Raw genomic sequence first — 54,667 nt, forward strand, 5'->3', positions numbered from 1 at the left:
TATCCACATGCTGTGAATTAGGGGGAAAGCGGCCGACGACTCTGCGGACGATGGCAACTGACGGCGAGTCAAGCTGTTGGCAAAGTGGGCGCCCCGGCCTAAAGCCGCCTTGTCCGCCGACCTACAAACCACCACAATATTATTAAATATTATATGATGAGAGAAAGAGGGGCCGCGTGAAGGCGTCACCGAAGAACCTCCTCGCGGCGCTGCGCGGGGTGCGACACGAGCGGCCCCCGCTCTGGCTCATGCGGCAGGCGGGTCGTTATCTTCCCGAATATCGCGCCCTTCGCGAGACCAAGGGCGGTTTCCTCGAACTATGCTACGATCCCGAAGCCGCGGCTGAAGTCACTTTGCAACCCATCCGGCGTTTCGGGTTCGACGGTTCGATTCTCTTTTCGGACATTCTTGTGATCCCGCACGCGCTCGGCCAGCATCTGTGGTTCGAGGCGGGCGAAGGTCCGCGACTGGCGCCGCCGCTCGTCGACAGCGCCTTGACGTCCCTCGAAGCCGCGCCGCAGCGGCTCGACCCGGTCTATGCGACCGTCGCGCGCGTCGCAGCGTCGCTGCCATCCGAAACGACCTTTCTCGGCTTTGCGGGAAGCCCGTGGACCGTCGCCACCTATATGGTCGCGGGGCAGGGATCGAAGGACCAGGCGGCGGCGCGGCGTATGGCCTATGGCGATCCCGCGGCGTTCCAGGCGATCATCGATGCGATCGTCGATTTGACCGTCACCTATTTATCCGGCCAGATCGAACATGGCGTCGATGCGGTGCAGCTTTTCGACAGCTGGGCGGGCAGCCTCAGCCCGGCGCAGTTCGAACAATGGGTGATCGCCCCCAACGCCGAGATCGTCCGCCGTCTCAAGGCGCTGCACCCCGACACGCCGATCATCGGCTTTCCGAAGGGCGCGGGGGGCAAGCTTCGCGCCTATGCCGACGAAACCCGCGTCGATGCGATCGGCCTCGACGAAACGGTCGATCCCGCCTGGGCCGATGCCGCCTTGCCGCCACATCTTCCAGTACAGGGCAATCTCGACCCGCTCGCGCTCGTCGCAGGCGGGTCCGCACTCGACGCCGCCATCGACCGCATCCTTGCAGCATTCCCGGTGCGTCCCCATATCTTCAACCTGGGCCACGGGATCGTTCCCGACACCCCGATCGCCCATGTCGAACATCTGATCAAACGCGTTCGCGGCGGATAATATGGCAGACTGGGCAGGATTTTTGGGGGCGACGATGCTTTGGGTCAAAGCCGCGCATATTATTTTCGTGATCTTTCTGATGGCCGGCCTTTTCATGATGCCACGCTTCTTCGTCTATCACCAGCAGGCCGCGGTCGGGTCCGACGAAGACAAGAAATGGATCGAGCGCGAGGACCGGCTGCGGCGGATCATTTTGAACCCGTCGTTGACCATCGTCTGGATTCTTGGGCTGACGCTTGCCTTCAACGGCAATTATTGGGGCGAGACCTGGTTCATCGCCAAATTCATCCTCGTATTCGCGCTGTCGGGCTATCACGGCTGGTTGATCGGTTATTTCAAGAAGCTCCGTCAGGGCGAGCGGCCGCTCACCGAAAAGCAGCTGCGGATGCTCAACGAGGTTCCCGGCGTCGCCGCGGCGATCATCGTCATCCTCGCGGTCGTCCGGCCCTGAACGGCTTGGCGGATTGGCCGCTGGCGAGCGTTAGCGGACATAGTATCCTCCCTGTGGCGCAGCCATGGGGAGGTGGCAGCGCGAAGCGCTGACGGAGGGGCTATGGCGCTGACGTTTCAGCCCCTCCACCACCGCCTGCGGCGGCGGTCCCCCTCCCCATCGCTACGCGACAGGGAGGATTTAACATCCGCTCACCACCCCAAACCGGGCGCCCAAAGAAGACGCTGTCCTACATGGTCTGACTGTGCCACCCTTTGGTCTCTGCTCTTTCAAAATGCCGATTAACGCCGTCGCTACGGCGCGTGAGGATGTGGACAATGATCGAGCGCAACCGGTCGGGCGACAGTGGCAAATCGCCGGCGCGCAAGGCTGACCTTTCCTGACCTTTGGAAGGATTGGCGATCGCAAACCCGTCCAGCATAGCCGCAGAAGGTAAGCTGCGCACCACTGCGGCCCCGCCGACAAAGGAGACAGATTTGATCCGTACATCCGTATCTTTTGTCGCTTTCGCGACCGTCCCGGCCCCATCCCCGCCTGTCGCAGCCGCGATTGACTTGGCGTGCGGCGGGTTATAGGGGCCGGTCAATCCCGCATTCCAAGCGGGAGGCGCGGCCTCCGCGCCGAAGCTATCGTGAACGGTCGTCCCCCGGCCGGATAGGCACCCGATGGTGCGACGAATTTAAGTCCGATTATCTCCCGACTATTGACCCGGAATCCATCCATGCATCTGAAAGAACTCAAAACAAAATCGCCCGCACAACTCGTCGAAATGGCCGAGGAGCTGGGCGTCGAGGGCGCATCGACGCTGCGCAAGCAGGATCTGATGTTCTCGATCCTGAAAGAACTTGCCGAAGAGGGCGAGGAGATCATCGGGTCCGGAACGATCGAGGTTCTGCCCGACAGCTTCGGTTTCCTGCGCTCGTCCGAGGCGAATTATCTTGCCGGTCCCGACGACATTTATGTCTCGCCGAACCAGGTCCGCAAATATGGCCTGCGTACCGGCGACACGGTCGAGGGCGAGATTCGCGCGCCGCGCGACGGCGAACGCTATTTCGCGCTGACCAGGCTGATCAGTGTCAATTTTGACGATCCCGATGTCGTGCGCCACCGCGTCAATTTCGACAATCTGACGCCGCTCTATCCAAACCAGAAACTCTCGCTCGACACCGTCGATCCGACGGTCAAGGACAAGTCGGCGCGCGTGATTGACCTCGTGAGTCCGCAGGGCAAAGGCCAGCGCGCGCTGATCGTCGCGCCGCCGCGCACCGGCAAGACGGTGCTGCTGCAGAATATCGCCAAGGCGATCACCGACAATCATCCGGAGGTTTATCTTATCGTGCTGCTCGTCGACGAGCGGCCTGAGGAAGTCACCGACATGCAGCGCAGCGTGAAGGGCGAGGTTGTCTCCTCGACCTTCGACGAACCCGCGACGCGTCACGTCCAGGTCGCCGAAATGGTGATCGAAAAGGCCAAGCGTCTCGTCGAGCACAAGAAGGATGTCGTCATCCTGCTCGATTCGATCACGCGCCTCGGGCGTGCCTACAACACCGTTGTTCCGTCGTCGGGCAAAGTGCTGACCGGCGGTGTCGATGCCAATGCGCTCCAGCGTCCGAAGCGCTTTTTCGGCGCCGCGCGCAATATCGAGGAAGGCGGCTCGCTGTCGATTATCGCCACCGCGCTGATCGATACCGGCAGCCGGATGGATGAAGTGATCTTCGAAGAGTTCAAGGGCACGGGTAACAGCGAAATCGTCCTCGACCGCAAGGTCGCCGACAAGCGCATCTTCCCGTCGCTCGACGTCGGCAAGTCGGGCACCCGCAAGGAAGAGTTGCTCGTCGAGAAAGACAAGCTGTCGAAAATGTGGGTGCTGCGCCGCATCCTCATGCAGATGGGCACCGTTGATGCGATGGAATTCCTGCTCGACAAGATCAAGGATTCGAAGACCAATGAAGATTTCTTCGACTCGATGAACCAATAAGCATAGGGCGGGTTAAGCGATCATGCTGGACATATTGATGCAGGCCGGCGCGCACGCCGGCGGATTTGGCGGACCCGCGGGCATGTGGGACGCGATCGTTCACGATTTTTCGAACATCACGCAGCCCGCGGCTTTCGCAGCCTTCCTGCAGGTGCTGATGATCGACATCGTGCTCGCGGGCGACAACGCGATCGTCGTGGGTGCGCTTGCCGCGGGGCTTCCCGCCGATCAGCGCCGCAAGGTGATCCTGATCGGCGTGCTCGCCGCGCTGGTGCTGCGTATCGCCTTCGCCCTTGTCGTGACGCAGCTGATGCAGATCGTCGGGCTGATCTTTATCGGCGGACTGTTGCTCGTCTGGGTGGCATGGAAGATGTGGCGCGAGCTGCGTGACGGCGCGCATTCGGCGGGTTCGCCGGAGATTGCAGGCGACGAGCATTCGGGTCTGAAACCCGCGAAGAGCTTTGCTGCTGCGGCGTGGGCCGTGGCCGTCGCCGACGTCAGCATGAGCCTTGACAATGTGCTCGCGGTCGCAGGCGCGGCGCGCGACCATCCCGGCATCCTGATCGTAGGCCTGATCTTTGCGGTCGCGCTAATGGGGATCGCGGCGAACATCATCGCCAAATATATCGAGCGTTATCGTTGGATCGCATACATCGGCCTTGCGGTGATCGTCTATGTCGCGGTCAAGATGATCTACGAAGGCTGGATCGACCCCAGCGTCGGCCTCGGCACACTTTTCGGCTGAATGCAAAAAGGGGCGGGTTGATATAGCCCGCCCCTTCATTGTAGGCTGCAAGCGCTCGCTAGAGCTTGCGGACCGGTGTTGCACTGGTCGTGCCTTTCACGAGATTGATCGCGTGGTCGCAGTCGGTCTCATTCCAGTAAGACTCGCCCGATGCGACGATCTCGTGATTGGCGGCTTTCAGGCGCCAACGCCATTGGCCACCCTGTGTGTATTTCTCAAAGTACATGGATTTTTCTCCTTTCTAGTCGCGCCTAAAAACTGTGCGGTAGCGACGAGGTAGAAGCTCGCACACTATATCATGTGTCACAAACAGAAAATGACCACAATTTATTGATCTTCTTTACGAAGAGAGCGCTTTTTGTTGATTTTACTGCGAATATATTACAAGTTCTGAGCAGAACTATGATTATTGAAGATCATGATGCTCGAAATGCTGCGCGGCTTGCCGGCCTAAGGTCGGTGGCAATGATCGACTATCTAGAACGATCAGGCGTTTTTTTTCCGACAAGGAAGAGAGAGAAAAACAGAGGAAAAAGAAGAAGATATACGTTTAGAGACGTGCTCGTTTTAAAAACAATCGCTGTTCTTCTAAGTAACGGTGCATCGGTAGCAAACCTAAAACACGCGCTTGAAGGACTACAACGTATTAAATGGAACGCTGACGAGACTGTCTTGGAAGACAGCGCCGGAGCGTTACGGCATTTAGTTGTCAGCTCTCAAAGAATATATTTTGCGAGGAGTAGGGATGAGCTGCTCGATTTGGCAGCAGGCGGCCAACTATCGTTTTCATTTTTGATAGATCTCGATTCTATCCATCGAGAACTTTCTCAGTCTTGGCGCCAGGGGAATCTCAGCTTGGCCCAAAGCGGTTGAATTTCTGGGACTAAGCTCCATCTGGCGTGGGATGTCCGAGCTTCATATGACCCGCGTCGCCGTCGGCTGTTCCGACTATCCGGCGCTGGAGGCGCGTATCGCCACCTATGCGAGGGATGGCGAGATCCGCTTCACGACGCGTTTCAAGCCCAAGCGCGCCGACGAGCTGATCGGTGGCCGGCTGCATTTCATTGTCAAACATATGCTCGTCGCGCGCGTGCAAATCCTGCGTTTCGACGATCGCAGTGACGGGAGGATCGATATCGTCTGCGTTGCCAACCTCGAGCGCGTGCACCCGCAGCCCAAGCGCGCGCATCAGGGGTGGCGCTATCTGGCCGAAGCCGATGCGCCCAGAGGGCTTGACGAAACAAGCGGCGTCGGCGACCTGCCGCCCGAACTCTATCGCGAACTCGCCGAACTCAGCCTGATCTAGCCCGCCTGCGCTGCGAGCATCGCCGCCATTTTTTCCCAGACCTTGTTGATGGCCTTGAGCGGTCGCACCATTACCTTGAAATCGCTGATTTTTCCTTCATCATTCCAGCGGATAATGTCGACGCCGTTGACCTGGATTCCGTCGAGCTCGGTCTGAAATTCGAGGACTGCTTGATCGCCATCGACGATTTCGCGCAAATAGCGGAAATGCTCCCCGCCAAGCACATGGCTTGCCGCGTGGAGATAGGCGAAGACCTTGTCGGCGCCTTCCTGCGGTGTGTGGACGACGGGCGAGTGAAATACGGCATCGTCGGCGAGCAAACTCCGCAAACGCTGCGGGTCGCCACCGTCCGCCATATAGGCGTGCCACGCGGCGAGTCCGGGATGCGCGCTCATGCCAGATGCTCGGCGAAAAAGGCCCGGGTGCGGCCATCGGCAAGCCTGGCGCCTTCGTCGTTGCGACGATTGCCCATCGTTGCCGCAAAGCCATGATCGAGGCCGGAATAATCGTGGAGCGTCACCTTCGGATGCGAATCGAGCCCTTCGTGAATCCGCTTCTGCGCTTCATGGTCGACCAGATGATCCTCGGTCGGGATGTGGAGCATCAGCGGATTGGCGATCGCGTGGCTTTCGTTCAGCATCTGGTCGATCATCACGCCATAATAGCCGACCGACGCATCGACGTCGGTGCGCGCCGCCGCCATATAGGCAAGGCGGCCGCCAAGGCAGAAGCCGACGCAGCCAACCTTGCTGGCCCCCTGGCTGTGGAGCCAGCGGATCGCCGCTTCGATATCCTTCACTCCGTCGTTGGCGTCATATTGACCGAAATAGCCGAACGCTTCCTGGAGTTCGGTCTCGACGTCGGGATTGAGTTCGACTCCGGGCGCGAAGCGCCAGAAAATATCGGGGGCGATCGCCAGATAGCCTTCGGCTGCCCAATCGTCGCATTTCTGTCGAATGCCCGCGTTCACGCCGAAGATTTCCGGGATGACGATGATCGCGCGCGAACTGTCGGCGTCGGGGCGTGCGACATAGGCGGGTATTACGTCCGTCCCGTCGAGCGCGGGGATGGTTATGTTCGTCGCGGGCATGGCGGGAGCTCTCCTGACTCTTGCTTCTTGGCAATGAAAGCGCAAAGCTAGCGGTGCCGCGGTCATGGCTCAAGCGGCATAGCATCAGCGGGGCGGAGACAGGCGATGAAATTCAATATCGAGATCGATTGCACCCCCGAAGAGGCGCGGCGGTTGTTCGGCCTTCCTGACCTTGAGCCGCTCCACGATATTTATCTCGATCGCGTCAAGGAGCTGATGGCAAAGGGCATCACGCCCGAGATGGTGCAGGCGATGGTCAAGACCTGGGTGCCGATGGGTGAGAGCGGATTGGGGCTCGTCCAGTCGCTGCTCGGCCAATTCGGCGGCGGGCTGATGGGCGGGGCATCGAGGAGCAGCGATGCGACCGACGACAAACCGGCCAAAGGGCGCAAAAGCTGATCCAGGCGCCTGCAAGCGATACGATTTTCGCGCTGTCGAGCGGGATGCCGCCCGCGGCGATTGCGGTCGTGCGGATAAGCGGGGCCCAGGCTGCGAAGGTGTTGCAGGTGCTGGCTGGACGATTGCCCGCGCCCCGCCATGCTTCATTCGCCCGGCTGAGGGATGCCAGGGGCGGGGTGCTCGATCATGCGCTGATCCTGTGGTTCCCTGGACCAGCGACAGCGACCGGCGACGACCTTGTCGAACTGCACCTGCACGGCGGGCGGGCGGTTGTCGCGGCGGTCGAAGCGGCGCTGGCGGCGATGCCGGGACTACGGCGCGCCGTACCGGGCGAATTTACGCGGCGCGCGTTCGAAAATGGACGGATCGATCTGGCCGAGGCCGAGGGGCTGGCGGACCTGCTCGCCGCCGAAACCGAAAGCCAGCGGGTGCAGGCGCTTGGCCTCGCGAGCGGGCATGTGTCGCGTATGGTGGCGGCGTGGCAGGAGCGGCTACTCGCGCTGATGGCGGCGGCCGAGGCCGAACTCAATTTCGCGGATGAGGATGACGTCGAAGTTGGCGAAGGTGTCGCGCAGCGCGTGTCGGGGGGGATGGCGGCGCTGGCGGGAGAGCTCGGCGAGTGGCTGGCGCGGCCCGCGGCGGAGGTGATTGCCGAGGGGTTGTCGGTGGTGATCGCAGGGCCGCCGAACGCAGGTAAATCCACTCTTATCAATGCTTTAGCGCAGAGGGAGCTGGCGATCGTGTCGCCGGTCGCGGGGACGACGCGCGATGTGATCGAAACGCCGCTGGCGCTGGACGGGATTGCGATGCGCTTTTCGGATACTGCCGGCCTGCGCGGCGAAAGTGCCGATACGATCGAAATGATCGGAATCGATCGTGCGAAGGCGGCGGTGGAGGGCGCGGACCTCCTGTTGTGGCTGGGCGCGCCGAAGGAGGCGCCCGAGCATCCTCGCACGATCCTGATCGCCGCACAGGCCGACCGCTGGCGCGGCGACGCCGCGGCCGAAGCCGAGGCCGCGCGTTGCGATCTTATATTGTCCGCCGCCACGGGGGAGGGGATGGACCGGTTGCACAGCATGATCGTCGAGATGGCGCGAACCTTATTGCCGCGCGAGGGCGAAGCCACGCTCCGGCAGCGACAGCGCGATGCGCTCGACGAGGCAAAGGGGTGGCTGGAGGTTGAGACGGGATCGCGCGAGGCGGGCGATCTGATCCTGCTTGCCGAACGGCTGCGGCTTGCCGCAACGGCGCTGGACCGTATCACCGGGCGCGCGGGCGTTGAAGATATGCTCGACACGCTGTTCGGGCGCTTCTGCATCGGCAAATGACGTTCCACGTGAAACATCCTCCCGTCGCGCCGCGGTGGATTTACCAAAGGCTTTGCGCTATGCGCGCCGCCGATCATGAATAGCAGCAGCACAACTTTCGATGTCATCGTCGTCGGCGGTGGCCATGCCGGGACCGAGGCCGCCGCGGCCGCGGCGCGGCTCGGCGCGCGGGTGGCGCTGGTCAGTTTCGATCCGGCGTTGATCGGCACGATGTCGTGCAACCCGGCGATTGGAGGGCTGGGCAAAGGCCATCTGATGCGCGAGGTCGATGCGCTCGACGGGTGGATGGCGCGCGCGGCCGATGCCGCGGCGATCCATTACCGGATGCTCAACGCGTCGAAGGGTGCGGCGGTGCAGGGGCCGCGCATCCAGGCCGATCGGAAGCTGTACCGCGACGCGATCCAAACTTTGCTCGCCGCCGAAGACGCTATCATCGTCGTTGCGGGCGAAGCGGCCGGCCTGCGCCTGTCGAGCGAAGGACAGATCGAGGGACTCGATCTGGCTGACGGCACCGCGCTGACCGCGCGCGCGGTGGTACTCGCGACGGGCACCTTCCTTGGCGGGCGGCTGTTTCGCGGCGAGGAACGCATGGCGGGCGGGCGCATCGGCGAGGCGGGCGCGCACCGGCTTGCCGGGCAGCTTCGCGGCGCCGACCTGCCGATGGCACGGCTCAAGACGGGCACGCCGCCGCGACTCGACGGGCGAACGATCGACTGGGCGCGGCTGAGTGAGCAGCCGTCGGATAGCGCCGAGGGCGCCAACTGGACCTGTTCCACGTGGAACAATGAACGGACGGTTCCCCAGATTTTCTGCGCGATCACGCGTACAAACGCCGAATCGCACCGGATCATCGCCGACAATCTGCACCGCTCGCCGCTGTTCACCGGCGCAATCGGCGCAGCGGGACCGCGCTATTGCCCGTCGATCGAGGACAAGATCCACCGCTTTGCCGACCGCGACGGGCATCAGGTGTTTCTCGAGCCAGAGGGGCTCGATACGCATCTTGTCTATCCCAACGGCATTTCGACGTCGCTGCCCGCCGATGTCCAGCTGGCAATGCTGCGCACGATGGAGGGGCTCGAAGCGGTTGAAATGGTCGTTCCTGGCTATGCCGTCGAATATGATCATATCGACCCGCGCGCGCTCGACCGGACATTGCAAGTGCGCGCGATGCCTGGTCTTTATTGCGCAGGGCAGATCAACGGGACGACGGGATATGAGGAAGCGGCGGCGCAAGGGCTCGTCGCGGGCGCCAACGCCGCGCTGGCGGTGCAGGGGCGCGAGCCGCTGATCCTCGATCGCAGCCTGTCCTATATCGGGGTGATGGTCGACGATCTGGTGCTGCAGGGGGTGAGCGAGCCGTACCGGATGCTCACCGCGCGCGCCGAATATCGCCTGCGGCTGCGCGCCGACAATGCTGCGACGCGGCTGACGCCGAAGGGGATCGCGCTGGGGCTGGTGCGACCCGCGACTGCGGCGTTGTTCGCCGCGCGGATGGACGAGCGCGCGCGCGCCGAGGCGCTGCTCGAAGTGCCGGTGACAACCGCCGATTATGCGGCGATCGGCCTGCCGCTGCCCGGCGACGGGATCGCGCGGCGGCGAATCGACCTGTTGCGCTTCCCCGATATGGCGATCGAGCGGCTGACTATATTGGCGCCCGAGTTGTGCGCCATCGACGCAGCGATTCTCGCCGAGGTCGTCGAAGATGCGCATTATGCGCCCTATATCGCGCGGCACGAGGCCGAGCTCCGCGCGCTGGCGGCAAATGAAGCGATCCTCCTCGACCCCGCGCTTGATTATGCGGCGATAGGCGGCCTGTCGCGCGAAATGGTCGAGCGATTGAGCAAGGCGCGGCCCGAGACATTGGGGCAGGCGGCGCGGATCGATGGCGTGACTCCCGCGGCGCTGACTGCGATTATGGTTCATAGCCGGCGGCGGGCGGCTTGAAGCTGAGGCAATCGGGTTGGCGAAAGTGTAGGGTGGCAGCTTTGAGTGGGGAGCGGAAGTCTCAATAAACCGTCGCCCCCGCGAAGGCGGGGGCCGCCATCAATCTTTCCTGCGTCGCTGCGTAAACCGATAGCGGCCCCCGCCTTCGCGGGGGCGACGGCTAGTTTCGGTCGTTTCAGAGTCTTGCGATTTACGATCCTCCCTGTCGCGTCGCGATGGGGAGGGGGACCGCCGCCGTAGGCGGTGGTGGAGGGGCCGCGACGTCGGCGTCCTAGCCCCTCCGTCAGCGCTTCGCGCTGCCACCTCCCCATCGCTGCGCGACAGGGAGGAAAAAATATCCGCTTCCGGTGGCGGTTGCGACTGTTCTTCCCAGACTCCTCCCAGGAACCATTTCTTCAGCGCAACCCAACGTCCGGAGGAGTTCGAAGTAAAGCGGCTCTGTTTCGAGATGTTCGTTCGGCGCCACCTGCTTCTTCTTTGCGCCTTTGCGCGAGGCTTTCAAAATCTCGCGCAAAGGCGCAAAGGCACGAAGAGGAAGCCGTTCCGCTTTGGTGAAATGACAAAATAGAATGGGCGTTTGGTGAGTTTCGACAGCGGCTTATTGATGAGCGAAGATGAGGCACGCGCCTGGATTGAGGCTGCGTTTTCCCCGACGTCGGCGCAATGGACAAAGCTTGAACGCTTCGTCGCGATGCTTATCGCCGAAAATGCGCAGCAGAATCTGATCGCGGCGTCGACGATTCCGGCGATCTGGGTGCGGCATATCGCTGACAGCGCGCAGCTGTTGGCGCTTGATTCCGAAGGCGAAGGGCTTTGGATCGACCTTGGAAGTGGGCCGGGGTTGCCGGGGCTGGTCGTCGCGATTCTGGCCGAGCGGCCGATGCTGCTCGTCGAATCGCGGCGGCGGCGGTGTGATTTCCTGCGCGCGGTCGCGGCCGAGCTGGGGCTGGATCACGTCGAGGTTGCCGAAGCGCCGCTCGAGCGCGTCGCGACGCGCCGCGCCGCGACGATCAGCGCGCGCGCCTTTGCTCCGCTCGATCGGTTGATCGACTTATCCGCGCGTTTTTCCACCGAATCGACGCGTTGGCTGCTGCCAAAGGGCCGAAATGCCGTTAAGGAACTGGCGTTGCTGCCCGAGGCATGGCAGAGAATGTTCCACGTGGAACAGAGCCGCACCGACGCCGAAAGCGGCATCTTGGTCGGCACGGGGCGTATCGCGCCGAAAAAGCGAGGGAAAGCATGATCCGGATCGCGGTGGCAAACCAGAAGGGTGGGGTTGGAAAGACGACGACCGCGATCAATCTGGCCACCGCGCTCGCGGCGACGGGATGGCGCACGCTGATCATCGACCTCGATCCGCAAGGCAATGCGTCGACCGGCCTCGGCATCAAACAGTCGCAGCGCGAATATTCGAGTTACGAACTGCTGCGCGGCGACGCGGGAATCGCCGAATGTGCGATCCCGACCGCGGTGCCGCGGCTCGACATCATACCCGCGACGGTCGATCTGTCGGGCGCCGAGATCGAGCTGATCGAATATCAGGATCGGCTCAACCGGCTACAGCAAGCCTTGTCAGGCGCCGAAGCGGGGCAGTGGGACATCTGCCTGATCGATTGCCCGCCGTCGCTGGGAATGCTGACGCTGAACGCGCTGATCGCCGCCGAATCGCTGATCGTGCCGCTGCAATGCGAATTTTTCGCGCTCGAGGGGCTGAGCCAGCTACTGACGACGGTCGAGCGCGTGCGCGAGCGGTTCAACCAGAAACTGTCGATCCTTGGCGTCGCGCTGACGATGTTCGACCGGCGCAACCGGCTGACCGACCAGGTTTCCGACGATGTGCGCGAGGTGCTGGGGCCGGTGGTGTTCGACACGGTGATCCCGCGCAATGTCCGCCTGTCCGAAGCGCCGAGCCACGGGCTTCCCGCGCTGATCTATGACCATCGCTGCGCCGGGTCGGCGGCCTATATTGCGCTCGCGCGCGAGTTGATCGACCGGCTTCCGGCGATTCGCAAGGCGGCATAAATGACTGACAATAAAGAAGAAAAAAGTGGATCGTCGCCGCGTAAGCGTCCGTCGGGGCTGGGCCGCGGGTTGAACGCGCTGTTCGGCGACGCCGCGGTCGAGGCGCCGGTGCTCGCGACCCCCGGCGCGGCTGCGCGTGCTGCGCCGGTGTCGGGCGATTCGGTTCAGCATGTGCCGGTCGGATCGATCCGGCCGCTTCCCGGCCAGCCGCGGCGCCATTTCGACGAGGTCGCGATCACCGAGCTTGCCGATTCGATTGCCTTGCGCGGCTTGCTGCAACCGGTCATCGTGCGCCGATCGCCCGATGGTGACGGGTATCAGCTCGTCGCGGGCGAGCGTCGCTGGCGCGCGGCGCAGCGCGCGGGGCTGCACCAGATTCCGGCGCTGGTGCGCGAGCTTGACGATGCCGCGACCTATGAGATCGCGCTCGTCGAGAATATCCAGCGCCAGGATTTGAACGCGATCGAGGAAGCGGGCGCCTATCGCCGCCTGATCGACGATTTCGGGCATAATCAGGAGGCGCTGGCAAAGCTGGTCGGCAAGTCGCGCAGCCATGTCGCGAATCTGATGCGCCTGCTCGACCTGCCCGAGGCGGTGCAGGCGCTGGTCGGCGACGGATCGCTCGCGATGGGCCATGCCCGCGCGCTCATCGGCGCCGACGACGCCGAAGCGATCGCGCGGCGGGTGGTCAAGGAAGGCCTGTCGGTGCGCGCGGTCGAGGCGCTGGTGCGCGACGGGAAGGGCGGCGGGCGCAAGGCGCCGCTCGAATATAAAAGCATGGACGGCGTGGGCCGCGACCCCGACATCGTCGCGGTCGAACGCCATCTGTCCGAACTGCTCGGGATCGGCGTCGCGATCCAATATACGGGCGGAGGCAAGGGTGCGCTGACGCTGAAATTCGCGTCGCTCGACCAGCTCGACATGATCTGCCAGCGATTGTCGGGCGAGGGGATTTAGCGCCGGCGCCGGTTCAAACCGCGCTATAGCCGGTCCATGCGCAGCCAGCTTTTGCGGCCCAGCCATGCCTTGCCGAGCGCCTGCCGGGCGGCAGCCGCTTCGAGTTTCTTGCCTTGCGCGGCTTCGCTGCGGGCGAGGCCGTAGAGCGCCCAGCCGTTGTTTGGCGCCTGCGCGAGCGCAGCGCGGAAGGCTTCGCTCGCCTCGGCGGGACGACCGGCCCGGAACAGGACGCCGCCGAGCGACTGGCGCACCGGATAATACCAGTAGGTCGGCTCCTGATACGGAAGCGCGGCCTCGATCTCGATCGCCTGGCGATAGAAGCCGATCGCTTCCTCATAGCGGCGCTGATGCGCGGCGAAGCGGCCGCGCGCGACGAATTCGGCGAGCCGGACAAGATCGGGGCCGGGAACACCCTGCGCGACCATATCGGCGAAGGCGTCCGACGTGCGGAGGCTTTGCATCGCGGCGAGTTCGCGGTCGAAGCCGGCGCGGTCGCCGCGCTGCGCCTGCGCCACCGCGCGGGCATAGTGGCGCATCGCGGTGGGGTAGGGCAGGCGCGCGTCGGGGGCGGGCATCGCGAGGATTGCCTTGGGATCGGCAAATTGGGCCATCGCGAAATAGGGCGCCGCGTCGATCGACTGGATCCAGGCGATACGCGCCGAGGTCGCGGGGTCGAGCACCGCGCCAAGCCGTTTCGCCTCGCGCACCGCGGTCGTCATGTCGCCCGCCATCTGCGCCGAGGTGACGATGAAATGGATATTGTGCGGATAATAGCCGTAGCGGACGAGCCCCTGGTCGCCTGCGCCAAGAATATAGGCCTCGTCGGCGCGCGCCGCGGCGATGTTGACGCGAATCGAATCGGCGTGGCGGCCGCGCAACTGGTAGATGTGGCCGGGCATATGGACGAGATGCGCGGCGCTGGGCGCGCGCGGATCGGCGAGGCGGTCGGCGGCGGCCTCGGCGCGTGCCGGATCGACCGATTCCATCAGGTGGATATAGAGATGATTGGCCTGGACATGCGCTGGATTGCGCGCGAGCACCGTCTCGACCAGCCGCACCGCCTCGCCGCTGCGCCCAATCGGGGTTTTTTTGTCGCCCTGCCAATAATTCCATGGGCTGGCGTTCATCGCCGCTTCGGCGGCGAGCACGGCGACATCGTCGTCGCCGGGGAAGCGGCGCGCAACGTTCAGCATCGCGTCGGCATAGGCGGCGTCGAGCGCGGCGCGGTCGGCGGCGGGGTCGCGCGAATAGCGCAGGGCCACCGCCTCGATCAGCGCGCGCTCGACCGGGCTCGCGGCCCCGCGCAGCGCCATCGCGCGGTCCATCGCATTCAGTGCGGCCTCGCGGTCGCGGTCGTCCATGGGCGCGTTGATGTTCGGGCCCAGCGCGAGCGCCTCGCCCCACCAGCACGACGCGCAGCCGGGCTCGCGGCGCTGCGCCTCGCGGAACGAGCGCACGGCGCCAGCGTGGTTGAAGCCGTAAGTTAGGAGCAGCCCCTGGCTGAAAAAGGCGCGCGCCTGCGCGTCTTGCGCCGAGACGGGAAAGGGGGAGGCGGTGAGGTCGGAGTAGAGCGGGATGGTGCCGCCCGCGCCCGCCGGGGCGGCGTGGGCACTGGCGATCAGCAACTGGCTCGCGAGGGCGGTGCCCGCGCGGCGGGCGCCGCAAAAGGCCTTTGCCAGACGCGTGGGATCAAGCGCGTCAAGCGCCGCGGTGGAAAAGACTGGCTCGGCGGGCAGGCTGGCGAGCGCAAAGCCCATGGCGGCAGCGGCGGCGGCTTTGAAACTGTGGTGCATCGCAACCCTCCCCAAGGTGCGGAACGACCCGGACAGCCTATCATAAAAAGGGCGCGCTCCCAAGCCGAGGCGACGATCGGCTGAAAGGCGGACAGTATTAACCCTTATTTATCCATATTTGCGCACAGCGGACGGCGAGCAATTTTTTGCCTGTGGGGAGTCCGAAATGCCGAACATGTCCGGTTCGAAGAACCGTTCGACCAGCGCCGATGTCGCGATCATCGGTGCGGGGCCGGCCGGGCTGACCGCAGCCTATCTGCTGACCAGAGAGGGCTATTCGGTCACGGTGATCGAAAAGGATCCGACCTATGTCGGCGGGATCAGCCGCACGGTGGAGCATGAGGGCTTTCGGTTCGACATCGGCGGGCACCGCTTTTTCTCGAAGAGCCGCGAAGTCGTCGACCTGTGGACCGAGATTTTGCCCGACGACTTCATCGAGCGTCCGCGGATGAGCCGCATCTATTATGAGGGCAAATTCTACAGCTATCCGCTGCGCGCGTTCGAGGCGCTGTGGAACCTCGGCGTCGTGCGTTCGACTTTGTGCATGATGAGCTATGCCAAGGCGAAGCTGCTGCCGAAGAAAAAGGTGCGCAGTTTCGAGGACTGGACGATCAACCAGTTCGGGCGGAAGCTTTATTCGATCTTTTTCAAGACCTACACCGAGAAGGTGTGGGGGATGCCGTGCGACGAAATGTCGGCCGACTGGGCGGCGCAGCGCATCAAGGGGCTGTCGCTCGGCGGCGCGGTGATCGATGGGTTGAAACGCAGCCTGGGGCTCAACAAGAAGCCCAACGACGGCATGGCGACCAAGACGTTGCTCGAAACCTTCCGCTATCCGCGGCTCGGCCCCGGCATGATGTGGGACGCCGCGCGCGACAAGATCGTGGCGGGCGGCAATCATGTATTGATGGGTCACAGCTTCAAACAGCTGACGCAGGATCAGGTGAGCGGCCGCTGGCGGCTGACCGCCAACGGCCCCGATGGGGATGTCGTGATCGACGCGGGCCATGTCATCAGCTCGGCGCCGATGCGCGAGCTCGCGGCGCGCATTCATCCGCTGCCCGCGTGCGCGCTCACCGCAGCACCGAAGCTCAATTACCGCGACTTCCTGACCGTCGCGCTCAAGATCCGGTCGGCAGATCTGTTCCCCGACAACTGGATTTATATCCACGACAGCCAGGTGCAGGTCGGCCGTGTGCAGAATTTCCGCAGCTGGTCGCCCGAAATGGTTCCCGACCCCGACCTTGCGTGCGTCGGCCTCGAATATTTCTGTTTCGAGGGCGACGGCCTCTGGGCGTCGAGCGACGACGAGCTGGTGGCGCTCGCGACGAAGGAAATGGCGATCCTTGGTCTGTGTAACCCCGACGATGTGGTCGGCGGCGCAGTGGTGCGGCAGGAAAAGGCCTATCCCGTCTATGATGATGATTATGCCGCGCATGTCGAGACGATGCGGTCCGAACTGGAGGCGCGCTATCCGACGCTGCACATGGTCGGGCGCAACGGGATGCACCGCTATAACAACCAGGATCATGCGATGATGACCGCGATGCTGACCGTGCGCAACATCGTCGCCGGCGAAAAACGCTATGACATCTGGGGCGTCAACGAAGACGCCGAATATCATGAAAGCGGCACCGAGGGCGAGCAGGCCGCGCTCGCGTCGGTGCGCGATGTGCCGGCGCGCGTCGCCAAGGCCGCCTGAGCTTTAGGCGGGGGAGAAGCGCGATGCAGCCCGCGCTCAAACTGATCGAATCGATACGCCGCGGCGAGCTCCGCTGGCTCAACTATCTGCTCGCGAGCGCGCTGGCGCTCGGCAGCGATGCCGGACTGTTCCTGTTGCTGCTCGACGCGGGGCTCGCGCCGGTGCCGGCGTCGGCAACGGGCTACTGCGCCGGCATCCTCGTCCACTGGTTGATTTCGAGCCGCCTCGTATTCGCCGACGGCGCCGCCGCGCGCGGCACGGGTGAGCGGCATCGGCAGAAGCTGCTGTTCGTCGGATCGGCCGTCGTCGGGCTGGCGGTCACGACCGCGATCGTCGGCGGCGGCAGTGCGCTGGGGCTTGACCCCCGCCTTGCCAAGCTCGCGGCGATCGTCGTCAGTTTTCAGACCACCTATCTGCTCCGCCGTCATATCGTCTTCCGGGCCGCCGCGGTATGAGTGAGCCCGCTCCGCCCGCGCCGGGCGTCATCTCGCGCGGCGCCTGGTTCAACCCGGCGCGTATCGCGCTGATCGTCTGGGGCCTGCTGAGCCTGGTGGCGATTGTCACCCACTGGCAGGCAATCGGCGCGCTCACCCTTCGCGATACCGACGATGCAATGCGCATGGCGCAGGTGCGCGATCTGCTCGCCGGGCAGGGTTGGTGGGACCTGACCCAATATCGCGTCAATCCGGCAGGCGGCGGCGTGCTGATGCACTGGTCGCGCCTCGTCGATGCGCCGCTGGCGGCGGGTATCCTGCTGCTCGAACCCCTGTTCGGGCAGGCGATGGCCGAGAGGATCGTGATGACGGCGTGGCCGCTGCTGCTCGGTGCAGCGCTGAGCGTCGCCTGCGCGCTCGGCTATCGTAACCTGTCGGACCGCCGCATCGCCTATGTCGTGCCGCTGTTCCTGATCATGTCGGGCTATATTATCGTCCAGTTCCGCCCCTTGCGCGTCGATCACCATGGCTGGCAGATTTTGCTGGCGATGCTGGTGATGGCGCAGGCGCTGCGCCCCGCGTCATGGCAGGCAGGGCTGCTCGGCGGGCTGTTCGCCGCGGCGCTGCTCGCGGTATCGATCGAGGGGCTGCCGGTGGCGGCGCTGTTCGCGGGGCTTGCGGCGCTGCGCTGGGCGTTGCACGGCCGCGGCGACGATCGCGCGCGGCTGTGCGGTTATATGGGTGCGCTCGCCGGCGGCGCGATCCTGCTTCAGTTCGCAACGCGCGGGCCGATGGGCCTCGTCGGCACCTGGTGCGATTCGCTTTCGGCTCCCTATTTGGCGGCGTTCGTCGCGACGGCGGCCATCATATGCGCATCGGCGCGCGCCAACCCTGCCGCGTTATGGGCCCGCTTGGTTTTGCTCGCGCTGGCGGGTGCGGCCGCGACGGGCGCGCTGGTGTGGACCGAACCACAATGCGCGAAGGGCCCTTTTGCGACGCTTGACCCGATTGTGATCGAATATTGGTACCGAAACGTCCTTGAAGGCCAGCCGCTTTGGCGGGCGAGTCCGCACGACATGATTCATGTGCTCGTGCCGTCGCTCATCGGCCTTGCGGGTTCAATGCTGGCGTGGCGCCATTCGGATAATGCGGTCGACCGGCGGAACTGGGCGACGGTGATCGCTGCGCTGGTCGGCGCGGCCGCGCTATCGCTGCTCGTGTTTCGTAGCGTGTCGACCGCGCATCTTTTCGCGCTGCCCGGCTGCGCCTGGCTGGGCCTCCGCGCCTGGACATGGGCGCGGACGATCCGGGCGATGCTGCCGCGCATTCTCGCCTCGGCGATGGCGGCGCTCACGCTGCCGCTGATCGGCGGGATGACGGTGGCGGCGCTGCTCAGTCTGGTCGTCCCGGCGCTGCGGGCCGAAGAGGAAAGGGCGAAGGCCGAGGCGGCCGACGCCAATCGCTATCGCGCGAACTGCCTTGACCCCGCGGCGATCGCCGACCTCAACCGCCTGCCGCGCACAACGTTGCTGACCCCGATCGACCTGGGCGCGCCGCTCGTTTTCTGGACGCGGCACGGGCTGGTCGCGACGCCGCATCATCGCAACAAGGACGCGATGGCCGACACGATCCGCGCATTTGCGGGCGATCCCGCGCGCGCCGAGGCGCTGGTGCAGCGGCAGCAGGCGACGTTGATCGTTGCCTGTCGCACCGCCAACGACTTCACTAAATATCGCCGCGCGCGCCGGGATTCGCTAGCGGCGCAGCTTTATGCCAGGGCGCCGCCCGACTGGCTCGAGCCCGTACCGATCACGTCGCGGGCGGGGTTGGCGATATGGCGGGTAAAGCCCGACTGAGCCCGCGTCAGGCGGCGCGAAAACGCAGCGCCGCGCCGTTCATGCAATAACGCTTGCCCGTCGGTTTCGGCCCGTCGTTGAAGACATGGCCGAGGTGACCGCCGCAACGCCGACAATGCACTTCGGTGCGCGGATAGCCGAGGTCGTAATCGGTCGCGGTGCCGATCGCGCCCCTCAGCGGCGCCCAGAAACTTGGCCAGCCCGTGCCGCTGTCATATTTGGTTTTGCTCGAATAAAGCGGCAGTGCGCAGCCCGCACAGACGAACGTGCCGGCGCGCTTTTCCTTGTCGAGCGGACTGGTGAAGGCCCGCTCGGTCGCCGCTTCGCGCAGCACGCGATATTCGAGCGGCGACAGGCGCTTTTTCCATTCGGCTTCGGACAGGCGCCAGCCGGCTTCCGCCTTTGGCCGTGCCGATTTGGCGAACAGCATTGGCGCGGCGACGATGCCGCCGCCGAGTGCCAGTCCGCCGAGAAGATGACGTCGCGCAATCATATCGAGCCTCCTGCCCCCTTATATGGCGGAAACAGGCGCGCGGTTTCCGCCGCGGTCAATATTGTTCGAGTTCGACCGGCAGGTGGCGATAGCCGTGGACGAAACTCGCGTGGACGCGCTCGGGCTCGCCCACGACGTTGACGCGCAGGCGGCGCTTCTGCATTTCCGAAATCAGCGTGGTGAGCTGAAGCTCGGCGACGCGCGCGCCGACGCAGCGGTGGATGCCGTAACCGAAGGCGAGGTGGCGGCGCGCATTCTCGCGGTCCACGATGATGCGGTCGCCGTCGGGAAAGACGCTTTCGTCGCGGTTTGCCGACGCATACCAAAGCGCGATCTTGTCGCGCTTCTTGATCTGGTGGCCGAACAGCTCGGTATCCTCCATGGCGGTGCGGCGCATATGCGCGAGCGGAGTCTGCCAGCGGATGATCTCGTGCATCGCATTGACCGCAAGTTCGGGATCGTGATTCGCCTCGAGCTTGGCGCGTTCTTCAGGGAAGCAGTGGAGGCCATAGGCATAGGCCGACATCGAATTGCGCGTCGTGTCGTTGCCGCCGACGATCAGCAGGATCAGATTCCCCATGAATTCATGCTCGCTCATATGCTTCATCGCATCGGATTGCAGCATGATCGAGATGAGGTCGTGCTTGCCGGGATTAAGCGCCTTGCGGTCCCACAGCTCCTTGAACGCGGCGCCCATTTCAAAGGCTTTGGCGGTGCGCGCCTGGCGCAGTTCGGTCGTGTCGAACGATTCGATGTCGCCCAGCGCGTCGGACCAGGCGGTGAGCCGGTGGCGTTCCTCCCACGGAAAGTCGAACAGGATCGCGAGCATGTCGGTGGTGAGCTCGATCGACACTTTTTCGACCCAGTCGAACGTCTGGCCGATGGGCAGCGTGTCGATCAGCGCCGCGGTGCGCGCGACCGTGTCGGCGCGCATCCGCTCAATCTCCGACGGGCCGAAGGCGGGGGCAACGGTGCGGCGCTGCGCGGTGTGCTGCGGCGGATCCATGGCGATGAACATCGGCATGGGAATTTCGCCCTCTTTCAGATGTTCGACGCCGTCGCCCGCGACGGTGATGCCGCCATATTCCCAGCTCGACGAGAAAATCTTGGGCAGCGCCTCGATATGCTGGATCGGCTTGTAGGTCGTTACCGACCAATAGGCGCCGAATTTCGATTCGGGACAGTAATAGATCGGCGATTCGGCGCGCAGCTGGCGCATCGGTCCCTGCCAGCGATCCTCGCTCCACAGCTCGGCGCGGCTGACATCGAGCGGATTGACGGCGGATTCGGGCGCGGGGCGAATTTGGGTGGCCACGGGGCATTTCCTCTCAAATGGCCGTCTCGGCGCGGCCGATTCAGTTGCAGAATGCCACTATTTACAGCTTTGTCAACGGGAGCGCGGCAATGGTGTCAGGCGCGTTTGCCGCGCGCCCAGAATTTCCAGTTGCCACCGCCGCTTAGCACGCCCGCGCGGAACAGCTGCACCGCGATCCAGATCACCAGCGCGACCCACAGCGCCTGCCAGCCGAGCGCGAGCAAGTGGACCGCCTTGTCGTCGTCGGTCGCGGCGCGCGCCGCCATCGCCAGCGGCGAGGAGAAGGGGAAGATCTGCGCAAAACGGGCAAGCCCGGTGTCGGGCGCGCTCGCCGCGGCGGCCGACAGGCTGAACATGCCGACCTGGAAAATGGTGATCGGCAGGCTGAGCATCTGAATCTCGCGAACCGTCGCCGCCTGCGCGCCGATGCCGAGGAAGACGGCGCCGAGCAGGAGGAAGGACGTGATGAAATAGGCAAAGCCGATGCCGAGGAAAAAGGGCCAGCCGGTCGCGGGGGTCGAGGCGAGCGCGCCCGCGGCCTGGCCCGCCTTGCCCGCCGCGGCGACGCTTGAGGGATCGGCTTGCACCGCGGCGACCAGCCCGGCACCCGTCGCCATGACCAGCCAGAAGGCGATGAACAGTACTGCGACGCCGAGGAAGCCGAGCAGCTTGCCGAGAAAGACGCTTTCGAGCGGCACCGCGGCGGCGAGAATCTCGATCACCTTGTTGCCTTTTTCTTCGGCGAGCGAACTGACCGTTTGCCCGGCGAGGAGCAGCGTCAGCAAGAAGATGACGAACACCGCACCGAAACCGAGCGATTGCTGCGCGGCGATGCTCGTCCCGCCGTTTTGCAGGCTTTCGAATCGCGGCTGGGCCGCAGCGACCGGCCCGGCGGCGCGGTCGCGCAACACCTCGCCCGCCAGGAGCGCCAGATAGCGGCCCGAACTGCCGTCGGCATTGCGCTCGACGATGCGCGGTGCCGCAAGCGGCCCGCTCATCACGGCATATGTATCGGCGCCCTTTTCGCGCGCGACGGTGCGCGGATCGGGCGCCGCCGGGCCGGCGAGGCGGATGTCGAGGAGCGGCGGCGCATCGGGTCCGCGGAATGTGTCGCGCAGACGGCGGTCGGCGGCGCGCAGCGCCTCGACATCGGCGGCATCGGCGATCACGACGATCCGCTCGGCGCCGCGGGCGCTGTCGGCAAGCTGCGACGCGCCCATGCCGCCCGCGAGCCCCATCGCGACCATGAACAGCGGCGCAAGCAGGAACAGAAGGAAGGTGGGGGTCGCGACGATCGCCAGAAAGTCGCGCCGCGCAACTACGAGGATATTGCGGAGGAACGGAATCATGCGCTGGCCTCCTCGATCGCGTCTTCGGTGGCGTCGGCTTCGAAGCCGGCGTCGACCTGCCGGACGATATGGACAAAGGCATCGTGCAGCGCGGGGCGGCTGATCGACAGGGTGCTGACGCCATGGCCGCTCGCGGTGATCCGCGCGAGCAGCGGTTCGACATCGCCGTCCTCGATCGCAAAATGCCAGGCGTCGCCGCGAAGCTCGGCCCCCGCGGGCAGGCTGGCGGCGATCGCGGCGGTGTCGCCCCGCTCGCGCGGCGTGTAGCGCACCTGCATCGGCAGCAGCGCGCGCGCTTCGTCGACGGTGCCTTCGAACCGCCGCGCCGACCGCGCGATGATCGCGATGCGGTCGCACAGCCGCTCGGCGTGCGCCATCACATGCGTCGAAAACAGGATCGTCGCGCCGCGCGCCTGTTCGCGCCGCACGATCATCTCCAGCCGCTCCTGATTGACGGGGTCGAGCCCCGAAAAGGGTTCGTCGAGGACGATGAGGTCGGGGGCGTGGACGATCGACCCGATCAGCTGGACCATCTGCGCCATGCCCTTCGACATCTTGCGGATCTTTTCGTCGATCACGCGCTCGAGCCCGAGTTCGGTCATGAACGTGGCGGCGCGGCGGCGACCCTCCGACCAGTCGAGCCCGCGCAGCGCGCCCATAAAGGCGATCGCCTCGCGCGCTTTCATGCCGGGATAAAGCCCGCGTTCCTCGGGCAGATAGCCGATGCGGCTGCGCACGCTTTGCGGTTTCAGCCCGCCGAGCAGGCGGCTCGTCCCTTCGTCGGGGTCGATGATGCCCAGCGTCATCCTGAGGCTGGTCGTCTTGCCCGCGCCATTGGGGCCGAGCACGCCATAGATGCTGCCCGCCGGCACCGCCAGGCTGACGTCATCGACCGCCTTGAAGTCGCCGAAATATTTGGTGAGGCCGGTCGCCTCGACGTTGAAATCGCTCAAACCCTCGCCCCCAATCGTCCGTCCAGCTAACTATGGCACGGCGCGGTGGCTCGCGTATAGAGCGCCAATGGTTGCCGAAGCCTTGCCTCCCCCCGAAGACCGATTGGAAACGCGCCTGGAGGCGGCCGCGCGCGCGCAGGGTTTCGTCGCCTTCGGCATCGCCGCCGCCGACGCCGCGCCGCAGACGGCCGCGCGTTTGCAGCAATGGCTGGCCGAGGGGCGGCACGGCGGCATGATCTGGATGGAAAACCGCGCCGAGCAACGCGGATCGCCGAGGGGACTTTGGCCCGAGGTGCGGTCGGTGATTGCCCTCGGTATGAGCTATGCCCCTTCGCTCGATCCGCTCGCGCTTGCCAATCAGGGCGATCGCGGCCGCATTTCGGTTTATGCGCAGGGCGCCGACTATCATGACGTCGTCAAAAAGGCGCTGAAGGCGACTGCGCGCTGGCTGGTCGCCGAGGCACCCGATTGCGCAGTGAAAGTGTTCGTCGACACCGCGCCGGTGATGGAAAAGCCGCTGGCGGCGGCGGCGGGGCTCGGCTGGCAGGGTAAGCACAGCAACCTCGTCAGCCGTGACCATGGGAGCTGGTTGTTCCTCGGCGCCATCTATACGACGCTCGATCTGACGCCCTCGGCGCCCGGCCGTGACCGCTGCGGCAGCTGTACGGCGTGCCAGGCGGCGTGCCCCACCGACGCCTTTCCCGCACCCTACCGGCTCGATGCGCGGCGCTGCATCTCCTATCTCACGATCGAGCATGATGGCCCCATTCCCGCCGAGTTCCGGCGGGCGATCGGTAATCGCATCTATGGCTGCGACGATTGCCTCGCCGTCTGTCCGTGGAACAAATTTGCTGATAGCGCCCACCGGCACCGCGCTTTCCTGCCGCGCGCCGAGCTGGCGGCGCCGTCGCTTGGCGATCTGCTCGCGCTCGACGATGCCGAGTTTCGACAGGTGTTCGCGGGGTCGCCGATCAAGCGGATCGGACGCGGACGCATGGTGCGCAACGCGGCGATCGCGGCAGGGAACAGCGGTAATGTGCGCTTTGTGCCCGCGCTCCAAAGGCTCGCGGACGATGAAACACCGATGGTCGCCGACGCCGCGCGCTGGGCGCTGGGCGAACTGGTGCCGTGACGTCGATTCATCCTCCCTGTCGCGCAGCGATGGGGAGGTGGCAGCGCGAAGCGCTGACGGAGGGGCTATTACGCCAACGTCGCGGCCCCTCCACCACTCGCTGCGCGAGCGGTCCCCCTCCCCATGGCTAGGCCACAGGGAGGATATTTCAGCGCCGTAACGCCTCGGCGCAGCTGTTCACTTCGGCGTTGCGGCCATCGGGCGTGCGCGCGTCGACATGCGTCGCGACCGGGTTCGCGCCCGCGCGCGGCGCATAGAAATAGATGTCGAGGACGCAGCGCGACCCCGCGAACTGGAGCTTGCGCCCCGCGCCTTCGGTGACGTCGATCCGCGGCTTGCCGAACATCCGGCCCACCGCATCGACGCTGTTCCCGATCAGCGCATTGTTCTGAACCGGCCGGACGGCGGTCGGCGGCGGCGCGGAGGGTGGGATCGCGGCGGGGCGCGGAATCGCGGGGCCTGCGCAAGCGCCGAGCGTCAGTGCCAGGCCCGCAATGGCGGCCAGGCGGGGGTTGTCGATCATTCTTCTGTGTTCCCGAGGTGCAGCATGTGGACGGCCATAGCCGCGCTGAGCAAGGGGGCCAACAAATTGGCGACGGGCACGACGAAGCTTGCGGCGGACAGCAGGCCGAGCGGCCAGCGATCACTGCGGCCGAGGCGTGGGCGATCCGGATGGCGCGCGAGCGCCATCGCCTCCAGATCGCGGCCGAGCAGCAGCGCGTTGACGATCAGCGCGAGGACCGGCGTGCCGATTCCGGTGACGAGCAGCAGGATATAGAGCGGCAGCGCGAGCAGATTGCCGCCGACCAGCCGCCCGAGCGACGCCAGCGCAAGCCGGATGCTCTGCCCCCAGCCGACGTCGATCGCGCGCAACGCCGCGGCGGGATAATGGCGTCCCTCTACCTCGGCGACGAGGCCATCGGCGAACAGGCCGATGACGACGATCGCCACCGCGCGAAAGAGCAGCCAGCTTCCCGCGATCAGCGCAAGGATGACGAGCACGCTCGCCATGTCGCGCGTCGCGGCATCGAGCCAGCCCCATTCCGCCAGCGCCCAGCGCGCGCCGAAAAAGATCGCCGCGCCCGAAAGCGCGAGCAGCAGCAGCGTGAGCGCAAGGCTTTGCGCGAGAATGGCAAGCACACGCGGGCTGGAAAGGTCGCGGATCGCGAGCAGGAAAGCGTGGAGCGCGCGGGGCATCGCCGCTGGATGGTCGGCGCGGCCCTGTGCGTCAAGCGTTCCGCTTGCCTTGAGGCGCCCCGGTCCCTAAAGGCGCGCGCAGCTTTTCCCATTCAGAACAGGATTTTTCATGGCCGCCACCGCCCGTTTCGATGTCGTTGCCATCGGCAATGCGATCGTCGATGTTATCGCCCGCGCCGACGATGCGCTGATCGACGCCGAGGGGCTGACCAAGGGGTCGATGCGGCTGATCGACGGCGTCGAGGCCGAACGGCTCTATGCGGCGATGGGGCCGGCGATCGAAATGTCGGGCGGGTCGGCGGCGAACACGCTGGCGGGCATGGCGGCGCTGGGCGAACGCTGCGCCTTCATCGGTCAGGTCGCCGACGATCAGCTCGGCGCCGTGTTCACGCACGATCTGCGCGCGCTCGGCGTCGCTTATGAAACCCCCGCGCTGAAGGAAGGCGCGCCGACCGCGCGCTGCCTGATCCTCGTCACTCCCGACGGGCAGCGGACGATGAACACCTTTCTGGGCGCGAGCCATCTGCTCGACCAGGCGATGATCGACGAGACGTGGATCGCCGACGCCGAAATCCTCTATCTCGAAGGCTATTTGTGGGATCCGCCGCTGTCGCGCGCGGCGATGCGGCGCGCGATCGACGTGTCGCGCGCGGCAGGGCGCAAGGTCGCCTTCACCCTGTCCGACGCCTTCATCATCGATCGTCACGGTCCCGATTTCCGCGCGCTGATCGCCGAAGGGCTGTTCGACATCCTCTTTGCCAACGAGGTCGAGATCCGCGCGCTCGCCGAAACCGACGATTTCGAGGCCGCCGTCGCGAAGATCGCCCCGCAGGTTCCGTTGCTCGTCGTCACGCGCGGATCGCACGGCGCGCTGGCGATTCAGGGCGGCGTCCGCACCGAAGTTCCGGCCGAACCGATTGAAACGGTCGTCGATACGACGGGCGCGGGCGACCTGTTCGCGGCGGGGTTTCTCTCGGGCCTCGCCGACGGACGCTCGATCAAGGACTGCCTGACGATGGGCGCGGTGTGCGCGTGCGAAATCATCGCGCAGGTCGGGCCGCGCGCGCAGACCGACCTTCAGGCAAAGGTCGCCGCGCGGCTGGGCTAGGGTCCTGACCGTAGGAACTATCGTCGGGCTTTAAGCGTCCTATGCGCCAGACAGCATGGGAGAGTATCGAATGGCTGACGAAATTCACACCACCCGCGATCCCGACGGGACGACGCACACGACCACGGTGATCGACCGCGAACCGCGCCGCGGCGGCGGGATCGGCGTAGGGCTGATCTTTCTCGTCGTAGTACTGATCGCCGCCTTTTTTGCCTTTCAGTTCCTTTCGACCGAAAAGGCAGAAAGCGGCGCAATCACCGAAGCGGCGCAGCAGGTTGGCGATGCCGCGAAGGACGTCGGCGACGCGGCGCAGCGCGCGGTCGACTGACGCTCAACCGGCGGCGGGCGCCGCCGTCTCGGGGTGCTTCTTGAATAGCGCGCGGTCGGCGGGGCCGAAGCCGCGTGTCCAGATCAGCCAGGCATAGATGCCTAGGATCACGGGCACCCCGATCAGCAGTTCGGCCCACTCGGGAAGCCGGGTCGCGCCCCAGCCGAGCACCGCGGCGCCCGCCGTCGCCCACACGAGCGCCCAGCGCAGGCTGTTCACGGGCGCACCCAGAATATGCGCGAGCAGCCGCGCCTTGACGAGCGAGGCAAAACCGAGCGCCAACATCAGCGCGAGCGCGACCGCGGCGGCGTAATAGATCGGCGGCAGGCCCATCGACTGCGCGATCAGGATCAATGCGATGCTGAGTCCTGCCTGCAATGCGAGTGTCGCAATGCTGACGAGCAGGTTGCGGTGGCGCGCGACATAGACGAGCGCCGCTTCGCTCACGACCGCGGTCGCCGCGACCACTTCGGCGGCGAGCAGGAAGGCGAGCGCGGCGGCGCCGCTCACAAATTCGGGGCCGACGAGCCCCATCACCGCTTCGCCCGGAATGCCGAGTGCGAGCGCGACGCCGGCCTGCGCGGCGATGATCCAGAAACCGACCTGGCTGACTTGCGCCGCGACCGCTGCGAGCCGCTTTTCGGCGAGGTTGCGCGTGATCACGGGCCCCAGGATCGGCTCGAAGCTCGTTTTGAGCTTCTGCGGCAGCGAGGCGACCTGCTGTGCCATATAATAAATACCGTAGATCGTCGGCGAGGTGAACTGGCCAAGGATGAAGAGGTCGAGGCGGCGCGTGCCCCATTCGATCGCGTCGGCGGCGGCGAGCGGGGCGTTGCGCCGCGCCAGCGTGATGAGCTGCGCGGGGCGCGGGCGCCAGACGCCTGGCCCCCCATAATGGCGGATCATCGGGATGAGCGCGGTCAGGAAGGCGCCGAGCATCGCGGCGGCATAGGACAGCATCAATCCGTTGTCGGACGATACGAACCAGAATCCCGCCGCCGCGGCGCTGATCACCCAGGGTTCGACAATCGCGCGCGCGCGCACGGTGGCGCCGATGTCGAATTTATAGGCGCACGCCGCAAGCGCGATGTCGGTCCCGGCGATCACGAAGACGAGGCACGCCATCCAGCGGTCGATTTCGTTGATGTCGCCCGCCGGATACATGAGCTGCGGGAGCAAAAGGAGGAGCACCGATCCCGCGGCGGAGGCGAGGAAGGCGACGAACATGCCGTCCCAGACGACGGTGCGCTCGTCGGCGCCCGGCGCGCTTAGCTGTTCGGCGAGGCCGCGCTTGAGGCCGAGCGTTGCGAGCTGCGCGACAAGTTCGATGACGAGCACGGCAAAGGCGAATCGCCCGACCGCATCAGGCCCGTACCAGCGGCCCGCCACATACAGAAAGGGCAGGCGCGCGACGAGGCGGAGGATGAAGCCGAAAAAATTGGTGCGCCCGCCCTTGGCCAGCGCGGCGGTGTCGGCGTCCGGCGACGAGGCGCCGGGTAAAGGGGGCGCGGCTGCGCTGTCCGTCTGGCTCAAGCGTGCCGCCCCTTCTGCTGCGCCCCGGCAAGCATTCTAGCGCGGCGGGGAGGGGCAGGCAATCGATCGAAACGTGTCATTGCCCCTCGGGTCGCAGCGGGCGGCTGAGCAGCGCCTGAATGGCGTCGGCAACCTGCATTTCGCCCGCGACAAGGCGCGCGACGGTGTCGGTGATCGGCATGTCGACCCCATCGGCGCGCGCTGCGGCGGCGACGACCGGCGCGCTGAACGCGCCCTCGGCGATCGTCCGGCGGTCGGCCATCAGCGCGTCGACGGCTTCGCCGCGTCCGAGTCCCTGGCCGAGGGCGAAGTTACGCGAATTGGCGGAGGTGCAGGTGAGGACGAGGTCGCCGAGGCCCGCCAGACCCGCGAGCGTTTCGGCCTTGGCGCCGCGCGACAGGCCGAATCGCGTCATTTCGGCAAAGCCGCGGCTGATCAGCGCGGCGCGGGCGTTGAGGCCGAGCCCCGCGCCTTCGACGATGCCACAGGCGATCGCGAGGATATTCTTGACCGCGCCGCCGATCTCGGCGCCGATGACGTCGGTCGACACATAGGGTCGGAAATGCGGGCGCGCGAGCGCCTGCGCGAGGTCGGTGGCGAGCGCAGGATCGGCGGCGGCAAGGGTGATCGCGGTGGGCAGCCCGGCGGCGACCTCATGCGCAAAGGTCGGCCCCGACAGCACGGCGTGCGGGCGGCCGGGTGCCAGTTCGCGCGCCATGTCGACCGGAAAGGCAAAGCTGCCCGCTTCCATCCCCTTGCTGCAAAAGATCAGCGGTGCGTCGCCTGGCGGCAGCTCGGCCAGCACGGCGCGCAGATAGGGCACCGGCACGACAATCAACAGCGCGTCGCAATCGGCCATCGCCGCCAGTTCGGCGGTGGCGGTGAGCGAAGGCGACAGCTGCGCGCCCGGAAGAAAGGCCGGGTTGCGGTGTTCGGCGTTGATTGCGGCGACGACATCGGCCTCGCGCGCCCACAGGCGCACAGGCGCGCCGTCCGCCGCCAGCAGTTGCGCGAGCGCGGTGCCCCACGCGCCGCCACCGACGACGCCGAATCGCCTGTACGACGTCATGCTTTCACTCCCGCACCGCGCACCGTCTCTGCGTCCGGATCGAGCGGCCAGCGCGGCCGCGCCGCGGTGTCGAGCGGGTCGGTGAGCCCAGCGGCGAAGCGTTCGGCACCCGCCCAGGCGATCATCGCGCCATTGTCGGTGCACAGCCACAGCGGCGGGGCGACAAAGGGCTTGTCGAACCGCGCGGCGAGATCGGTGAGCGCCGCGCGGATCGCGCCGTTCGCGGCGACGCCGCCCGCGACGACGAACGCCGTCGCCTCGGGGCAGGCGGCGAGCGCGATGCGACTGCGATCGACGAGGCAGTCGACCACCGCCTGCTGGAACGATGCGGCGAGGTCGGGCACGGCGTGGTCGTCGCTCGCCGCGGCGCGCGCGACCGCGCTTTTCAGCCCGGCGAAAGAGAAATGCGGCTCGCCGCTGCCGACGAGCGGGCGCGGCAGCGGCACCGCGTGCGGATCGCCGTCCGCCGCGATGCGCTCGACCGCGGGGCCGCCGGGATAGCCGAGGCCGAGGAGCTTGGCCGTCTTGTCGAACGCCTCGCCCGCCGCATCGTCGATCGTGGTGGCGAGGCGGCGATAATCGCCGACGCCCTTTACCAGCAGCAGCTGGCAATGCCCGCCCGAGACGAGCAGCAGCAGATAGGGAAATTCAAGCGCCGGGTCGGCAAGGCGCGGGCTGAGCGCATGACCCTCCAGATGATTGACGGCGATCAGCGGCTTGCTCGCGGCGTGCGCGAGTGCCTTGCCGGTGACGAGCCCGACCATCACCCCGCCGATCAACCCCGGCCCGGCGGTCGCGGCAATCGCGTCGACATCGGCCAACTTCACCCCGGCATCGGCGAGCACGCCTTCGACGATCGGCGCGAGCCGGTCGACGTGTGCGCGCGCGGCGATTTCGGGAACGACGCCGCCATAGGGACGGTGCTCGGCCTCCTGCCCCGCGACGCGGTGCGCGAGGATGCGCCGGTTGCCGGTGACAAGCGCCGCTGCCGTTTCGTCGCAGCTCGATTCGAGGCCAAGGATCAGCGTCATTTTGTTGCGCGTCCTTTACCCGCCCCTTTATCACAAGGGCAAGCCGCGCTAGCAGCGGCCGGATGAACGAGCTTCCGACCCCCGACAAACCCCTCCGCATCGGCACGCGCGCCTCGCCGCTCGCGATGGCACAGGCGCATATGGCGGCGGCGGCGCTGATCGCGGCGCACGGGTTCGACATGGCGGCGCTCGAAATCGTGCCGATGACCGCGACGGGCGACCGGATTCAGGATCGCGCACTTGCTGAGGTCGGCGGCAAGGCGCTGTGGACGCGCGAACTCGATGCGGCGCTCGATGCCGGGACGATCGACGTGGCCGTGCATTCGCTCAAAGATGTCGAGACGCTGCGCGACGCGCGCTTTTTCCTTGCCGCAATGCTCGAGCGCGCCGATCCGCGCGACCGGCTGGTGGTGCGCGATGGGATTGCGGCGGGGACGATCGCGGAACTGCCCCATGGCGCCCGGCTGGGGACGAGCAGCCCGCGCCGCGCCGCGCAGGTGCGGCGGCTGCGCCCCGATCTCGAACCCGTACTGCTGCGCGGCAATGTCGCGACGCGGCTCGCAAAGCTCGCGGCGGGCGAGGCCGACGCGACCTTGCTCGCCGCGGCAGGGCTCGGACGGCTGGGGATGCACGACATTGGCGCGGTGCAGGCGGCCGAGCTGCTGCTTCCCGCCGCGTCGCAGGGCGCGATCGGGATCGAGTGCCGCGCCGACGACGCGGCTACGATCACCTTGCTGCGCGCGGTCGACCATGCACCGACGCATCAGGCCGTCGCGGCCGAGCGCGAACTGCTCGCGGCGCTTGGGGGCGACTGCCGCTCGCCCGTCGCGGCCCATGCGCATTGGCAGGCCGACGGTGCGCTCCGCCTCGACGCCGAGATATTCTTGGAGGATGGGGCAGAGCATGTCGCGGGGCACGTCATCGTCACCGATGCCGGGGTCGTCGCGGCGCTGGGCCGTCGCCTGCTGGCCGATGCACCCGCGAGCATCCGGCGCCTGTTCGCGACATGAGCGGCGGCGCGCCGCTGATCGTCACGCGCCCCGAACCCGGCAATGCGGCGACGGTCGCGCGCGCGCGGTCGCTGGGTTTTGATGTCCGTGCGATGCCGCTTTTTGCCGCGCGGCCGCTCGACTGGGTTCCGCCCGCCGCCGCCGATTTCGACGCGCTGCTGCTAACCAGCGCTTTTGCCGGGCGGCTTGCGGGGCCGGGGCTGGGCGCGCTCGCGACGCTTCCCGCCTATGCCGTCGGCACAGCGACCGCGGACTCGGCCGCGGCGGCGGGATTGACGGTAGCGATGACGGGCGCCGCCGATGCAAAGTGGCTTCTTGATGAAATGACGTCGCGGAATATCCAGCGAATCCTGTGGCTTTGCGGGCGCGAGCGGAGCGCGCCCGATGCCGGCGATGCGATCGTCACTGCGCTGCCCTGCTACGCCATCGATCCGGTCGATCCGCCTCCGGCATGGGACAATCTGATCGGGGCACCCGCGATATTGCTCGCGCATTCGGCGCGCGCGGCGGGGCGGCTTGCGGCGCTGGCAGCGGCCAATCGCGCGCATCTGTCGCTCGTCGCGATCAGCCCGGCGGTTGCGGCCGCGGCGGGCGAAGGCTGGCGCAACGTCGCCATTGCGGCACAACCGGGCGATGCCGCAATGTTGGCACAGGCACGTGCTTTGTGGCACAAGGGTATAAAATAGGGTCGTTCGAAAGAAACTTATGGCAATCGACAATATCGATACACCCTCGCCCGTGGGCGAGGCGGTCCCCGCGCGGGGACTGTCGTTTCGGGTTCTCGCGATCGGTGCCTTCCTGCTGCTTCTGATCGGAGTCGTCGTTGGCGGATGGGCCGTGAACCGCTGGCTGATCGAAGCGGGCGCACCGGCAACCAATATGGCCGGTGCATCGAAGACGGGCACCGGTCCGGTGCTGATGGCGTCCGACACCGCAAAGGCCGCTGCGGCCGGAGCGCCGCTGATCGTCGCGCGGGTCGATGGCGCCAACGCGCTGGCGGCGCGCGTTGCAGAGCTTGAACAGCGGCTGTCGCGCATCACGCTCCAGGCCGAATCGGCATCGGGAAATGCCTCGCGCGCCGAAGGGCTGCTTGTCGCCTTTGCGGTGCGCCGTGCACTCGATCGCGGACTGTCGCTCGGCTATCTCGATGCGCAGCTGCGCCTGCGCTTCGGCGACGACCAACCGAATGCGGTCAAGACGATCATCGACACCTCGCGCGATCCGGTGACGCTCGAACAATTGCGCGCCGGGCTCGACGCACTTGCGCCGCAGCTCGTCGGCCACAGCAGCCAAGCGGGCGGCAGTCTGTGGACCGGGCTGCGCCGCGAACTGGGCGAATTGTTCGTCGTGCGCGCTGCGGGCACGCAGTCGCCGCGGGCGTCCGAACGGCTCGATCGCGCGCGCCGCTATCTGGCGGCCGGACAGGCCGACAATGCGATTGCGGAGGTCGAGGCGATGCCGGGCGTCGATGTCGCGGGCGAATGGCTGATCAATGCGCGCCGTTATCACGAGGCGCGGCGCGCGCTTGACCTGATCGAGACCGCGGCGATATTGGAGCCGCGCGACAGTCCCACTGCCGCACTGGCCGACAAGGCGGCCGAATCGACCCCGTAGCGCGCAGTCCAAAGAGGCGGCGCGCGCATTAGGAAAGCCCGTCTCATGGCCCTCGCCGACCCGCAGCGTATCGAAGCGCTCGACCCGTTCGACCCCCTCGCGCTCGATGCGCAGTTGAGCGAGGAGGAGCGGATGATCCGCGACGCCGCGCGCGCCTACGCCGAGGGCGAGCTGCTGCCGCGCGTGACCTCGGCCTTCCTTGAGGAACGGTTCGACCGCGCGATCATGTCGGAGATGGGCCAGCTTGGCCTGCTCGGCGCGACGATCGACCCCGAATATGGCGGCGCGGGGCTCAATTACGTCTCCTACGGACTGATCGCGCGCGAGGTCGAGCGGATCGATTCGGGCTACCGTTCTGCCTGTTCGGTGCAGAGCAGCCTCGTGATCCATCCCATCAACGCCTATGGCAGCGAGGAGCAGAAGCGCAAATTTCTGCCCGGGCTGACCTCGGGCGAGCTTGTCGGCTGCTTCGGGCTGACCGAACCCGATGCGGGCAGCGATCCCGCGGGGATGCGCACGCGCGCCGAAAAGATTGCGGGCGGCTATCGCCTCAAGGGCGCGAAGATGTGGATCACCAATTCGCCGATCGCCGACGTCTTTGTCGTTTGGGCAAAGTCCGACGCGCACGACGGCGCGATCCGCGGCTTCGTGCTTGAAAAGGGGATGAAGGGCCTGTCGGCGCCCAAGATCGAGGGCAAGGTGTCCTTGCGCGCGTCGATCACCGGTGAGATCGTCATGGACAGCGTCGAGGTCGGCGAGGACGCGCTGCTCCCGCATGTGTCAGGGCTCAAAGGACCGTTCGGCTGCCTCAACCGCGCGCGCTACGGGATCGGCTGGGGCGCGATGGGCGCGGCCGAATTCTGTTACGAGGCGGCACGCAATTATACGCTCGAACGCAAACAGTTCGGGCGCCCGCTCGCGGCGAACCAGATCGTCCAGCTGAAGCTCGCGAACATGCTGACCGAAATCGCGCTCGGCACGCAGGCGGCGCTGCGCGTCGGCCGGCTGATCGACGAGGGGCATCTCGCGCCCGACATGATCAGCTTTTTGAAGCGCAACAATTGCGGCAAGGCGCTCGATATTGCGCGCGTTGCGCGCGATATGCACGGCGGCAACGGAATTTCGGCCGATTATCACGTTATCCGCCACGCAGTGAACCTCGAAACGGTCAACACCTATGAGGGCACGCACGACGTTCATGCGCTGATCCTCGGCCGCGCGATTACGGGCATTTCGGCCTTTGCCTAAACCGCTGGAGGGCATCCGCGTCGTCGAACTGGCGCGGGTGCTCGCGGGCCCATGGTGCGGGCAATTGCTCGCCGACCTCGGCGCCGAGGTGGTCAAGGTCGAGCGGCCGGGGGCGGGCGACGACACGCGCGAATGGGGCCCGCCCTTCGTCACCGGCGACGATGGCGAGAATCTTGGCGCGGCCTATTATCACAGCTGCAATCGCGGCAAGCGCAGCGTCGCGATCGATATTGCCAGCGCCGAAGGGCAGGCCGAGGTGCGCGCGCTGCTCGCCGATGCCGATGTCGTCATCGAAAATTACAAGGTCGGCGGACTCGTCAAATATGGCCTCGACCCGGCGCGGCTCCGCGCCGATTTCCCGCGGCTCGTCGTCTGTTCGATCACGGGCTTCGGACAGACCGGACCCTATGCGCACCGCGCGGGCTACGACTATATCGTTCAGGCGATGAGCGGCTTCATGTCGCTGACCGGCGAACCCGACGGGTCGCCGCAAAAGGCGGGCATCGCCTATGCCGACATTTTCACGGGCATGTATTCGGCGGTTGCTATTCTTTCGGCGTTAAGGCGTCGTGACGTCACCGGAAGCGGCGCACATATCGACATGGCGCTGCTCGATTCGCAGGTCGCGGTGCTCGCCAACCAGGCGGCCAATTATCTCGCAACCGGCGTCGCGCCGAAGCGGATGGGCAATGCCCATGCCAATGTTGTGCCCTATCAGGTCTTTGCGACCGCCGATGGGCAGCTGGTGATTGCGGTGGGCAACGACGCGCAATATCGCAAGCTCTGCCGCATATTGGGTGTGCCCGATTGGGGTGACGATCCGCGGTTCGCCACCAATGCGGCGCGGCTTGCGAACCGCGGCGAACTGATCCCGTTGCTCGCGGCCAGGATCGCCGCATGGGACGCGCAGCCCTTGTCGCTCGCGCTCGAGGCCGAGGGCGTGCCCGCGGGGCCGATCAACGATCTGGCGCAGGTGTTCGCCGACCCGCAGGTGATGGCCCGCGGGATGCGCTTTCGTCCCAACGGCGCGGCGATCGACGGTGTGGCAAGCCCGATCGTCATCGACGGCGAACGCATGGTCGCACCGGGCGGCGCGCCGGTGCTAAGGGGGTGAGCGAGGTCTGGAAGCGACTGACTGCAGCCAAAAGCTCCTCCCTGTGGCGAAGCCATGGGGAGGTGGCAGCGCGAAGCGCTGACGGAGGGGCCATGGCGCCGACGTCGCTGCCCCTCCACCACGCCCTTCGGGCGCGGTCCCCCTCCCCATGGCCTTCGGCCACAGGGAGGATTTAACGTCCGCTTCCCATCCCAAAGCTGACGTCAGCGAAACTGAAAAAAGCGCTGTCCCACATGGCCGCATCGCGCCAGCGTCGCCTTAACTCCAAAAAGCACCGCGCTGCGATACGACCATGCAGGGTCAAAAAAAAGGGCGCCGCAGCGGGCGCCCCTGTCCTGACTTCTGTTAAGGTCAGAATTTGACCGTGCCGGTGACGAAAACCTGCCGCGGATTGCCGTAGAAGACCGTCGCGACGCCTTCGAGGCCGAGCGACGGGGTCGGAAGGCCGCTGGCGTTGGTGACGGGCAGCCCGGTCGCCGGGTTGACGACGAGGAACTGATAACCCGATGTCTTGTACCGCTTGTCGAGGATGTTCTTGCCATGGACGCCGATCGAGTAACGATCGCCGCCGAAGCTGTAGACGAGGCTCGCATCCCACAGCGCATAACCCTTCTGGTCGAGATAGGGGCTGGGATATTCGAACTGCTGCGTCTTGCTGCGGTAGGAGAGGGTGGTCGAGAAGTTGACGTCACCGTCGCCGACCGGAACGAGCGCGCCCAGCGTGCCCGACGCGGTCCAGCTGGGCGTGTTCTGAATGTCGGTGATGTCGGACACGTCGGTGCCCAGATTGCCGATGAACTCGTCATACTGCGCGTCGATATAGCCGAGCGTGCCCTGGAAGCTCATCCGCGATCCGGCGCCCGCGAAATCATGCGCGAAGCGCGCCGAGGTTTCGAGCTCGACCCCCTTGAAGGTCGCCGAGGCGGCGTTGGTGGTGACGCCGGAGAATCCTTCGAAGATGCCGTCGTTGTTCGCATCAATGCCGACCGAACCCGGGATCTGGACATTCTTGTAATCGGCGTAGAAGCCGGTCAGCGCGAAATTGAGGTCGCCGTCCAGCGCCGACCCCTTGATGCCGGCTTCGTAGCTGTCGACCGTTTCGGGCTCGAACAGGAAGAAGTTGTAGATTTCCTGATAGGCGAAAACGCCGTCGTTATTGATGTCGATCGCGCGGACGTTCGCGCTGCCGCGCGGATCGAAGCCGCCGCCCTTGAAGCCCTTCGAATAGGAGGCATAGATCATCAGATCGTCGTGGACATCATAGGAGATGGAGGCGCGCGGCGTGAACTTCTTGAACCGTGCCTTGCCGTTGAAGTTGGTGATCGGCGCGCCAAGCGCGATGCCGGTTCCGCCGAATTCGGGGTCCGCGCCGTTCAAGCGATTTTGCTTGAAGACGAAGCTGTCGCGCCGGTCGACCGTGTAGCGCCCGCCCGCCGAAATGTGCAGGCGATCGGTCACGTCGAAGGTGAAGTCGCCGAACACCGACCAGGTGTCGGTGCGCACGTCGCCGATTGTCTGCTGCGCGAAGCCAGGCAGGCCGAGCAGCGTGCCGGTGGTGGCAAGGAGCACATCGAACTTGGTGTAAGCCTTGGCATCGAGATAGTAAAAGCCGACGAGGCCGTGCAGCCGGTCGCTGTCGTAGAGAAGCTGGAATTCCTGGCTAAGCTGTTCGTTGCGATAGACCGCGGGGACATCGACGTCGACCGCGGGCAGGCTGTCGAAATCGATCGGGGTGTAACTGGTGTCCTTGCGCCACGAGCTGATCGAGCGCAGCGTCAGATTGTCGGTGAGCTCGACCGCGACGTTCATCGCGAGGCCCCAGGCCTCGATGTCCTGCTTAGGATTGTTGAGGCCGGCGCGGGTGTCATAGACATCGTCGAGGACCGGCGCGCCGCTGGCGAGGCCGGGAATCAGGCGATGGCCGTTGCGCGGGTCCGATTTGTCGCGCGTATAATCGCCGGAGATGCGGATCAGCACCGGCGCGTCATAGCCGCCGAATTCGACGGTGCCCCGCCCGGCCCACACATCCTTGTTGTAATTTTCGACGCCCGGCACGGTCAGATTGTCGCCGAAACCGCCGCGCGACAGCCGCGCGACCGATCCGCCGACGCGCAGCATGTCGGAAAGCGGCGCGCTGACCGTCAGCACGCCTTCGGCCTGGTCATAGGTGCCGTACGTGGCGCGTGCCTTCAGGCTGAAGTCCTGCGGTAGCATCCGGGTGACATATTTGACCGCACCGCCGATCGTGTTGCGGCCATAAAGCGTGCCCTGCGGCCCGCGCAGCACCTCGATCCGCTCGACATCGTAAATGTCGAGGACTGCGGCCTGCGGCCGGTTGAGATACACATCGTCGAGATAGATGCCCACCCCGGCCTCGAATCCGGGGACGGGATCCTGCTGTCCGACGCCGCGGATGAAGGCGCTGAGCGTCGAATTGGTGCCGCGCGAGGTTTCGAGCGTCGTGTTGGGCGTGATATTCGACACGTCGGTGATGTCGAGCGCGCCGCGTGCTTCGAGCGCGTCGCCCGAAATGGCGGTCACCGAGACGGGAACATCCTGCAATCGTTCGTCGCGGCGGCGGGCGGTGACGATGATTTCATTGTCGCCGCTGTCGTCGGTCACGCCGGCAGCTTCGGCCGCAGCGTCCTGGGCAATAGCGGAAGGAGCGAAGGCGAGCGCAGCCGACAGCGTGCTCGTGGCAAGGATGGCGCGGCGCAGCGTGCGAGCGAAAGGACGCATGAAAGTCTCCCAATCACGGGTGACCCCTCGCCACCCCTGCTTTCGTTGAGCCTGGACTTGCCAAGCCGTGCCGCAGCCAATAATGAAAGATGAACCAAGTTTCAACTTGGAATATGTGCGGGTCGTTTTTTGCTTGCCAGTGGTGCGAAAAAGCCACGATGAGCGGCAGGCGGGCCGAAACAAGGGGAGCGGAAACAGCATGGATCAACCGCAGGCCGCACCGGGCGTGGGCGCGAGCGAAGCGCGCGACAAGACGCCGCGCACCGAACGCGGGCGGCGCACGCTGCGCAAGCTGCTCGACGCCGCCGCGGCCGAGTTCGGCGAGCGCGGTTTTCACGACGCGTCGATCAGCGCGATCACGCGCCGCGCCGGGACTGCGCTCGGCAGTTTTTACACCTATTTCGATTCGAAAGAGGAAATCTTTCAGGCGCTCGTCCGCTATATGAGCGAACAATTGCGCGACCATGTGACGCCGCTGGTGCAGGCCGCGCCCGACGAGATCGGCGCCGAACGCATCGGCCTCGAATCCTATCTGGGTTTCGTGCGCGAGCATAAGGAGATCTACCGCATCATCGACGAGGCCGAATTCGTCGACTACGCCAGCTATCGCCGCCATTATGAAACGACCGTCGAGCGCATCCGGCAGCGGCTGGAGGCGGGCGCGGCGCGCGGCGAAATCCGCGCCGACGTCGGCGAGATTCACGCCTGGGCGATCGGCGGCATGAATGTGTTTCTGGGGATGCGTTACGGCCTGTGGGACACCGACAGCGATATTTCCGAAATCGCGCGGATCGCGAATGATATGCTGGCGAACGGGCTGACGAAGCGAGAGTGAGGGGGCTGATGCCGGGCTACATCCCCAGAAAGTCGACTGGCCGTTAAGAGGTGGATTCCTGGCATTCCCTTATCGGCATCAATCGTTTCTGGACTTTGCAAGTTGTAATCCTCCCTGTCGCGCAGCGATGGGGAGGGGGACCGCCGCCGCAGGCGGTGGTGGAGGGGCCGCGACAGTAGCGCCATGGCCCCTCCGTCAGCGCTTCGCGCTGCCACCTCCCCATGGCTTCGCCACAGGGAGGATCAGTAGCAACAATTGTGCGCTAGCCGCCCCGCGCGATCAGGAAAATCGCGTGTTCGGCGCGCCAGCTTGCCGCCGCATCGCTGGTCGGCTTGTCGCCCGATAGATGCCAGACGCGTTCGACGCGGATGCCCTTGGCGCGCACGAGGTCGCGAAAGTCGGTGACCGTCACATGATGGATGTTGGGCGTTTCGTACCAGGCGACCGGCAGCAGCCGCGTCACCGGCATCCGGCCGTTCCACAGGAGCGCGAGCCGCACGCGCCAGTGCGCGAAATTGGGAAAGCTCACGAAGGCGCGCGGCGCGATGCGCAGCAGTTCATCGACGACGCGGTCGGGGCGCTCGGTCGTTTGCAGCGTCTGCGACAGGATCGCATAGTCGAAAGCATCGTCGGGATAGTCGGCCAGGTCGCGGTTCGCGTCGCCCTGCACCACCGATTGCCCGCGCGCGATCGCCGTGGTGACATTCGCTGCATCGATCTCGAGCCCGCGCGCGTCGACGCCCTTGTCCTGCAACGCGACCATCAGTTCGCCGTCGCCGCAGCCGACGTCGAGCACGCGCGTGCCCGCGGGAACGGCATCGGCGATGATCGCAAGGTCGGGGCGCAGCTTCATCGTCAGCCCTGCCTATACACGCCCGGGAAATGGCGCTGCATGAACGGCGCAGCATCGTCGATCGCGGTCCAGCCGAGCGACGAATAAAGCCCGTGCGCGTCACTGGTCGCGAGCATCCATCGGCGCAGCCCCTGAAGATCGGGGTGATCGTGGAGCGCCTTGACCATGCGCGCGGCGAGGCCCTGGCCGCGATGCGTTTCGAGCACATAGACATCGGCGAGATAGGCAAAGGTCGCGCGGTCGGTGACGACGCGGGCAAAGCCGACCTGATCGCCCGCCGATGCAAAGGCGCCGACGCACAAGGAACCGGCGATAGCGCGCTCGACGGTGGCGCGCGGAATATCGGCGGCCCAATAGCTGCGCGTCAGAAAGGCGTGGATTGCATCGAGCTGCATCGCCGCGGGGTCGAAGGACAGGTGGCAGACGTCCGTCATCGCGCGCCCGTTCGCAAGGCGCCCGCGACGATCCGGTCGAGCGCGGGGACGTCGAGGAGGAAGCTGTCGTGTCCGAAGGGCGCCGACAGTTCGACGAAGCTCGCCGCCGCGCCGACGCTTTGTAGCGCCTGGACGATGCGGCGCGATTCGGCGGTCGGGTAGAGCCAGTCGGTGTCGAAGCTGACGAGGGTGAAACGCACGTCCTTTGCCTTGGCGAACGCACCCGCCAGTCGTCCGTCGTGCGGCTCCGCAAGGTCGAAATAGTCCATCGCGCGCGTGATATAGAGATAGGCGTTGGCGTCGAAGCGGTCGGTGAAGGCCAGCCCCTGATGCCGCAGATAGGATTCGACCTGGAAATCAGCGTCGAAGCCGAAGCTCTTGATGTCGCGCGCCTGCAGGCGGCGGCCGAATTTTTCGGTCAGCCCCGCTTCGGACAAATAGGTGATGTGCGCCGCCATGCGCGCGACCGCGAGACCTTTGGTGGGCGCGCGCGCGCTGCCATAATATTGGCCGTCCTGCCAGTCGGGGTCGGCCATGATCGCCTGCCGTCCGACCTCATGAAACGCGATATTCTGCGCCGAATGGCGCGCCGCGCTGGCGATGACAATCGCCGAGCCGAGGCGTTCGGGATAGGCGGCGGCCCAGGCGAGCACCTGCATCCCGCCCATCGAGCCGCCGACCACCGCGTGCAACCGTTCGATGCCGAGGCGATCGAGCAGCATGGCCTGCGCGCGCACCATGTCGGCGATGGTGATGACGGGAAACGCCATGCCGAGCGGCGCGCCGGTCGTCGCATCGGGGCTCGCCGGACCGCTCGACCCCATGCAGCTGCCGAGCACATTGGCGCAGATGACGTGGAAACGATCGGTGTCGATCGGCTTGCCGGGCCCCACCATGCGCGCCCACCAGCCGGGCTTGCCCGTCGCCGGATGATCGCTCGCGACATATTGGTCGCCGGTGAGCGCGTGGCAGATCAGCACCGCGTTCGACTTGTCGGCATTGAGCGCGCCATAGCTTTGCCAGGCGATCGTCACCGAGGGGAGCCGCTGGCCGCTGTCGAGCGGCAGCGGCGCGTGAATCGTCACGCTCTGATGCTCGATTTCGTGTAGCCGGCTCGCCATGGTTCGCGCGGGGCTAAGCGGGTGCGACGGGGCTGTCAACGACGGGTAATGTCACGCTCTTCGTCATCCCGGACTTGATCCGGGATCCACAGCCGCGTTCGGCCTCATGGACCCCGGATCAAGTCCGGGGTGACGAGTTAGGAAAGCTCGCGTTCCTTTCGCCCACTGGACTCGCGCGGCTCAGCCGTTAAACGGCGCGGCATGACCGAACCGACGCAGACCCTCACTCCAAAGCCGTGGATCAGCGGTATCGCCCCCTATGTGCCCGGCAAGTCGGCCGGCGCCGACGGGCGCCCGCTCATCAAGCTGAGCGCGAACGAAAATCCGCTCGGCACGGGGGAGAAGGCGCGCGCAGCCTTTGCCGCGGCGCAGGGCGCGGCGGATGCGCTGTCGCGCTATCCCGATCCGGGGTCGGTCGAGCTGCGTACGACGATTGCCGCCAAATATGGCCTCGATGCCGACCGGGTGATCTGCGGCAACGGGTCCGACGAGCTGCTGCACCTCGCTGCCGGAGTCTACGCCGGCGCGGGCGACGAGATCCTCTACGTCCGCTATGGCTTTGCGGTTTATGAAATCGCCGCACGGCGGGTGGGTGCGGTGCCGATCGAGGCCGACGACCGCGACTTTGCGACCGACGTCGATGCGCTGCTCGCCGCGGTGACCGACAAGACGCGCGTCGTCTATCTGGCCAACCCGAACAACCCGACGGGGACGCTCGCGACGCGCGAGGAAGTGGCACGGCTTTACGCCGGGCTGCCCAAGTACGTGCTGTTCGTGATCGACCAGGCCTATGCCGAATATCTGGCGCCGGACGAGGACGATGGCGGGCTCGAGCTGGCGAAGACCCAGCCCAATGTTTTTGTGACGCGCACCTTCTCCAAGATCCACGGGCTCGCCGCCGAGCGCATCGGCTGGGGCTATGCGAGTGCCGAGGTGATTTCGGCGCTGCACCGTATCCGCCTGCCGTTCAATGTCACCCGTGCGGGACAGGCTGCAGCGGTCGCGGCGCTCGGCGACGACGCGTTTGTGAACCACAGCCGCGAGCATAATGCGACGTGGCGCGCGTGGCTGGCGCAGGAGCTGGAGAATCTTGGCAATCATGGCGTGCGCGTCATCCCGTCCGCGACCAACTTCCTGCTCGTGCTGTTCGAAGGCGCGGTGAGCGCCGAGACGGTGTACAACCGGCTGATGGACGCGGGTTATATCGTCCGCTGGCTGCCGGGACAGGGAATTCCGCAGGCTTTGCGTATGACGATCGGCACCGAAGACGAAACGCGCGGTCTGGCGGCGGCGGTCCGCGCCGCGCTTGCCGGCTGATGGCGTTAGAACGCGTCGCGATCGTCGGGCTGGGCCTGATCGGCTCGTCGATCGCGCGCGCGGTGAAGGCGCGGCTGCCCGGCATCGCGGTGACGGGCTATGACGCCAGCGATGCGGTGCGCGATGAAGCGCGGACGCTGGGGCTGGGCGATATGATTGCGGACGATCCGGCCGCAGCGGTGGCGGATGCCGATCTTGTCGTGCTCGCGGTCCCTGTCGGGCGGATGGCCGATGCCGCGGCCGCCATTCGGCCGGGGCTGATACCGCGAGCGATCATCTCCGACGTCGGATCGTCGAAGGCGGGGGTCGCCGCGGCGCTTGCCAAGACCTTGCCCGATCATGTCGTCATTCCGGCGCATCCCGTTGCAGGGACCGAAAACAGCGGGCCTGCCGCGGGCTTTGCGACGCTGTTCGAGGGACGCTGGTGCATCGTCACCCCGCCCGTGGATGCACCGCAAGACGCCGTCGCGGCGGTGACGTCCTTCTGGCAGGCGCTGGGCGCGCGGGTCGAGACGATGGATGCGGCGCATCACGACATGGTGCTCGCGGTGACGAGCCACCTGCCGCATTTGATCGCCTATACGATCGTCGGCACCGCGAGCGAACTGGAGGAGGTGACCGAGAGCGAGGTCATCAAATATTCGGCGGGCGGTTTTCGCGACTTCACGCGCATCGCGGCGAGCGACCCGGTGATGTGGCGCGATGTGTTTCTGGCCAACAAGGACGCCGTGCTCGCGACGCTTCAGCGCTTCAACGAGGATCTGACCGTGCTGCAACAGGCGATCCGCCGCGGCGACGGCGCGCGGCTGGAGGACTGGTTCACGCGCACGCGCGCGATCCGGCGGTCGATCATCGCCGAGGGGCAGGATGATGCCGCGCCCGATTTCGGGCGGAAGCATTAAGACCGGTCGAGATTTGGTCCCTGACGGCCTGCAAATGCCGACTTTTCGCGCTTCCGGTGCTCACGTGCAGAAAGCACGCTGCGCTCCGGTTCCCGAAAAATCGACATTTTCGGCTCGTCAGAAACCAAATCTCGACCGGTCTTGTGACCGTCAGTGTGGCGTCGCGTTTTGTAACGCCGCAGGCGGGTTCAGCGCGTTGATCGCGGCGCGCACGCGCGCTTCGGCCTCCTCGCGCGGCAAGCCGGGGGGGATGGTTTCGCCGATGCGATAGGTGATCGTGCCCGGCCATTTGACCCAGCGCCGCGGCGGATAGGCGATGCCGCTGTCGACCGCGACGGGAATGACGGGAACGCCGAGCAGGCGGTACATGCCTGCGAAGCCGGGGCGCAGCGGCGGCGCCGCGCCATGCGGAACGCGCGTGCCCTCGGCAAAGAGGACGAGCGGGCGGCCGTTCGCGAGCGCAGCCTTGGCGGCGCCGAGCATTGCACGCATCGCCTTGCCGCCGCCGTCGCGGTCGACGGGGATCAGGCCATAGAAGCGCGCCGCCTGCCCCCAGACAGGGATCGAAAACAGCTCTTCCTTGGCGAAGACGGCGGGATGGCGGAACAGCATTGGCTGTTCGATCGTCTCGAACGCGCTTTCGTGCTTGAAGACATAAAGCACCGGCGTGTCGGGCATCGCGCCCTCGACGACGATCCGCTGACCGAGCACGAAGCGGCAGATCAGCCGGTGGAAGCGCGCCCAAAGGCGCACGAACCCGATCGTCGCGCGGTGCGATATGGGGAGCGCAATCACCGCGCCGATCGACGCGACACTGCTCATCAGGACGAACAGCAGCCAGAAGAGGATCGAGCGGAGGAGGGCGATCGTGTAGCGCATTGGCGCCGCTCTTAAAGCCCGAGCAGGCCGCCCGCCAGCCCTGCCAGATATTTATGATATTCGCGAAACAGCGTCGCGAGACCCGGCTGGCTGCGCACCGCGTCGGGAACGATCGTCACATCCTTGCCCACCGCGCGGCCGATTTCATATTCGGCGCGGCGCATGTGCCAGTCGGTCGTGACGAGCCGGATGCTCCTGTAATCGCGCCGCTTGGCCCAGGCCGCAACCTCGGTCGCGTTCGAGCGCGTGTCTTCGGCCTCGAACCCCAGCGCGATGCAGCAATCGAACAGGTCCGTCGGGCGGCCATATTCGGCGGCAAGTTCGCGCGGCTTGACCTCGCGCGCGACGCCGCTGATCAGCAGGCGCTTGGCATCGCCCGCCTCGAGCCGTTCGAGCGCGCGGTCGATGCGTCCGGGGCCGCCGGTGACGACGACGATGGCGTCGGTCTTTTGCGGTGGCGCGGGCAGCGGCAGCAGCAGCGCGAACCAGGCGAAACCCAGCACCCACGCAAGGAACAGCAGCGAGATCAGGCGCTTGATCATAACATCTTCTTGAGCGCGGCGAGCAGCGTCTGGCGCGCCGTCAGGGCAGCGAGCGCGATACCCAATAGCGGCAGCGCCAGCAAGAGCGCCCACCCGGCGGACCCAAGCGATGCGGTCGCGGCGAGCCCCGCGGTTACCCCCGACCATTGCCAGCCGATCAGCAGCAGGATCGCGGCGGCGACGAGGCTGCCGAGCGCGATGCCATAGGCGGTGTCGATCGCGATCCGGCGCTGGAACAGCCGCGCGATCTGCCGGTCGGTTGCGCCGATCAGGTGCAGCATCTCGATCGTCGCAAAATGGGTGCCGAGCGCGGCGCGCGCGGTCATGATCACCACCGCGGCGCTGGCGAGCGCCATCAGCAGCACGAGTCCGCCCGCGATCCAGGCGAACGAGCGGATCAGCCGCGCGACGGGGCCGAGCCATTCGGCGTGCGGAATGATCCGCGCGCCCGGCGCCTCGCGCGCGACCAGCGTTTCGAGCGACCGCATCGCGCTCGCGCGGTTGCCGCCGGCGAAATCGATGTCGACGAGGGCAGGAAGAGGCAGCGAGGCCAGCACCGGGTCGTCGCCCTCGGCGCTGCCGAACCATTGGCCGAGCATCGCCTGCAATTCCTCGCGCTCGACCGCGCGCGCAGTGCGGACGAAGGGCGCGGCGCTCGCGGCGCGGCGGAGCGCCGCGGCCTGCTGGGCGCGCGTCACCGGATTGGCGGTGACGATCTGGACGGTGACGCGGCCCGCGATCGCATCGCCGATCGCGTTGGCCGATCGCGCCAGCCCGACCCCCGCGGCGGCGGCGAGCAGGGTCAGCATCATCAGGATCGCGATGATCCACGGTGTCGGCCCCGACAGACGGCGGTCGGGGAGCAGGCGGCGGTGCTGGACGGGAACGCGCGGGATGATCATGCGAGGGTCACGCCCTGTTCGCCGGCGGATAGCGCAGCGCGCCGGTGGGGTCGGACAGGCGCCCTTTTTCGAGCCGCATCATCTGGGCATTTTCGATGCGGCTGATCAGGTGGATGTCGTGCGTCGCGACGACGACGGTGGTGCCAAGGCGATTAAGCGCCTCGAACAGCCCCAAAAGGCGCATCGCCATGTCGGGATCGACGTTGCCCGTCGGTTCGTCGGCGACGAGCAGTTGCGGGCGCGCGATCACCGCGCGCGCGATCGCGACGCGTTGCTGCTCGCCGCCCGACAGCGTCGGCGGAAAGGCCTCGGCGCGTTCGCCCAGCCCGATCCAGCTCAGCATCTCGCCGACCGGGCCGGCCAGATCCTCCTCGCCCACCCCCGCGATGCGCAGCGGCAGCGCGATATTATCGCGCGCCGACAAATGCGGGATCAGGCGGAAATCCTGAAACACGACGCCGATGCGGCGGCGAAAGCCCGGCAGGCGGTGGCGCGGCATCGCGACGAGATCCTCGCCGAACAGGCGGACGATGCCGCGGCTCGGCCGCTGCGCGAGATAGAGCATCTTCAGCAGCGATGTCTTGCCCGCGCCCGACGGTCCGGTGAGGAAATAGAAGCTGCCGGGTTGCAGGTTGAAGCTGATGTCGGACAGGATTTCGGCGTCGGGACCATAGCGGAGGCCGACGCCGCTGAATTCGACCATCGCGCCGCCCGGCCGCATCGGCGCCGCGTCGGTCATGGCGTCACCCATGGGCGCAAGCAGGCCCGCACAGGCTCAGGGAACAGGGGCGCTGGTCCGCTCATCCCGCTGCCTCTCGCACGGCTCTTGCCCAAGGACAAGCCGCGAGTGAACGCGGCGCTTGCAACGCCGCGAATCAGCGTGTTTAGAGAGGGTCATGATCCTCGCCTGTCCGTCCTGTCACACGCGCTATGTCGTTCCCGATACCGCCATCGGACCCGCGGGCCGTACGGTGCGCTGCGCCAATTGCCGCCACAGCTGGTTTCAGGAACCCGCCGCCGCACCGCCGCCGGCCGGCGCCATCGTTCCGCCGGGCGTCGCCGCCGAACCCGCGCCCGAGCCGAAACCGGCGCCGACCCCGGCCCCCGCCGCTACCTATTCCGATTTCCCCGAACCCGATCCGGTGCCGCCGCCGCCGGCCTTTGCCGCCGAGGCGCCACCGCGTCCCGCGCCGCGCCCGGCCCCTCTGGCCGACGATGCGCCGCTGCCGTTCCGCCGCCCGCGCCGCAACCCGGCGAAGCGCTGGACGATCATCGCCGCGAGCGCCGCGGCGCTGATGCTCGCGGCAACGGGCGCGCTCGCCTGGTTCGGGCTGCCCGGCTGGGCGGAAGGGCTGGGCCTGCCCGGCGGCACTGCCGAACCCGATCTGGTGATCGAATTGCCGCCCAATCAGGATCACCGCGAACTCGCCGACGGCACCATCTATTTCGCCGCGTCGGGGGTGATCATCAACCCGACCGATCGCGAACAGCGCGTGCCGCCGATCCTTGCCGAATTGCGCGATGCGCAGGGCACCATCGTCTACAGCTGGACGATCAAGCCGCCGGTGCGGATGCTGCCGCCGAATGAAAAGGTCAATTTCAGCGAGGCAAAGCTCGACATTCCGCGCCGCGCGACGCAGCTGACGGTCAGCTGGGCGTTACCGAAAACCTAAAACTCGTCATTGCGAACGGAGCGAACAATCTCCAGCTGTCGTCCTGCACGGTCGATGGCTGCGGATTGCTTCGTCGCCTCACTCCTCGCAATGACGAGGTAAATGGAAACAATTGCTTGTCCTGACGTCACGCCGTCATAACAGCAGTGCCGCGCCGAGCGACAGGACGAAGCTGGTCAGCGTCGCGACAATGATCGGCGCAAAACTCTGCCACCCCTGATCGAGCAGCAGGTGCAGCCGCGCCTTCATCGCGGTCGCGACGATCGCGAGCAGCAGCAGCGCCTGCGCGCCCGTCGTCGCGCCATCCTGCACCGGCCGAGGGATCGCGACCAGCGAGTTGACCGCGACCACGGCGAGGAAGCCGAGGATGAACCACGGCAAACGCAGCGGGATGCGCGAAGTGCTGCCCGCCTCGCCCATACGACCGAGCCATAGCGCGACGAGCATCAGCATCGGCGCGAGCAGCGCGACGCGCGTCAGCTTGACGATCGTCGCGACCTCGCCTGCTTGCGGAGAGAAAGAAAAGCCGCCACCGATCGCCTGCGCGACGTCGTGGATCGACGCGCCGATCAGGAAGCCCGCCTGCGCGTCGGTCAGCCCGAGCTGCGCCGCGAGCACGGGATAAAGCGTCATCGCGAGCGCGCTGGCGACGGTGATGCCGACCAATGTCAGGGTGAAGCGCGCCTGATCGACGCGCCGGTCGCCGATCAGCGACCAGAGCGCGAGCGCCGCCGACGCCCCGCAGATCGCCGTCGCGCCGCCTGCGAGCAGCGCGGCGTGACGATCCTGCGCAAAGAGGCGCGCGCTGAGGACGGTGACAAGGATCACCGCGAGCATGATGAGGGCGAGCAGCAGGAAGGGCAGCGGTCCCAGTTCGGCGAGCTGGACCGCGGTGATACGCGCGCCGACGAGCACGATGCCGATGCGCAGCGCGGTTTGCGACATCAGGTCGAGCCCGGCGTGCGTGCGCGCATCCTGCGACAGAAAGGACAGCGCGAGTCCGATGAGCAGGCCCATCAGCACGATCGGCGCGGCATAATGGTCGGCGAGCCACGCCGCGGCGAGCGCGGCGATGGCGGTGACAAGAACGCCGGGCACGAAATCGCGCCAGCGCCGCCGCGCGGGCGGGTTCGCCTCGAGCTGCATCTCGCCATACAGGTCGGCGGCCATCGGCCATTGTTGATCGGCTGTTCTCACCGTCACTCCCTTGTTCCCCCCGCGCGCGTTCCGCTTGGCATATCCGCGCGATCCGGTCGATAGGCCATTGCTGGCGCGGCGCAGCCTTGCTAGAGGCCGCGCTCTATCAGCACCCGTAGCTCAGCTGGATAGAGCGCTGCCCTCCGAAGGCAGAGGCCAGGGGTTCGAATCCCTTCGGGTGCGCCAGATAGTGGTAAGCGGCTGCAAAGGCCGCGACTGCGCGGGGGACGGGCGCCGGATGTACGACCTCTTGGCCGGTCTGTCGGTGATCGAAGCCTCCTCCTTTGTCGCCTCGCCGACCGCCGGGCTTTACTGTGCGCAAATGGGTGCCGAGGTGATCCGTGTCGACCAGATCGGCGGTGGTCCCGATTTCCGGCGCTGGCCGGTGACGGCGAACAATGACTCGCTCTATTGGGAAAATCTCAATCGCGCGAAAAAGTCGGTCGCGCTCGACCTTGGCCGGGCGGAGGGGCGCGAGCTTTTGCAGGCGCTGGTGCGCGCCACGGGGCAGTTCGTCACCAATTTTCCCGCGGGCGGCTTCCTCTCGCACGATACGCTCGCCGAGGGTCGCGTCGACCTCATCACCGTGCGCGTGATGGGCTGGTCCAATGGCTCGCCCGCGCTCGACTATACGGTGAACAATGCGGTCGGCTATCCGATGCTGACCGGCGCGGGCCCCAATCCGGTAAACCATGTGCTGCCCGCGTGGGACTTGCTCACCGGCGCCTATGCGGCGTTCGCGCTGCTCGCGGCGATCCAGCGGCGGAGCGTCACCGGCGAAGGCGGTGAGGTCCGCATTCCGCTGTCCGACGTCGCGATCGGCACGGTTGCCAATCTGGGCGGGGTGGCCGAGATGCTTTACACGGGCGAAAACCGGCCGCGGCTCGGCAATGCGGTTTACGGCCTGTTCGGGCGCGATTTCGTGACGCGCGACGGACGGCGGACGATGATCGTCGTCGTGACGCCGCGGCAATGGGCGAATCTGGTCGCCGCGCTAGACCTTGGTGAGGCAATTGCAGCGGTCGAGGCGTTGTGCGGGGTCTCCTTTGCAACCGACGATGGGCTTCGTTTCACGCACCGCGACGCGCTGTATCCGCTGTTCGAGTCGGCGATCGCTGCGCGCGACCATGCCGACCTTGCCGCTGCTTTCGATGCGGGCGGGATCGTCCATTCGCCCTATCGGACGATGTATGAGGCGGTGCAGGACCCGGCGCTCGTTGCCGATAATCCGATCTTTGGCGCGGCCGACAACCCCAGCGGCTTTGCCTATCCCGCCGCCGGCGCCTTTGCGACCTTGCCCCACGCGACACGCCAGCCGCCCGCCAGCGCGCCGCGCAATGGCGAACATAGCGAAGATGTGCTGGCATCGCGCCTTTCGCTTTCCTCGGGCGAGATCGCCCGTCTGATCGACGCCGGAATTGTCGGTGTGGCCTGATTACCCGCCCCTTCGTGATCCCCCGCGAAGGCGGGGGCCCATCACCTGCCCTCTTGTCCCGCAGCAACCGTTGCCGGAACTCGCGAGGATCGGATGATGGACCCCCGCCTTCGCGGGGGAACAGAATAAGTGATGTAACAGAAACCGGAGACTCGAAATGACCCTGCGCCGCGCCGCCATTGTCGCCCCGATCCGCACCGCCGTCGGCAAGTTCGGGGGCGCGCTGTCGTCGATGACTGCGGGCGAACTCGGCGCGGTGATCCTGAAGGCGCTGATCGAGCGGACAAAAATCGACCCCGCGCGCGTCGACGACGTCGTCTTTTCGCAAGGCTATGGCAATGGCGAGGCGCCGGCGATCGGCCACTGGTCGTGGCTGGCCGCGGGGCTGCCGCTCGAAGTGCCGGGATACCAGCTCGACCGCCGCTGTGGATCGGGGCTGCAGGCTGTGGTCAACGCCGCGATGATGGTCCAGACGGGGATGGCCGACGTCGTCGTCGCGGGCGGCGTCGAATCGATGTCGAACGTCGAACATTACAGCACCGACATTCGCAAGGGGGTGCGCGCGGGCAATCTGACGCTCCACGACCGGCTGACGCGCGGGCGGCTGATGTCGCAGCCGGTCGAACGCTTCGGCGTAATCAGCGGCATGATCGAAACCGCCGAAAATCTGGCGAAGGATTATGGTATCAGCCGCGAGGCGGCCGACGCCTATGCGGTGTGCAGCCACCAGCGCGCGGCGGCAGCGTGGGCGAACGGCCTGTTCGACGACGAACTGGTGCCGGTCAGCGTGCCGCAGAAGAAGGGCGATCCTGTGATCTTCGCGCATGACGAAGGCTATCGCGCCGACGCGAGCATGGAATCGCTCGGCAAATTGCGCGCGCTCGAGGGCGGCGTCGTGACGGCGGGCAATGCGAGCCAGCAGAATGACGCCGCCGCGGCGTGCCTGGTGGTCGCCGAGGACAAGCTCGATGAGCTCGGCCTGGAGCCGATCGCCTGGTATCACTGCGCGGCGTCGGCAGGGTGCGACCCCAGCCGCATGGGCATCGGCCCGGTCCCCGCGGTCGAACGGCTGTTCGCGCGCAGCGGGCTCGGCTGGGGCGACGTCGACCTTGTCGAACTCAACGAAGCCTTTGCGCCGCAGGTGCTCGCGGTGCTCAAGGGTTGGGGATGGTCGGACGACGACAGCCGCCACGACATACTGAACGTCAACGGGTCGGGCATCTCGCTGGGTCACCCGATCGGCGCGACGGGTGGACGCATCCTCGCCAATCTGACGCGCGAACTGGTGCGCCGCGACGGGCGCTATGGGCTGGAGACGATGTGCATCGGCGGCGGGCAGGGCATCGCCGCGATCTTCGAGCGCGCCGCGTGATGGATTTGCGCTCCGCTTTGGAAGCGGCGCAGGCCTACCGCGGCGCGACGCAGGCGGCACTCGCCGCACGGCTGGCGGCGCGGCGGATCGATGACGAACAGCGCGCGGCGCACGGCTTTGCGTGGGTCGCGACGACGGTCGCGGCGCTGGAGGCCGTGCTGGACTGGCGCGACGCCGGCCGGGATGCGAACCCGCTCGACGCCACGATTGCGCAGCTCGCTTTCGCCGAAAGCATCGGCCAGCTCGTCGGCGGGCTTCCGATGGGGCAGAATGAGATATTCCGCCCCGCCGACCTTGGCCTTGGTCCCGAAGCGCGCGCGCTTGCCGAGGGCTGCGCGGAGCTGCTCGATGCCGACCACGCCGCACTGCGCGCGGAGGTTGCCGGCGCGCTCGCGGGCGCCGACTGGCCGAGCGAGACGTTGCACGACGCCGAGCTCGACGCGATCCGCGGCCAGTTTCGCCGCTTCACCGAGGCCGAGATCATTCCGCACGCGCACCGCTGGCACCTCGCCAACGCGCTGATCCCCGATGCCACGGTGCAGGCGATGGCCGATCTTGGCACCTTTGGCGTGTGCATTCCTGCGGAGTTTGGCGGACTCGGCCTGTCGAAGCTGGTGATGTGCCTCGTCACCGAGGAATTGTCGCGTGGCTGGATCGGCGCGGGATCGCTCGGCACGCGCTCGGAGATTGCGGGCGAGCTGATCGCGACGGGCGGCACCGACGCGCAGAAAGCCGAATGGCTGCCGAAGATCGCGCGCGGGGAGGTGCTGCCGACCGCGGTGTTCACCGAACCCGACGTCGGATCGGACCTCGGCTCGCTGCAGACGCGCGCGCGGTTCATGGACGGCCGCTGGGTCATCGACGGCGCGAAGACGTGGATTACCCACGCCGCTCGCTCGGACCTGATGACCCTGCTCGCGCGTACCTTGCCCGATGCCAAGGGCTATGCCGGACTGTCGATGCTGCTCATCCCCAAGCCGCGCGGCACCGACGCCGATCCCTTTCCCGCCGCGGGCATGAGCGGGAGCGAGATTGCAGTGCTCGGCTATCGCGGGATGCGCGAATATGCGTTGCAGTTCGATGGGTTTACCGCGCCCGCCGACGCGCTGCTCGGCGGCGCGGAGGGGCAGGGGTTCAAGCAGCTGATGCACACGTTCGAAGGCGCGCGGATCCAGACCGCGGCGCGCGCGGTCGGTGTGGCGCGGCGCGCGCTTGAGCTGGGGCTCGAGTATGCGATGAACCGCAAGCAGTTCGGCCGGGCAATCGTCGCCTTCCCGCGCGTCGCCGACAAGCTGGCGATGAGCCTCGTCGATTTCGTGATGGCGCGCGAGCTGAGCTATGCCGCGGCGCGCGCGAAGGACAGCGGCAAACGCTGCGACATCGAGGCGGGGATGGCGAAGCTGCTCGCCGCGCGCGCCGCGTGGGCGAATGCCGACGCCAGTTTGCAGATTCATGGCGGCAACGGTTATGCGCTCGAATATGAAATCAGCCGCATTTTGTGCGACGCGCGCATCCTCAACATCTTCGAAGGTGCGGCCGAGATTCAGGCGCAGGTGATCGCGCGCGGGCTGGTCGAGGGCCGCAACTGAGGCCATTCACGCGATCGCGCCTCCGATCGAGCTCGCTCGATGAAACCACCAGCTTCGAACGGTGAATCCCGATTAAGCGCTTTTCCGAACCCGCAAATTGATCCGACGCCTTGGCGTTAGAGTCGGATGTTACAGTGAATCGCGCCGCTCGTTCTGCATGTCACCGTATCATTGCACGGTGGAAACAGGAATTGACCCTGACGATCTTGATTTCGACTCATGATGCTCTATTCCAGGCCCGTGCAAGGCGCTCCCGACACCTACATCAGCCTGCTTTCGGCCGCGCAGATCGAAACGCTGCGGCACGTTTACGAACATAAAAACTCCAAGCAGATCGCGCGAATCATGAATGTTTCGCCGCATACCGTCGATGAACGGGTGCGGCGCGTGCTGAAAAAGCTCAACGTTTCCAATCGAATAGAAGCCGCGCGCATTCTCGCTGTTAACGGTGTTTTCGACCATGTTACCCCTTATCAGCCTTTGACATATCAACTGATCGACCTAGGCGACGATCCCCCCGCCCCCGATGCCGGACCGGGGCGCAGTTCGTTTCGGCGATTTTTCGATATTGGTTCGCCATTTCCTACCGCGTCCCAGCCGGTCAATCGGCATGGGTTGATGGAAAGGATTCTTTGGCCGATCCTCATCGCGTTTGCGACGATCTTGGCCTTCTCCGCCCTCTACTCGATCCTTGTTGGACTTGGTCGCGTTCTGACTTGACTGCTCGAACCGAATGCTGCGGGGGGGAAACCGGTAGCATTCTTTTTCAAGGAAAAAGATAATGCTCAACGAACGAGTTTCTGCGGCAAAAGAAGCGGGCGTCAAGCCGCTGGAGTCAAAGCGGATCGATTCACGCGACAACGATCGCAACGCCATCGACGCGTCGGCTTTCGCGAAGGCCGGCTGATCCGCAAGAAAGGTTGACTGCCACATATGTGGTCCGTCGCGATTTACTACGCTGTTTTGCTGTTTACCGTCGCCGTCGCAATCCGGCGCGGAGGAACGCTGGAGCGTTGGGCAGCCTATACGGCCTTGATCGCCTCGGTCCTCACGACGGCCGTGAATCCTTTTCCGACCTGGACTCACATCGAGGTCAATATCTTCATCATCGACGTCCTGGTGCTCCTGAGCTTCTGGTTCACGGCCCTTCGGACGCAGCGTTTCTGGCCA

General features: G+C 66.1%; 56 protein-coding genes and 1 tRNA gene (1 of these 57 only partly in view). 34 read left to right on the forward strand and 23 right to left on the reverse strand.

What is annotated here, in order from left to right; translation table 11 throughout:
- Window positions 1-176: 176 nt before the first annotated feature.
- Together hemE and VSX77_RS07630 are read left to right on the forward strand one after the other, a co-directional pair.
- Complete coding sequence (hemE, locus tag VSX77_RS07625) at window positions 177-1,205, forward strand: uroporphyrinogen decarboxylase (protein ID WP_338427041.1); 1,029 nt, start codon at window positions 177-179, stop codon at window positions 1,203-1,205.
- A 1-nt stretch (window position 1,206) separates the two neighbouring features.
- Complete coding sequence (locus VSX77_RS07630) at window positions 1,207-1,656, forward strand: CopD family protein (RefSeq protein WP_338427042.1); 450 nt, start codon at window positions 1,207-1,209, stop codon at window positions 1,654-1,656.
- Between the two features lie 229 nt (window positions 1,657-1,885).
- Here VSX77_RS07630 and VSX77_RS07635 read toward each other — a convergent pair whose 3' ends face one another.
- On the reverse strand, window positions 1,886-2,242 hold the full coding sequence (locus VSX77_RS07635) for a hypothetical protein (RefSeq protein WP_338427043.1): 357 nt from the start codon (window positions 2,240-2,242) through the stop codon (window positions 1,886-1,888).
- 135 nt (window positions 2,243-2,377) lie between these two features.
- On the opposite strand from VSX77_RS07635, the gene rho reads away from it, so the two are divergent.
- Both rho and VSX77_RS07645 read left to right on the forward strand, forming a co-directional pair.
- Window positions 2,378-3,634 (forward strand): transcription termination factor Rho, encoded by a 1,257-nt coding sequence (gene rho, locus VSX77_RS07640; RefSeq protein ID WP_338427044.1) that lies wholly within the window; start codon window positions 2,378-2,380, stop codon window positions 3,632-3,634.
- Window positions 3,635-3,656: 22 nt separating this feature from the next.
- Entirely contained in the window at window positions 3,657-4,379 is a 723-nt protein-coding gene (locus VSX77_RS07645; RefSeq protein ID WP_338427045.1) for a TerC family protein, read from the forward strand.
- 58 nt (window positions 4,380-4,437) lie between these two features.
- On the opposite strand, the gene VSX77_RS07650 is transcribed toward VSX77_RS07645, so the two are convergent.
- A complete protein-coding gene (locus tag VSX77_RS07650) occupies window positions 4,438-4,605 on the reverse strand; it encodes a YegP family protein (RefSeq protein WP_338427046.1) in 168 nt (55 codons plus the stop codon).
- A gap of 176 nt (window positions 4,606-4,781) precedes the next feature.
- Between VSX77_RS07650 and VSX77_RS07655 the strand changes: the two genes are divergently transcribed.
- The gene (locus VSX77_RS07655; protein WP_338427047.1) at window positions 4,782-5,252 is read left to right on the forward strand and encodes a MerR family transcriptional regulator; all 471 of its coding nucleotides are present in this window, start codon (window positions 4,782-4,784) and stop codon (window positions 5,250-5,252) included.
- Between the two features lie 46 nt (window positions 5,253-5,298).
- Complete coding sequence (locus VSX77_RS07660) at window positions 5,299-5,685, forward strand: DUF1489 family protein (RefSeq protein WP_338427048.1); 387 nt, start codon at window positions 5,299-5,301, stop codon at window positions 5,683-5,685.
- On the opposite strand, the gene VSX77_RS07665 is transcribed toward VSX77_RS07660, so the two are convergent.
- Together VSX77_RS07665 and VSX77_RS07670 are read right to left on the reverse strand one after the other, a co-directional pair.
- Window positions 5,682-6,080, reverse strand: a complete 399-nt coding sequence (locus VSX77_RS07665) for a nuclear transport factor 2 family protein (protein ID WP_338427049.1) — start codon at window positions 6,078-6,080, stop codon at window positions 5,682-5,684. The two genes, VSX77_RS07660 and VSX77_RS07665, sit on opposite strands and share 4 nt — an antisense overlap.
- Window positions 6,077-6,775, reverse strand: a complete 699-nt coding sequence (locus VSX77_RS07670; protein WP_338427050.1) for a dienelactone hydrolase family protein — start codon at window positions 6,773-6,775, stop codon at window positions 6,077-6,079. The genes VSX77_RS07665 and VSX77_RS07670 overlap by 4 nt, the downstream gene beginning before the upstream one ends.
- A 105-nt stretch (window positions 6,776-6,880) precedes the next feature.
- On the opposite strand from VSX77_RS07670, the gene VSX77_RS07675 reads away from it, so the two are divergent.
- The 6 genes from VSX77_RS07675 (at window position 6,881) to VSX77_RS07700 (ending at window position 13,428) form a co-directional block, all read left to right on the forward strand.
- Entirely contained in the window at window positions 6,881-7,174 is a 294-nt protein-coding gene (locus VSX77_RS07675) for a DUF6489 family protein (RefSeq protein ID WP_338427051.1), read from the forward strand.
- 23 nt (window positions 7,175-7,197) lie between these two features.
- Window positions 7,198-8,502: a tRNA uridine-5-carboxymethylaminomethyl(34) synthesis GTPase MnmE gene (mnmE, locus tag VSX77_RS07680; RefSeq protein ID WP_422397311.1), complete on the forward strand. Its 1,305-nt coding sequence runs from the start codon at window positions 7,198-7,200 to the stop codon at window positions 8,500-8,502.
- Between the two features lie 75 nt (window positions 8,503-8,577).
- Entirely contained in the window at window positions 8,578-10,449 is a 1,872-nt protein-coding gene (gene mnmG, locus VSX77_RS07685) for a tRNA uridine-5-carboxymethylaminomethyl(34) synthesis enzyme MnmG (protein WP_338427053.1), read from the forward strand.
- 604 nt (window positions 10,450-11,053) lie between these two features.
- Entirely contained in the window at window positions 11,054-11,692 is a 639-nt protein-coding gene (rsmG, locus tag VSX77_RS07690) for a 16S rRNA (guanine(527)-N(7))-methyltransferase RsmG (RefSeq protein ID WP_338427054.1), read from the forward strand.
- Window positions 11,689-12,471, forward strand: a complete 783-nt coding sequence (locus VSX77_RS07695; RefSeq protein ID WP_338427055.1) for a ParA family protein — start codon at window positions 11,689-11,691, stop codon at window positions 12,469-12,471. Before rsmG ends, VSX77_RS07695 begins: the two co-directional genes overlap by 4 nt.
- Window positions 12,472-13,428 (forward strand): ParB/RepB/Spo0J family partition protein, encoded by a 957-nt coding sequence (locus tag VSX77_RS07700; RefSeq protein WP_338427056.1) that lies wholly within the window; start codon window positions 12,472-12,474, stop codon window positions 13,426-13,428. It abuts the gene before it with no gap.
- Window positions 13,429-13,451: 23 nt separating this feature from the next.
- On the opposite strand, the gene VSX77_RS07705 is transcribed toward VSX77_RS07700, so the two are convergent.
- The gene (locus VSX77_RS07705) at window positions 13,452-15,221 is read right to left on the reverse strand and encodes a tetratricopeptide repeat protein (protein ID WP_338427057.1); all 1,770 of its coding nucleotides are present in this window, start codon (window positions 15,219-15,221) and stop codon (window positions 13,452-13,454) included.
- A 175-nt stretch (window positions 15,222-15,396) separates the two neighbouring features.
- Here VSX77_RS07705 and VSX77_RS07710 point away from each other — a divergent pair, with 175 nt between their 5' ends.
- The 3 genes from VSX77_RS07710 to VSX77_RS07720 are packed head-to-tail and all read left to right on the forward strand — an operon-like array spanning window position 15,397 to window position 19,213.
- Window positions 15,397-16,923: an NAD(P)/FAD-dependent oxidoreductase gene (locus VSX77_RS07710; protein ID WP_338427235.1), complete on the forward strand. Its 1,527-nt coding sequence runs from the start codon at window positions 15,397-15,399 to the stop codon at window positions 16,921-16,923.
- A gap of 23 nt (window positions 16,924-16,946) precedes the next feature.
- Window positions 16,947-17,378, forward strand: coding sequence for a GtrA family protein (locus VSX77_RS07715; protein ID WP_338427058.1), 432 nt, complete (start codon window positions 16,947-16,949; stop codon window positions 17,376-17,378).
- Window positions 17,375-19,213, forward strand: coding sequence for a hypothetical protein (locus tag VSX77_RS07720; RefSeq protein ID WP_338427059.1), 1,839 nt, complete (start codon window positions 17,375-17,377; stop codon window positions 19,211-19,213). The genes VSX77_RS07715 and VSX77_RS07720 overlap by 4 nt, the downstream gene beginning before the upstream one ends.
- Before the next feature lie 7 nt (window positions 19,214-19,220).
- Here the strand turns inward: VSX77_RS07720 and msrB are convergent, their stop codons facing one another.
- The 4 genes from msrB to VSX77_RS07740 form a co-directional block, all read right to left on the reverse strand.
- Window positions 19,221-19,706 carry a peptide-methionine (R)-S-oxide reductase MsrB gene (msrB, locus tag VSX77_RS07725; protein WP_422397296.1) on the reverse strand — a complete coding sequence of 162 codons (486 nt, stop codon included), beginning with the start codon at window positions 19,704-19,706 and terminating at the stop codon, window positions 19,221-19,223.
- Between the two features lie 55 nt (window positions 19,707-19,761).
- The gene (locus VSX77_RS07730; RefSeq protein ID WP_338427060.1) at window positions 19,762-21,021 is read right to left on the reverse strand and encodes a cytochrome P450; all 1,260 of its coding nucleotides are present in this window, start codon (window positions 21,019-21,021) and stop codon (window positions 19,762-19,764) included.
- A 95-nt stretch (window positions 21,022-21,116) separates the two neighbouring features.
- The gene (locus tag VSX77_RS07735; RefSeq protein WP_338427061.1) at window positions 21,117-22,370 is read right to left on the reverse strand and encodes an ABC transporter permease; all 1,254 of its coding nucleotides are present in this window, start codon (window positions 22,368-22,370) and stop codon (window positions 21,117-21,119) included.
- Window positions 22,367-23,323: an ABC transporter ATP-binding protein gene (locus VSX77_RS07740; RefSeq protein ID WP_338427062.1), complete on the reverse strand. Its 957-nt coding sequence runs from the start codon at window positions 23,321-23,323 to the stop codon at window positions 22,367-22,369. Before VSX77_RS07740 ends, VSX77_RS07735 begins: the two co-directional genes overlap by 4 nt.
- A gap of 67 nt (window positions 23,324-23,390) precedes the next feature.
- Between VSX77_RS07740 and queG the strand changes: the two genes are divergently transcribed.
- The gene (gene queG / locus VSX77_RS07745; RefSeq protein WP_338427063.1) at window positions 23,391-24,455 is read left to right on the forward strand and encodes a tRNA epoxyqueuosine(34) reductase QueG; all 1,065 of its coding nucleotides are present in this window, start codon (window positions 23,391-23,393) and stop codon (window positions 24,453-24,455) included.
- Between the two features lie 148 nt (window positions 24,456-24,603).
- Here the strand turns inward: queG and VSX77_RS07750 are convergent, their stop codons facing one another.
- Both VSX77_RS07750 and VSX77_RS07755 read right to left on the reverse strand, forming a co-directional pair.
- Window positions 24,604-24,978, reverse strand: coding sequence for a hypothetical protein (locus tag VSX77_RS07750; RefSeq protein ID WP_338427064.1), 375 nt, complete (start codon window positions 24,976-24,978; stop codon window positions 24,604-24,606).
- Window positions 24,975-25,652 carry an EI24 domain-containing protein gene (locus tag VSX77_RS07755; RefSeq protein WP_338427065.1) on the reverse strand — a complete coding sequence of 226 codons (678 nt, stop codon included), beginning with the start codon at window positions 25,650-25,652 and terminating at the stop codon, window positions 24,975-24,977. The genes VSX77_RS07750 and VSX77_RS07755 overlap by 4 nt, the downstream gene beginning before the upstream one ends.
- Before the next feature lie 109 nt (window positions 25,653-25,761).
- Here VSX77_RS07755 and VSX77_RS07760 point away from each other — a divergent pair, with 109 nt between their 5' ends.
- Window positions 25,762-26,760: an adenosine kinase gene (locus VSX77_RS07760; protein ID WP_338427066.1), complete on the forward strand. Its 999-nt coding sequence runs from the start codon at window positions 25,762-25,764 to the stop codon at window positions 26,758-26,760.
- A 70-nt stretch (window positions 26,761-26,830) separates the two neighbouring features.
- Window positions 26,831-27,088 (forward strand): hypothetical protein, encoded by a 258-nt coding sequence (locus tag VSX77_RS07765; protein ID WP_338427067.1) that lies wholly within the window; start codon window positions 26,831-26,833, stop codon window positions 27,086-27,088.
- Window positions 27,089-27,091: 3 nt separating this feature from the next.
- Here VSX77_RS07765 and VSX77_RS07770 read toward each other — a convergent pair whose 3' ends face one another.
- The 3 genes from VSX77_RS07770 to tsaD form a co-directional block, all read right to left on the reverse strand.
- Window positions 27,092-28,621, reverse strand: coding sequence for a lipopolysaccharide biosynthesis protein (locus tag VSX77_RS07770; protein WP_338427068.1), 1,530 nt, complete (start codon window positions 28,619-28,621; stop codon window positions 27,092-27,094).
- Window positions 28,622-28,697: 76 nt separating this feature from the next.
- Window positions 28,698-29,690, reverse strand: coding sequence for an NAD(P)H-dependent glycerol-3-phosphate dehydrogenase (locus VSX77_RS07775; RefSeq protein ID WP_338427069.1), 993 nt, complete (start codon window positions 29,688-29,690; stop codon window positions 28,698-28,700).
- Window positions 29,687-30,721, reverse strand: a complete 1,035-nt coding sequence (gene tsaD / locus VSX77_RS07780; protein ID WP_338427070.1) for a tRNA (adenosine(37)-N6)-threonylcarbamoyltransferase complex transferase subunit TsaD — start codon at window positions 30,719-30,721, stop codon at window positions 29,687-29,689. Before tsaD ends, VSX77_RS07775 begins: the two co-directional genes overlap by 4 nt.
- A gap of 62 nt (window positions 30,722-30,783) precedes the next feature.
- On the opposite strand from tsaD, the gene hemC reads away from it, so the two are divergent.
- Genes hemC through VSX77_RS07805 form a run of 5 tightly spaced genes read left to right on the forward strand, consistent with a single transcriptional unit; the run spans window position 30,784 to window position 35,707 of the window.
- Window positions 30,784-31,731 carry a hydroxymethylbilane synthase gene (hemC, locus tag VSX77_RS07785; RefSeq protein ID WP_338427071.1) on the forward strand — a complete coding sequence of 316 codons (948 nt, stop codon included), beginning with the start codon at window positions 30,784-30,786 and terminating at the stop codon, window positions 31,729-31,731.
- Window positions 31,728-32,417 carry a uroporphyrinogen-III synthase gene (locus VSX77_RS07790; RefSeq protein WP_338427072.1) on the forward strand — a complete coding sequence of 230 codons (690 nt, stop codon included), beginning with the start codon at window positions 31,728-31,730 and terminating at the stop codon, window positions 32,415-32,417. Before hemC ends, VSX77_RS07790 begins: the two co-directional genes overlap by 4 nt.
- Before the next feature lie 19 nt (window positions 32,418-32,436).
- Complete coding sequence (locus VSX77_RS07795) at window positions 32,437-33,345, forward strand: hypothetical protein (protein WP_338427073.1); 909 nt, start codon at window positions 32,437-32,439, stop codon at window positions 33,343-33,345.
- A 45-nt stretch (window positions 33,346-33,390) separates the two neighbouring features.
- The gene (locus VSX77_RS07800; protein ID WP_338427074.1) at window positions 33,391-34,593 is read left to right on the forward strand and encodes an acyl-CoA dehydrogenase; all 1,203 of its coding nucleotides are present in this window, start codon (window positions 33,391-33,393) and stop codon (window positions 34,591-34,593) included.
- Window positions 34,586-35,707 (forward strand): CaiB/BaiF CoA transferase family protein, encoded by a 1,122-nt coding sequence (locus VSX77_RS07805; protein WP_338427075.1) that lies wholly within the window; start codon window positions 34,586-34,588, stop codon window positions 35,705-35,707. Before VSX77_RS07800 ends, VSX77_RS07805 begins: the two co-directional genes overlap by 8 nt.
- Window positions 35,708-36,058: 351 nt before the next feature.
- Here VSX77_RS07805 and VSX77_RS07810 read toward each other — a convergent pair whose 3' ends face one another.
- A complete protein-coding gene (locus VSX77_RS07810) occupies window positions 36,059-38,446 on the reverse strand; it encodes a TonB-dependent receptor (RefSeq protein WP_338427076.1) in 2,388 nt (795 codons plus the stop codon).
- Window positions 38,447-38,645: 199 nt separating this feature from the next.
- Between VSX77_RS07810 and VSX77_RS07815 the strand changes: the two genes are divergently transcribed.
- Window positions 38,646-39,281: a TetR/AcrR family transcriptional regulator gene (locus VSX77_RS07815; protein ID WP_338427077.1), complete on the forward strand. Its 636-nt coding sequence runs from the start codon at window positions 38,646-38,648 to the stop codon at window positions 39,279-39,281.
- A 262-nt stretch (window positions 39,282-39,543) separates the two neighbouring features.
- Here the strand turns inward: VSX77_RS07815 and metW are convergent, their stop codons facing one another.
- From metW to metX, 3 genes are read right to left on the reverse strand one after another with little or no spacing between them, the layout of a single operon-like run.
- Window positions 39,544-40,134: a methionine biosynthesis protein MetW gene (gene metW, locus VSX77_RS07820; RefSeq protein WP_338427078.1), complete on the reverse strand. Its 591-nt coding sequence runs from the start codon at window positions 40,132-40,134 to the stop codon at window positions 39,544-39,546.
- Window positions 40,135-40,136: 2 nt separating this feature from the next.
- Window positions 40,137-40,568 carry a GNAT family N-acetyltransferase gene (locus VSX77_RS07825; protein WP_338427079.1) on the reverse strand — a complete coding sequence of 144 codons (432 nt, stop codon included), beginning with the start codon at window positions 40,566-40,568 and terminating at the stop codon, window positions 40,137-40,139.
- A complete protein-coding gene (gene metX, locus VSX77_RS07830; RefSeq protein WP_338427080.1) occupies window positions 40,565-41,689 on the reverse strand; it encodes a homoserine O-acetyltransferase MetX in 1,125 nt (374 codons plus the stop codon). The genes VSX77_RS07825 and metX overlap by 4 nt, the downstream gene beginning before the upstream one ends.
- 201 nt (window positions 41,690-41,890) lie before the next feature.
- On the opposite strand from metX, the gene hisC reads away from it, so the two are divergent.
- Window positions 41,891-43,006, forward strand: a complete 1,116-nt coding sequence (gene hisC, locus VSX77_RS07835) for a histidinol-phosphate transaminase (RefSeq protein WP_338427081.1) — start codon at window positions 41,891-41,893, stop codon at window positions 43,004-43,006.
- Window positions 43,006-43,908, forward strand: coding sequence for a prephenate/arogenate dehydrogenase family protein (locus VSX77_RS07840; protein WP_338427082.1), 903 nt, complete (start codon window positions 43,006-43,008; stop codon window positions 43,906-43,908). The genes hisC and VSX77_RS07840 overlap by 1 nt, the downstream gene beginning before the upstream one ends.
- Before the next feature lie 150 nt (window positions 43,909-44,058).
- Here the strand turns inward: VSX77_RS07840 and VSX77_RS07845 are convergent, their stop codons facing one another.
- Genes VSX77_RS07845 through ftsE form a run of 4 tightly spaced genes read right to left on the reverse strand, consistent with a single transcriptional unit; the run spans window position 44,059 to window position 46,970 of the window.
- Window positions 44,059-44,787, reverse strand: coding sequence for a lysophospholipid acyltransferase family protein (locus VSX77_RS07845; protein WP_338427083.1), 729 nt, complete (start codon window positions 44,785-44,787; stop codon window positions 44,059-44,061).
- 11 nt (window positions 44,788-44,798) lie between these two features.
- Complete coding sequence (locus VSX77_RS07850) at window positions 44,799-45,329, reverse strand: YdcF family protein (protein ID WP_338427084.1); 531 nt, start codon at window positions 45,327-45,329, stop codon at window positions 44,799-44,801.
- Window positions 45,326-46,231: a cell division protein FtsX gene (locus VSX77_RS07855; RefSeq protein WP_338427085.1), complete on the reverse strand. Its 906-nt coding sequence runs from the start codon at window positions 46,229-46,231 to the stop codon at window positions 45,326-45,328. Before VSX77_RS07855 ends, VSX77_RS07850 begins: the two co-directional genes overlap by 4 nt.
- A 7-nt stretch (window positions 46,232-46,238) precedes the next feature.
- Window positions 46,239-46,970, reverse strand: coding sequence for a cell division ATP-binding protein FtsE (gene ftsE / locus VSX77_RS07860; protein WP_338427086.1), 732 nt, complete (start codon window positions 46,968-46,970; stop codon window positions 46,239-46,241).
- A gap of 157 nt (window positions 46,971-47,127) precedes the next feature.
- Here ftsE and VSX77_RS07865 point away from each other — a divergent pair, with 157 nt between their 5' ends.
- Window positions 47,128-47,904: a zinc-ribbon domain-containing protein gene (locus tag VSX77_RS07865; RefSeq protein ID WP_338427087.1), complete on the forward strand. Its 777-nt coding sequence runs from the start codon at window positions 47,128-47,130 to the stop codon at window positions 47,902-47,904.
- Window positions 47,905-48,039: 135 nt separating this feature from the next.
- On the opposite strand, the gene VSX77_RS07870 is transcribed toward VSX77_RS07865, so the two are convergent.
- The gene (locus VSX77_RS07870) at window positions 48,040-49,074 is read right to left on the reverse strand and encodes a YeiH family protein (RefSeq protein ID WP_422397312.1); all 1,035 of its coding nucleotides are present in this window, start codon (window positions 49,072-49,074) and stop codon (window positions 48,040-48,042) included.
- A 136-nt stretch (window positions 49,075-49,210) separates the two neighbouring features.
- Here VSX77_RS07870 and VSX77_RS07875 point away from each other — a divergent pair.
- The 7 genes from VSX77_RS07875 to VSX77_RS07905 all read left to right on the forward strand — a co-directional run.
- Window positions 49,211-49,287, forward strand: a tRNA-Arg gene (locus VSX77_RS07875).
- Window positions 49,288-49,339: 52 nt separating this feature from the next.
- On the forward strand, window positions 49,340-50,536 hold the full coding sequence (locus VSX77_RS07880) for a CoA transferase (protein WP_338427089.1): 1,197 nt from the start codon (window positions 49,340-49,342) through the stop codon (window positions 50,534-50,536).
- Window positions 50,537-50,693: 157 nt separating this feature from the next.
- Window positions 50,694-51,908, forward strand: a complete 1,215-nt coding sequence (locus VSX77_RS07885) for an acetyl-CoA C-acetyltransferase (RefSeq protein ID WP_338427090.1) — start codon at window positions 50,694-50,696, stop codon at window positions 51,906-51,908.
- Complete coding sequence (locus VSX77_RS07890) at window positions 51,908-53,497, forward strand: acyl-CoA dehydrogenase family protein (RefSeq protein ID WP_338427091.1); 1,590 nt, start codon at window positions 51,908-51,910, stop codon at window positions 53,495-53,497. The genes VSX77_RS07885 and VSX77_RS07890 overlap by 1 nt, the downstream gene beginning before the upstream one ends.
- Window positions 53,498-53,716: 219 nt before the next feature.
- Window positions 53,717-54,217: a response regulator transcription factor gene (locus VSX77_RS07895; protein ID WP_338427092.1), complete on the forward strand. Its 501-nt coding sequence runs from the start codon at window positions 53,717-53,719 to the stop codon at window positions 54,215-54,217.
- Between the two features lie 61 nt (window positions 54,218-54,278).
- Window positions 54,279-54,404, forward strand: a complete 126-nt coding sequence (locus VSX77_RS07900; protein ID WP_338427093.1) for a hypothetical protein — start codon at window positions 54,279-54,281, stop codon at window positions 54,402-54,404.
- Between the two features lie 26 nt (window positions 54,405-54,430).
- Window positions 54,431-54,667, forward strand: partial view of a hypothetical protein gene (locus tag VSX77_RS07905; protein WP_338427094.1) — the 5' portion only. 177 nt of this gene lie beyond the right edge of the window; 237 of the gene's 414 nt are visible here — the first part of the coding sequence; the start codon lies at window positions 54,431-54,433; its stop codon lies beyond the right edge, outside the window.

The organism is Sphingopyxis sp. TUF1, assembly GCF_036687315.1.
GTDB lineage: Bacteria > Pseudomonadota > Alphaproteobacteria > Sphingomonadales > Sphingomonadaceae > Sphingopyxis > Sphingopyxis kveilinensis.

What these genes read in the sequence shown, in the direction of transcription:
- VSX77_RS07630 (WP_338427042.1), top strand. Translation starts at nt 1,207, where the DNA reads ATGGCAGACTGGGCAGGATTTTTGGGGGCGACGATGCTTTGGGTCAAA.
- rho (WP_338427044.1), top strand. Translation starts at nt 2,378, where the DNA reads ATGCATCTGAAAGAACTCAAAACAAAATCGCCCGCACAACTCGTCGAA.
- VSX77_RS07645 (WP_338427045.1), top strand. Translation starts at nt 3,657, where the DNA reads ATGCTGGACATATTGATGCAGGCCGGCGCGCACGCCGGCGGATTTGGC.
- VSX77_RS07650 (WP_338427046.1), bottom strand. Translation starts at nt 4,605, where the DNA reads ATGTACTTTGAGAAATACACACAGGGTGGCCAATGGCGTTGGCGCCTG.
- VSX77_RS07655 (WP_338427047.1), top strand. Translation starts at nt 4,782, where the DNA reads ATGATTATTGAAGATCATGATGCTCGAAATGCTGCGCGGCTTGCCGGC.
- VSX77_RS07660 (WP_338427048.1), top strand. Translation starts at nt 5,299, where the DNA reads ATGACCCGCGTCGCCGTCGGCTGTTCCGACTATCCGGCGCTGGAGGCG.
- VSX77_RS07665 (WP_338427049.1), bottom strand. Translation starts at nt 6,080, where the DNA reads ATGAGCGCGCATCCCGGACTCGCCGCGTGGCACGCCTATATGGCGGAC.
- VSX77_RS07670 (WP_338427050.1), bottom strand. Translation starts at nt 6,775, where the DNA reads ATGCCCGCGACGAACATAACCATCCCCGCGCTCGACGGGACGGACGTA.
- VSX77_RS07675 (WP_338427051.1), top strand. Translation starts at nt 6,881, where the DNA reads ATGAAATTCAATATCGAGATCGATTGCACCCCCGAAGAGGCGCGGCGG.
- mnmG (WP_338427053.1), top strand. Translation starts at nt 8,578, where the DNA reads ATGAATAGCAGCAGCACAACTTTCGATGTCATCGTCGTCGGCGGTGGC.
- rsmG (WP_338427054.1), top strand. Translation starts at nt 11,054, where the DNA reads ATGAGCGAAGATGAGGCACGCGCCTGGATTGAGGCTGCGTTTTCCCCG.
- VSX77_RS07695 (WP_338427055.1), top strand. Translation starts at nt 11,689, where the DNA reads ATGATCCGGATCGCGGTGGCAAACCAGAAGGGTGGGGTTGGAAAGACG.
- VSX77_RS07700 (WP_338427056.1), top strand. Translation starts at nt 12,472, where the DNA reads ATGACTGACAATAAAGAAGAAAAAAGTGGATCGTCGCCGCGTAAGCGT.
- VSX77_RS07705 (WP_338427057.1), bottom strand. Translation starts at nt 15,221, where the DNA reads ATGCACCACAGTTTCAAAGCCGCCGCCGCTGCCGCCATGGGCTTTGCG.
- VSX77_RS07710 (WP_338427235.1), top strand. Translation starts at nt 15,397, where the DNA reads ATGTCCGGTTCGAAGAACCGTTCGACCAGCGCCGATGTCGCGATCATC.
- VSX77_RS07715 (WP_338427058.1), top strand. Translation starts at nt 16,947, where the DNA reads ATGCAGCCCGCGCTCAAACTGATCGAATCGATACGCCGCGGCGAGCTC.
- VSX77_RS07720 (WP_338427059.1), top strand. Translation starts at nt 17,375, where the DNA reads ATGAGTGAGCCCGCTCCGCCCGCGCCGGGCGTCATCTCGCGCGGCGCC.
- msrB (WP_422397296.1), bottom strand. Translation starts at nt 19,706, where the DNA reads ATGATTGCGCGACGTCATCTTCTCGGCGGACTGGCACTCGGCGGCGGC.
- VSX77_RS07735 (WP_338427061.1), bottom strand. Translation starts at nt 22,370, where the DNA reads ATGATTCCGTTCCTCCGCAATATCCTCGTAGTTGCGCGGCGCGACTTT.
- queG (WP_338427063.1), top strand. Translation starts at nt 23,391, where the DNA reads ATGGTTGCCGAAGCCTTGCCTCCCCCCGAAGACCGATTGGAAACGCGC.
- VSX77_RS07750 (WP_338427064.1), bottom strand. Translation starts at nt 24,978, where the DNA reads ATGATCGACAACCCCCGCCTGGCCGCCATTGCGGGCCTGGCACTGACG.
- VSX77_RS07755 (WP_338427065.1), bottom strand. Translation starts at nt 25,652, where the DNA reads ATGCCCCGCGCGCTCCACGCTTTCCTGCTCGCGATCCGCGACCTTTCC.
- VSX77_RS07760 (WP_338427066.1), top strand. Translation starts at nt 25,762, where the DNA reads ATGGCCGCCACCGCCCGTTTCGATGTCGTTGCCATCGGCAATGCGATC.
- VSX77_RS07765 (WP_338427067.1), top strand. Translation starts at nt 26,831, where the DNA reads ATGGCTGACGAAATTCACACCACCCGCGATCCCGACGGGACGACGCAC.
- VSX77_RS07775 (WP_338427069.1), bottom strand. Translation starts at nt 29,690, where the DNA reads ATGACGTCGTACAGGCGATTCGGCGTCGTCGGTGGCGGCGCGTGGGGC.
- tsaD (WP_338427070.1), bottom strand. Translation starts at nt 30,721, where the DNA reads ATGACGCTGATCCTTGGCCTCGAATCGAGCTGCGACGAAACGGCAGCG.
- hemC (WP_338427071.1), top strand. Translation starts at nt 30,784, where the DNA reads ATGAACGAGCTTCCGACCCCCGACAAACCCCTCCGCATCGGCACGCGC.
- VSX77_RS07790 (WP_338427072.1), top strand. Translation starts at nt 31,728, where the DNA reads ATGAGCGGCGGCGCGCCGCTGATCGTCACGCGCCCCGAACCCGGCAAT.
- VSX77_RS07795 (WP_338427073.1), top strand. Translation starts at nt 32,437, where the DNA reads ATGGCAATCGACAATATCGATACACCCTCGCCCGTGGGCGAGGCGGTC.
- VSX77_RS07800 (WP_338427074.1), top strand. Translation starts at nt 33,391, where the DNA reads ATGGCCCTCGCCGACCCGCAGCGTATCGAAGCGCTCGACCCGTTCGAC.
- VSX77_RS07810 (WP_338427076.1), bottom strand. Translation starts at nt 38,446, where the DNA reads ATGCGTCCTTTCGCTCGCACGCTGCGCCGCGCCATCCTTGCCACGAGC.
- VSX77_RS07815 (WP_338427077.1), top strand. Translation starts at nt 38,646, where the DNA reads ATGGATCAACCGCAGGCCGCACCGGGCGTGGGCGCGAGCGAAGCGCGC.
- metW (WP_338427078.1), bottom strand. Translation starts at nt 40,134, where the DNA reads ATGAAGCTGCGCCCCGACCTTGCGATCATCGCCGATGCCGTTCCCGCG.
- VSX77_RS07825 (WP_338427079.1), bottom strand. Translation starts at nt 40,568, where the DNA reads ATGACGGACGTCTGCCACCTGTCCTTCGACCCCGCGGCGATGCAGCTC.
- metX (WP_338427080.1), bottom strand. Translation starts at nt 41,689, where the DNA reads ATGGCGAGCCGGCTACACGAAATCGAGCATCAGAGCGTGACGATTCAC.
- hisC (WP_338427081.1), top strand. Translation starts at nt 41,891, where the DNA reads ATGACCGAACCGACGCAGACCCTCACTCCAAAGCCGTGGATCAGCGGT.
- VSX77_RS07840 (WP_338427082.1), top strand. Translation starts at nt 43,006, where the DNA reads ATGGCGTTAGAACGCGTCGCGATCGTCGGGCTGGGCCTGATCGGCTCG.
- VSX77_RS07845 (WP_338427083.1), bottom strand. Translation starts at nt 44,787, where the DNA reads ATGCGCTACACGATCGCCCTCCTCCGCTCGATCCTCTTCTGGCTGCTG.
- VSX77_RS07850 (WP_338427084.1), bottom strand. Translation starts at nt 45,329, where the DNA reads ATGATCAAGCGCCTGATCTCGCTGCTGTTCCTTGCGTGGGTGCTGGGT.
- VSX77_RS07855 (WP_338427085.1), bottom strand. Translation starts at nt 46,231, where the DNA reads ATGATCATCCCGCGCGTTCCCGTCCAGCACCGCCGCCTGCTCCCCGAC.
- ftsE (WP_338427086.1), bottom strand. Translation starts at nt 46,970, where the DNA reads ATGACCGACGCGGCGCCGATGCGGCCGGGCGGCGCGATGGTCGAATTC.
- VSX77_RS07865 (WP_338427087.1), top strand. Translation starts at nt 47,128, where the DNA reads ATGATCCTCGCCTGTCCGTCCTGTCACACGCGCTATGTCGTTCCCGAT.
- VSX77_RS07870 (WP_422397312.1), bottom strand. Translation starts at nt 49,074, where the DNA reads ATGGCCGCCGACCTGTATGGCGAGATGCAGCTCGAGGCGAACCCGCCC.
- VSX77_RS07880 (WP_338427089.1), top strand. Translation starts at nt 49,340, where the DNA reads ATGTACGACCTCTTGGCCGGTCTGTCGGTGATCGAAGCCTCCTCCTTT.
- VSX77_RS07885 (WP_338427090.1), top strand. Translation starts at nt 50,694, where the DNA reads ATGACCCTGCGCCGCGCCGCCATTGTCGCCCCGATCCGCACCGCCGTC.
- VSX77_RS07890 (WP_338427091.1), top strand. Translation starts at nt 51,908, where the DNA reads ATGGATTTGCGCTCCGCTTTGGAAGCGGCGCAGGCCTACCGCGGCGCG.
- VSX77_RS07895 (WP_338427092.1), top strand. Translation starts at nt 53,717, where the DNA reads ATGATGCTCTATTCCAGGCCCGTGCAAGGCGCTCCCGACACCTACATC.
- VSX77_RS07900 (WP_338427093.1), top strand. Translation starts at nt 54,279, where the DNA reads ATGCTCAACGAACGAGTTTCTGCGGCAAAAGAAGCGGGCGTCAAGCCG.